This is a genomic window from Pseudomonas sp. NGC7 (assembly GCF_047159675.1).
GTDB classification, from domain to species: domain Bacteria; phylum Pseudomonadota; class Gammaproteobacteria; order Pseudomonadales; family Pseudomonadaceae; genus Aquipseudomonas; species Aquipseudomonas kermanshahensis.
The window spans coordinates 397639-454378 of sequence record NZ_BAAFZY010000001.1; the positions used below are offsets into that span (position 1 = coordinate 397639).

At 61.0% G+C, this 56740-nt stretch carries 49 protein-coding genes and 3 pseudogenes (2 of these 52 running past the window's edge); 30 read left to right on the top strand and 22 right to left on the bottom strand.

Annotated elements, in window-relative coordinates:
• Both choW and ACMCNM_RS01810 read right to left on the bottom strand, forming a co-directional pair.
• A protein-coding gene (gene choW / locus ACMCNM_RS01805) for a choline ABC transporter permease subunit (RefSeq protein ID WP_172960399.1) crosses the window boundary here: on the bottom strand, positions 1-423 show its start. It extends 426 nt beyond the left edge of the window; 423 of the gene's 849 nt are visible here — the first part of the coding sequence; the start codon lies at positions 421-423; its stop codon lies off the left edge, out of view.
• Positions 424-504: 81 nt separating this feature from the next.
• Positions 505-1452, bottom strand: a complete 948-nt coding sequence (locus ACMCNM_RS01810) for a choline ABC transporter substrate-binding protein (protein WP_027594277.1) — start codon at positions 1450-1452, stop codon at positions 505-507.
• A gap of 453 nt (positions 1453-1905) precedes the next feature.
• Here ACMCNM_RS01810 and ACMCNM_RS01815 point away from each other — a divergent pair, with 453 nt between their 5' ends.
• Positions 1906-3282, top strand: a complete 1377-nt coding sequence (locus ACMCNM_RS01815) for an L-serine ammonia-lyase (protein WP_027594278.1) — start codon at positions 1906-1908, stop codon at positions 3280-3282.
• 395 nt (positions 3283-3677) lie between these two features.
• The gene (locus ACMCNM_RS01820; protein WP_027594279.1) at positions 3678-4784 is read left to right on the top strand and encodes a GlxA family transcriptional regulator; all 1107 of its coding nucleotides are present in this window, start codon (positions 3678-3680) and stop codon (positions 4782-4784) included.
• 121 nt (positions 4785-4905) lie between these two features.
• On the opposite strand, the gene ACMCNM_RS01825 is transcribed toward ACMCNM_RS01820, so the two are convergent.
• A complete protein-coding gene (locus ACMCNM_RS01825; protein ID WP_186682945.1) occupies positions 4906-5163 on the bottom strand; it encodes a hypothetical protein in 258 nt (85 codons plus the stop codon).
• A gap of 357 nt (positions 5164-5520) precedes the next feature.
• Between ACMCNM_RS01825 and ACMCNM_RS01830 the strand changes: the two genes are divergently transcribed.
• Together ACMCNM_RS01830 and ACMCNM_RS01835 are read left to right on the top strand one after the other, a co-directional pair.
• Entirely contained in the window at positions 5521-7419 is a 1899-nt protein-coding gene (locus ACMCNM_RS01830) for a M12 family metallo-peptidase (RefSeq protein WP_412763845.1), read from the top strand.
• Positions 7420-7617: 198 nt separating this feature from the next.
• Positions 7618-9258 carry a reprolysin-like metallopeptidase gene (locus tag ACMCNM_RS01835; protein ID WP_412763846.1) on the top strand — a complete coding sequence of 547 codons (1641 nt, stop codon included), beginning with the start codon at positions 7618-7620 and terminating at the stop codon, positions 9256-9258.
• 68 nt (positions 9259-9326) lie between these two features.
• Here the strand turns inward: ACMCNM_RS01835 and ACMCNM_RS01840 are convergent, their stop codons facing one another.
• From ACMCNM_RS01840 to choX, 4 genes are all read right to left on the bottom strand, one after another.
• Positions 9327-9800: a thioesterase family protein gene (locus ACMCNM_RS01840; RefSeq protein WP_186682925.1), complete on the bottom strand. Its 474-nt coding sequence runs from the start codon at positions 9798-9800 to the stop codon at positions 9327-9329.
• 10 nt (positions 9801-9810) lie between these two features.
• Positions 9811-10776, bottom strand: coding sequence for an L-carnitine dehydrogenase (locus ACMCNM_RS01845; protein WP_339549316.1), 966 nt, complete (start codon positions 10774-10776; stop codon positions 9811-9813).
• A gap of 17 nt (positions 10777-10793) precedes the next feature.
• Complete coding sequence (locus ACMCNM_RS01850; protein ID WP_027594288.1) at positions 10794-11678, bottom strand: 3-keto-5-aminohexanoate cleavage protein; 885 nt, start codon at positions 11676-11678, stop codon at positions 10794-10796.
• 122 nt (positions 11679-11800) lie between these two features.
• Positions 11801-12745: a choline ABC transporter substrate-binding protein gene (choX, locus tag ACMCNM_RS01855; protein ID WP_186703152.1), complete on the bottom strand. Its 945-nt coding sequence runs from the start codon at positions 12743-12745 to the stop codon at positions 11801-11803.
• A 144-nt stretch (positions 12746-12889) separates the two neighbouring features.
• On the opposite strand from choX, the gene ACMCNM_RS01860 reads away from it, so the two are divergent.
• Positions 12890-13837, top strand: a complete 948-nt coding sequence (locus ACMCNM_RS01860) for a GlxA family transcriptional regulator (RefSeq protein ID WP_186682919.1) — start codon at positions 12890-12892, stop codon at positions 13835-13837.
• A gap of 3 nt (positions 13838-13840) precedes the next feature.
• Here ACMCNM_RS01860 and ACMCNM_RS01865 read toward each other — a convergent pair whose 3' ends face one another.
• The 3 genes from ACMCNM_RS01865 to ACMCNM_RS01875 form a co-directional block, all read right to left on the bottom strand.
• A complete protein-coding gene (locus tag ACMCNM_RS01865) occupies positions 13841-14458 on the bottom strand; it encodes a hypothetical protein (RefSeq protein WP_186682917.1) in 618 nt (205 codons plus the stop codon).
• 63 nt (positions 14459-14521) lie between these two features.
• A complete protein-coding gene (locus ACMCNM_RS01870) occupies positions 14522-15214 on the bottom strand; it encodes a hypothetical protein (RefSeq protein ID WP_412763847.1) in 693 nt (230 codons plus the stop codon).
• A 136-nt stretch (positions 15215-15350) separates the two neighbouring features.
• Positions 15351-15767: a lysozyme inhibitor LprI family protein gene (locus tag ACMCNM_RS01875; protein WP_186703153.1), complete on the bottom strand. Its 417-nt coding sequence runs from the start codon at positions 15765-15767 to the stop codon at positions 15351-15353.
• 285 nt (positions 15768-16052) lie between these two features.
• Here ACMCNM_RS01875 and ACMCNM_RS01880 point away from each other — a divergent pair, with 285 nt between their 5' ends.
• The 8 genes and pseudogenes from ACMCNM_RS01880 (at position 16053) to ACMCNM_RS01915 (ending at position 25332) form a co-directional block, all read left to right on the top strand.
• The gene (locus tag ACMCNM_RS01880) at positions 16053-17030 is read left to right on the top strand and encodes a dipeptidase (RefSeq protein ID WP_027594292.1); all 978 of its coding nucleotides are present in this window, start codon (positions 16053-16055) and stop codon (positions 17028-17030) included.
• 77 nt (positions 17031-17107) lie between these two features.
• On the top strand, positions 17108-17638 hold the full coding sequence (locus tag ACMCNM_RS01885) for a DUF5943 domain-containing protein (protein WP_027594293.1): 531 nt from the start codon (positions 17108-17110) through the stop codon (positions 17636-17638).
• Positions 17639-17653: 15 nt separating this feature from the next.
• Entirely contained in the window at positions 17654-19714 is a 2061-nt protein-coding gene (dgcA, locus tag ACMCNM_RS01890; RefSeq protein WP_186682911.1) for a dimethylglycine demethylation protein DgcA, read from the top strand.
• A gap of 60 nt (positions 19715-19774) precedes the next feature.
• Positions 19775-21727: a dimethylglycine demethylation protein DgcB gene (gene dgcB / locus ACMCNM_RS01895; RefSeq protein ID WP_099428112.1), complete on the top strand. Its 1953-nt coding sequence runs from the start codon at positions 19775-19777 to the stop codon at positions 21725-21727.
• Complete coding sequence (locus ACMCNM_RS01900) at positions 21727-22959, top strand: electron transfer flavoprotein subunit alpha/FixB family protein (RefSeq protein ID WP_186682909.1); 1233 nt, start codon at positions 21727-21729, stop codon at positions 22957-22959. The genes dgcB and ACMCNM_RS01900 overlap by 1 nt, the downstream gene beginning before the upstream one ends.
• Positions 22960-22969: 10 nt before the next feature.
• Positions 22970-23740: an electron transfer flavoprotein subunit beta gene (locus tag ACMCNM_RS01905; protein WP_412763848.1), complete on the top strand. Its 771-nt coding sequence runs from the start codon at positions 22970-22972 to the stop codon at positions 23738-23740.
• 779 nt (positions 23741-24519) lie between these two features.
• A pseudogene (locus ACMCNM_RS01910) lies at positions 24520-24753 on the top strand (RHS repeat-associated core domain-containing protein); the annotation flags it as partial.
• 90 nt (positions 24754-24843) lie between these two features.
• Positions 24844-25332 carry a hypothetical protein gene (locus ACMCNM_RS01915; protein WP_412763849.1) on the top strand — a complete coding sequence of 163 codons (489 nt, stop codon included), beginning with the start codon at positions 24844-24846 and terminating at the stop codon, positions 25330-25332.
• Between the two features lie 54 nt (positions 25333-25386).
• On the opposite strand, the gene gbcA is transcribed toward ACMCNM_RS01915, so the two are convergent.
• A complete protein-coding gene (gene gbcA / locus ACMCNM_RS01920; RefSeq protein WP_186682899.1) occupies positions 25387-26679 on the bottom strand; it encodes a glycine-betaine demethylase subunit GbcA in 1293 nt (430 codons plus the stop codon).
• Between the two features lie 295 nt (positions 26680-26974).
• On the opposite strand from gbcA, the gene gbcB reads away from it, so the two are divergent.
• A complete protein-coding gene (gene gbcB / locus ACMCNM_RS01925; protein WP_186682897.1) occupies positions 26975-28075 on the top strand; it encodes a glycine-betaine demethylase subunit GbcB in 1101 nt (366 codons plus the stop codon).
• Positions 28076-28196: 121 nt separating this feature from the next.
• Here the strand turns inward: gbcB and ACMCNM_RS01930 are convergent, their stop codons facing one another.
• From ACMCNM_RS01930 to ACMCNM_RS01940, 3 genes and pseudogenes are all read right to left on the bottom strand, one after another.
• A complete protein-coding gene (locus ACMCNM_RS01930; RefSeq protein WP_412763850.1) occupies positions 28197-28652 on the bottom strand; it encodes an REP-associated tyrosine transposase in 456 nt (151 codons plus the stop codon).
• A gap of 200 nt (positions 28653-28852) precedes the next feature.
• Complete coding sequence (locus ACMCNM_RS01935) at positions 28853-29725, bottom strand: methyl-accepting chemotaxis protein (protein ID WP_371097753.1); 873 nt, start codon at positions 29723-29725, stop codon at positions 28853-28855.
• Positions 29708-30478: pseudogene (locus ACMCNM_RS01940) on the bottom strand (MCP four helix bundle domain-containing protein); the annotation flags it as partial. The pseudogene ACMCNM_RS01940 and the gene ACMCNM_RS01935, both read right to left, overlap by 18 nt.
• A 278-nt stretch (positions 30479-30756) precedes the next feature.
• On the opposite strand from ACMCNM_RS01940, the gene ACMCNM_RS01945 reads away from it, so the two are divergent.
• From ACMCNM_RS01945 to ACMCNM_RS01960, 4 genes and pseudogenes are all read left to right on the top strand, one after another.
• On the top strand, positions 30757-30987 hold the full coding sequence (locus tag ACMCNM_RS01945) for a hypothetical protein (RefSeq protein ID WP_027594302.1): 231 nt from the start codon (positions 30757-30759) through the stop codon (positions 30985-30987).
• Positions 30984-31286, top strand: coding sequence for a cell division protein ZapA (locus ACMCNM_RS01950; RefSeq protein WP_027594303.1), 303 nt, complete (start codon positions 30984-30986; stop codon positions 31284-31286). Before ACMCNM_RS01945 ends, ACMCNM_RS01950 begins: the two co-directional genes overlap by 4 nt.
• A gap of 236 nt (positions 31287-31522) precedes the next feature.
• A pseudogene (locus ACMCNM_RS01955) lies at positions 31523-32551 on the top strand (cache domain-containing protein); the annotation flags it as partial.
• Positions 32552-32686: 135 nt separating this feature from the next.
• Positions 32687-33415 (top strand): methyl-accepting chemotaxis protein, encoded by a 729-nt coding sequence (locus ACMCNM_RS01960; protein ID WP_371097754.1) that lies wholly within the window; start codon positions 32687-32689, stop codon positions 33413-33415.
• A 116-nt stretch (positions 33416-33531) separates the two neighbouring features.
• On the opposite strand, the gene ACMCNM_RS01965 is transcribed toward ACMCNM_RS01960, so the two are convergent.
• Positions 33532-34572: a low specificity L-threonine aldolase gene (locus ACMCNM_RS01965; protein ID WP_412763851.1), complete on the bottom strand. Its 1041-nt coding sequence runs from the start codon at positions 34570-34572 to the stop codon at positions 33532-33534.
• 331 nt (positions 34573-34903) lie between these two features.
• On the opposite strand from ACMCNM_RS01965, the gene ACMCNM_RS01970 reads away from it, so the two are divergent.
• The 7 genes from ACMCNM_RS01970 to fdhA all read left to right on the top strand — a co-directional run bounded on the left by ACMCNM_RS01970 (position 34904) and on the right by fdhA (position 43948).
• Positions 34904-36157: a serine hydroxymethyltransferase gene (locus ACMCNM_RS01970; protein ID WP_056805708.1), complete on the top strand. Its 1254-nt coding sequence runs from the start codon at positions 34904-34906 to the stop codon at positions 36155-36157.
• 15 nt (positions 36158-36172) lie between these two features.
• Positions 36173-37423, top strand: a complete 1251-nt coding sequence (locus tag ACMCNM_RS01975) for a sarcosine oxidase subunit beta family protein (protein ID WP_008089646.1) — start codon at positions 36173-36175, stop codon at positions 37421-37423.
• A 14-nt stretch (positions 37424-37437) separates the two neighbouring features.
• Positions 37438-37773, top strand: coding sequence for a sarcosine oxidase subunit delta (locus ACMCNM_RS01980; protein WP_027594307.1), 336 nt, complete (start codon positions 37438-37440; stop codon positions 37771-37773).
• Positions 37770-40787 (top strand): sarcosine oxidase subunit alpha, encoded by a 3018-nt coding sequence (locus ACMCNM_RS01985; protein WP_186681246.1) that lies wholly within the window; start codon positions 37770-37772, stop codon positions 40785-40787. The genes ACMCNM_RS01980 and ACMCNM_RS01985 overlap by 4 nt, the downstream gene beginning before the upstream one ends.
• A 181-nt stretch (positions 40788-40968) precedes the next feature.
• The gene (locus ACMCNM_RS01990) at positions 40969-41601 is read left to right on the top strand and encodes a sarcosine oxidase subunit gamma (protein WP_027594309.1); all 633 of its coding nucleotides are present in this window, start codon (positions 40969-40971) and stop codon (positions 41599-41601) included.
• Positions 41602-41613: 12 nt separating this feature from the next.
• Positions 41614-42471 carry a formyltetrahydrofolate deformylase gene (purU, locus tag ACMCNM_RS01995; RefSeq protein ID WP_027594310.1) on the top strand — a complete coding sequence of 286 codons (858 nt, stop codon included), beginning with the start codon at positions 41614-41616 and terminating at the stop codon, positions 42469-42471.
• Positions 42472-42748: 277 nt separating this feature from the next.
• On the top strand, positions 42749-43948 hold the full coding sequence (gene fdhA / locus ACMCNM_RS02000; protein ID WP_186681250.1) for a formaldehyde dehydrogenase, glutathione-independent: 1200 nt from the start codon (positions 42749-42751) through the stop codon (positions 43946-43948).
• Positions 43949-44067: 119 nt separating this feature from the next.
• On the opposite strand, the gene ACMCNM_RS02005 is transcribed toward fdhA, so the two are convergent.
• A complete protein-coding gene (locus tag ACMCNM_RS02005; protein WP_412763852.1) occupies positions 44068-44991 on the bottom strand; it encodes an RHS repeat-associated core domain-containing protein in 924 nt (307 codons plus the stop codon).
• A gap of 303 nt (positions 44992-45294) precedes the next feature.
• On the bottom strand, positions 45295-46221 hold the full coding sequence (locus ACMCNM_RS02010; protein WP_412763853.1) for an RHS repeat-associated core domain-containing protein: 927 nt from the start codon (positions 46219-46221) through the stop codon (positions 45295-45297).
• A 332-nt stretch (positions 46222-46553) separates the two neighbouring features.
• On the opposite strand from ACMCNM_RS02010, the gene ACMCNM_RS02015 reads away from it, so the two are divergent.
• Positions 46554-47129 carry a DUF2780 domain-containing protein gene (locus tag ACMCNM_RS02015; RefSeq protein ID WP_186681255.1) on the top strand — a complete coding sequence of 192 codons (576 nt, stop codon included), beginning with the start codon at positions 46554-46556 and terminating at the stop codon, positions 47127-47129.
• A gap of 151 nt (positions 47130-47280) precedes the next feature.
• Here ACMCNM_RS02015 and ACMCNM_RS02020 read toward each other — a convergent pair whose 3' ends face one another.
• Together ACMCNM_RS02020 and ACMCNM_RS02025 are read right to left on the bottom strand one after the other, a co-directional pair.
• A complete protein-coding gene (locus ACMCNM_RS02020) occupies positions 47281-48630 on the bottom strand; it encodes an APC family permease (RefSeq protein WP_412763854.1) in 1350 nt (449 codons plus the stop codon).
• 246 nt (positions 48631-48876) lie between these two features.
• On the bottom strand, positions 48877-49764 hold the full coding sequence (locus tag ACMCNM_RS02025; protein ID WP_412763855.1) for an acyltransferase: 888 nt from the start codon (positions 49762-49764) through the stop codon (positions 48877-48879).
• A gap of 182 nt (positions 49765-49946) precedes the next feature.
• Here ACMCNM_RS02025 and ACMCNM_RS02030 point away from each other — a divergent pair, with 182 nt between their 5' ends.
• The 4 genes from ACMCNM_RS02030 (at position 49947) to creD (ending at position 54268) form a co-directional block, all read left to right on the top strand.
• Positions 49947-50447 (top strand): ATP-dependent zinc protease, encoded by a 501-nt coding sequence (locus ACMCNM_RS02030; RefSeq protein WP_099428126.1) that lies wholly within the window; start codon positions 49947-49949, stop codon positions 50445-50447.
• A gap of 180 nt (positions 50448-50627) precedes the next feature.
• A complete protein-coding gene (creB, locus tag ACMCNM_RS02035) occupies positions 50628-51308 on the top strand; it encodes a two-component system response regulator CreB (RefSeq protein WP_186681264.1) in 681 nt (226 codons plus the stop codon).
• Positions 51308-52741 (top strand): two-component system sensor histidine kinase CreC, encoded by a 1434-nt coding sequence (creC, locus tag ACMCNM_RS02040; RefSeq protein WP_412763856.1) that lies wholly within the window; start codon positions 51308-51310, stop codon positions 52739-52741. The genes creB and creC overlap by 1 nt, the downstream gene beginning before the upstream one ends.
• Positions 52742-52939: 198 nt before the next feature.
• Complete coding sequence (creD, locus tag ACMCNM_RS02045) at positions 52940-54268, top strand: cell envelope integrity protein CreD (RefSeq protein WP_412763857.1); 1329 nt, start codon at positions 52940-52942, stop codon at positions 54266-54268.
• A 218-nt stretch (positions 54269-54486) separates the two neighbouring features.
• Here creD and ACMCNM_RS02050 read toward each other — a convergent pair whose 3' ends face one another.
• The 3 genes from ACMCNM_RS02050 to ACMCNM_RS02060 form a co-directional block, all read right to left on the bottom strand.
• The gene (locus ACMCNM_RS02050; RefSeq protein WP_412763858.1) at positions 54487-55110 is read right to left on the bottom strand and encodes a glutathione S-transferase; all 624 of its coding nucleotides are present in this window, start codon (positions 55108-55110) and stop codon (positions 54487-54489) included.
• A 3-nt stretch (positions 55111-55113) separates the two neighbouring features.
• Positions 55114-55782, bottom strand: a complete 669-nt coding sequence (msrA, locus tag ACMCNM_RS02055; RefSeq protein WP_412763859.1) for a peptide-methionine (S)-S-oxide reductase MsrA — start codon at positions 55780-55782, stop codon at positions 55114-55116.
• Positions 55783-55947: 165 nt separating this feature from the next.
• A protein-coding gene (locus tag ACMCNM_RS02060) for a putative bifunctional diguanylate cyclase/phosphodiesterase (RefSeq protein WP_099428132.1) crosses the window boundary here: on the bottom strand, positions 55948-56740 show its 3' portion. It continues 1898 nt past the right edge of the window; only the last 793 of its 2691 coding nucleotides appear in the window; the start codon falls outside the window, past its right edge — the gene reads right to left on this strand; its stop codon occupies positions 55948-55950.

Here is a 56740-nt window from a genome sequence, read left to right on the forward strand (position 1 = left end):
AACGAAGGTGGGTACCGTCTGCATCAGGTCGAGTACCGGGCGCATGGCGGTATAGAACATCGGTTTATGCGCGGCGACGATGCCCAGCGGCACGCCAATGGCCACGCAGACCACGGTGGCGAAGGTCACCTGCGCCAGGGTTTCCATGGTTTCCTGCCAGTAACCCAAGTTGAAGATAAGCAGGAACGACAGCGCAACGAACGCCGTCAGCCCCCACTTGCGCTGGATAACGTGCGCCAGGGCGGCGAATAGGGCGATGAGGACGAACGGGTTGAACCAGGTCAGGGTACTGGTGACGCCATGGATCATGAACTCCAGGCCTTGCGCGATGGCGTCGAAATAATTCGCGCCGTTCTGGGTCAGCCATTCGACGAACGACGCGATGTACTGCCCCAGGGGTATTTTCTGATCGATAAGCATGATAGCGAGCTTCCACCTGCAAAGATTGAAATCAGTCCGGGGCGGGCACGGTCCCGCCCCGAGGTAGCGCTATTGCGTGGTGCGTTATTGCGCCAGCTTGGCCTTGGCCGCCTCAAGGCCGGGTTTGCCATCAACGGTGGTAACGCCCGCCAGCCAGGTATCCAGCTTGCCGGGGTTGTCTTTAAGCCACTTTTTGGCGGCTGCTTCGGGTTTCATCTTGTCGTCCAGGACATAGCCCATCATGGTGCTTTCATCCTTGAGCTCGAACGACAGGTTCTTGAGCAGTTGGCCAACGTTGCTGCATTCCTGCACGTAACCCTTGCGGGTGTTGGTCAATACGGTTGCCTTGCCGAATTCGGGGCCGAAAAAATCATCCCCGCCGGTGAGGTACTGCATCTTGAAGCGGGTGTTCATCGGGTGCGGTTCCCAGCCCAGGAACACCACCGACTCGTTGCGTTTCTGCGCCCGGTCGACCTGCGACAGCATGCCGGCCTCGCTCGACTGCACGATCTTGAAGCCGGCGTCCTTCAGGCCGAAGGCGTTCTTGTCGATCATGCTCTGGATGGTGCGGTTGCCGTCGTTACCCGGCTCGATGCCGTAGATCTTGCCGTCCAGTTCTTTCTTGAACTTGGGAATGTCGCTGAAATCCTTCAGGCCCTTGTCATACAGCGCCTGGGGCACGGCCAAGGTGTACTTGGCGTTCTCCAGGTTGGCGCGCACGGTCTCGACGGTGCCGGCGTCGCGGTACTGTTTGATGTCGTTCTCCATGGTCGGCATCCAGTTGCCGAGAAACACGTCCAGGTCCTTGCCGGTGGCCAGCGACTTATAGGTCACCGGTACCGAGATCATGGTGGTGTGGGTCTTGTAACCCAGGGCTTCGAGCACAACGCTTGTGGTGGCTGTCGTCACCGTGATGTCGGTCCAGCCGACATCGGAGAAACGTACCGTCTGGCACTGCTCAGGCTCGGCGGCCTGGGCCAGCAGCGGGGTGGACAACAACGCAACCAACAACAGCGAGGGTGAACCTTTCATGGATGGACTCCTGTGATTTTGTCTTCGGGTTCGCGTGGGTCGCCGGGCGTTCTGAAGGTCCGGTCGACCAGGCCTGCAGAGGGCAGGTTGCGTGGCCGTGCTATACGAGTCGCTTTTGATAATCCTCCAGCGCCGGGCAATCGCCTACTGGTGGGGTCGTATCCAGTACGGAACGGGTCGTATCCAGTACTGGCGATGTCGCATATGGATTTTTCCACCCCCTCGGCCGCGTTTTTGCGTCACCAGGCCGCTGGAAAACGGCGTGAAGACGGCCGTACCTCAGGTAAAAACAGCACGGCGCAGGTGGACAAAACTACGTCGGTTGCAGACGGCGAAGGGGTAGGCAAAAGGCCGATGATGCGTGCATTCATGGCGGCTCGCAGCTTCAGCCTAGCAGTTGCCCCGCCCTGCGCATGGCGCGCAGAGACAAGCCCAGCAAGAGGTGATTCGACAATGGCCATCAGCGTGTTCGACCTGTTCAAGATTGGTGTCGGGCCCTCCAGCTCCCACACCGTTGGCCCCATGCGGGCTGGCGCTCTGTTTGTGCAGGGGCTGCGCGAGCGCGGCGAACTGGAGCAGGTAAAACGGGTCGAGGTGCGGCTGTATGGTTCGCTCTCGGCCACCGGCATCGGCCACGGCACCGACAACGCCACCATCATGGGCCTGATGGGCGAGTGGCCGGACGCCATCGACCCCACCCAGATCGTCCCTCGCATCGCCGACCTGCGCGAAACCAACACCCTGCTGCTGGCCGGCCGCCTGCCCATCGAGTTTGTCTGGGCCCGCGACATGCTGTTGCTGGACGAGAACCTGCCGTACCACCCCAACGCCATGACCTTGATCGCCGAAGGCGCGCAAGGCGAGCTGCACCGCGACACCTACTACTCGGTGGGCGGTGGCTTTGTAGTCGATGCCGCGCAGGCCGCCAGCGGTGTGCTGGACGCCGACCAGACCGTATTGCCCTACGACTTCAACAGTGCCGCCGAGCTGCTGCAACTGTGCAAGCAAAACGACCTCAGCGTGTCGCAATTGATGATGGCCAACGAGAAGGTCTGGCGCAGCGAGGAAGAGATCCACGCCGGCCTGCAGAAGCTCTGGCAAGCCATGCAGGAGTGCGTCACCAACGGCCTGAAATACGAAGGCACGCTGCCCGGCGGCCTCAACGTACGGCGCCGCGCTGCCAAGCTGCACCGCAGCTTGCAAGAGATCGGCAAACCCAACGTGATCGGCTCGACCATGAGCGCCATGGAGTGGGTCAACCTGTTCGCCCTGGCGGTCAACGAAGAAAACGCCGCCGGCGGGCGCATGGTGACCGCGCCCACCAACGGCGCTGCGGGCATCATCCCGGCGGTGCTGCATTACTACATGCGCTTCAGTGATGTGGTGGATGAGTCGAACGTGACCGATTTCTTCCTCGGGGCGGCAGCGGTCGGCATCCTGTGCAAGAAGAACGCTTCGATTTCCGGCGCCGAAGTCGGCTGCCAGGGCGAGGTCGGTTCGGCCTGTGCCATGGCGGCGGCAGGCCTTGCGCAAGTGTTGGGGGCGACACCGCCACAATTGGAAAACGCAGCCGAAATCGCTTTGGAACACAACCTTGGCCTGACCTGCGACCCGGTCGGTGGCCTGGTGCAGGTGCCGTGCATCGAGCGCAACGCGATTGCCGCAGTCAAGGCGATCAACGCAGTGCAGATGGCCCTGCGCGGCGACGGCGAACACTTCATTTCCCTCGACCAGGTGATCCGCACCATGCGTGACACCGGCGCCGACATGCACGACAAGTACAAAGAGACCTCGCGCGGCGGCTTGGCGGTCAGCGCCATCGAATGCTGATGCGCTAATCACGCGCTGCTTGTTACCACGACGCCCCACTATGGGGCGTTTGTGCATGACCGGCCGTCAGATGTCGCGATGAGTGTGGGCATTGTCGGTGACACTTAAGAGTGTCGTTTCTGGGCAACCCACCAGGCACGTGTCACCAAAGTGCTCAGCAGTTACAAGGAGCGCGCCTAGCACGGCGGTTCCAGAAGTTCGGTCAGCTCGCACCGAAGGCCCTGATTTGCCGAGTTAAGGCGTCGTTTTCAGGTTTTTTCGGATAGCCGTTCAATTTCAGGCACGGCGTTTGCGTTGAGATTGGCAACAAGCCCCTACCTACGAAGAAGGGGCCATAACAAAAAAATCAGTGCCCGCCTGAGGCACACCCTGCATTTGTGTGAGGAGAAATCGCGATGACGTCGTACACCTCCGGGAATCCAACCCAGAACCGCACAGCTCCCCAGTCCATCGGGTTTCTTCTACTGGACAACTTCACCCTGATTTCCCTGGCGTCGGCGGTCGAGCCGCTGCGCATGGCCAACCAGCTTTCCGGCCGCGAGCTGTACCGCTGGCACACCCTGACCGTCGATGGCGGCCAGGTCTGGGCCAGTGATGGCCTGCAGATCACCCCCGACGCGGCTATGCACAATGCGCCGCCGATCGACACCGTGATTGTCTGCGGTGGTGTCGGCATTCAGCGCACCGTTACCCGTGAACACGTGACCTGGCTGCAGGCGCAGGCGCGCCAGTCGCGGCGCCTGGGCGCGGTGTGCACCGGCAGCTGGGCACTGGCCTGTGCCGGGCTGCTCGACGGCTTCGATTGCAGCGTGCACTGGGAGTGCCTGGCTGCCATGCAGGAGGCCTACCCACGGGTCAACATGAGCACCCGCCTGTTCACCCTCGACCGCAACCGCTTCACCAGCTCCGGTGGCACCGCGCCGCTGGACATGATGCTGCACCTGATCAGCCGCGATCACGGCCGTGAACTGTCGGCGGCGATCTCCGAAATGTTTGTCTACGAGCGCATTCGCAACGAGCAAGACCACCAGCGCGTGCCGCTCAAGCACATGCTCGGCACCAACCAGCCGAAGCTGCAGGAAATCGTCGCGCTGATGGAGGCCAACCTGGAAGAGCCGATCGACCTCGACGAACTGGCGGTGTATGTGTCGGTGTCGCGGCGCCAGCTCGAGCGCTTGTTCCAGAAGTACCTGCACTGCTCGCCGTCGCGCTATTACCTGAAGCTGCGCCTGATCCGCGCGCGGCAGTTGCTGAAGCAGACGCCGATGTCGATCATCGAAGTGGCCTCGGTGTGCGGCTTCGTCTCTACCCCGCACTTCTCCAAGTGCTACCGCGAGTATTTCGGCATTCCGCCGCGTGATGAGCGCGTGGGCTCCAACACTGCCCAGCAGGTGGCGATGATGCCGATCCCGCAGGCCATGACCCTGTCGCCGCACAGCGGGCCGATGGCGGCCCTGAGCCAGGCACGCAACGAGTCGACGTTCGCCAGCGTAAGGCTCTGAAACAGAGCCGGCCTCTTCGCGGGGCAAGCCCGCTCCCACACGTACAGCACTGAATTCGAAAGCAGCGCGATACCTGTGGGAGCGGGCTTGCCCGCGAAGAGGGCGGTGCAGGAATAATCGGTCAGGCGCGCTTGCTGAACTGTGCCAGCGCAGGCAAAAGCTGTTTGTCGATCGCCTGTCGCACCGCCGGCAATATGGTCGCGCTGCCGGTATACATCTGCTCGACCATGCCCTTCAGCGCCTTTGCATTGGGCTCGGTCAGCCCACGCACCACGGCCTCGCAGGCCTGCTCGGCGCTGGCCCCGGCGGGGATGTCGAAACCGCGCGCGCGCAGGTGGCCGGCGAGGTCGTCCTGGTCAATCAAATCCGCATGCATCATGGCTGTTGTCCCTTTTATCGCTAAGCGAGTGCTGCTGTGATTTACGACCGATTCTGTGTCCACCGCGACAGGCCCGCAAGGGCAGAATGTCGCAATGGCTGCTTTGGCTAAGAACAGGTCGTTTACGGCTAAATCACCCGCCCCTGAAGTGCGCACACTCAAGCCATCTACCGCAACGGAGGGTTTGGTCACCCTCGCTCGTGCACAGTGGATGTTGCTCGCTCTTGGCCCCGGATGCTCACGGCTTTCCGGGGTTATTTTTTTCTCCCTAGCTGCCGTTTCCCTAGCGACTCTACGAGTAGGCGGTCGCGGCGTCAGCTGATTAATTCAGTTCCTCTATGCCACAGGAACTGAACCATGAAACAGATGCTGTCCAAAACCTGCCTAATGGGGGCGGGGCTGTTGTTCTCCTCGCTCTGCTATGCCTCATCGCCCACTCCCCAACTCTTCTCGTTCGAGCAGCGCCACAGTGCCCTGCAAACGAAGCCTGCGGGTTATATGCGGACCTTGCTAGGCGACCCTGCTAACAAAGACGTCGTGCTGGTCGATGTGAAGCCGGCGCTCATCAGCAACGATACAAGCACATTGGCAATCACCCTGCCAGACGGCAAGACGGCGACTTTTAACCTGGAAACTTACAGTGCCCTGCCCGAGGGGCTGGAAGGTTGGGTGGGTTACAAACCTTCGGCTGTGAAATCGAAATCTGCCTCGGAGCTCAAGTTTGACCCGCTGTACTACCTGTCGATTGTGCGCCAAGGCGATCAGCTGGTAGGGGAGATCATGGTCGACGGGCAGCGTTACCGTTTGGAGTATGTGAGCCCGGGTCAACATGCCCTTGTCTCGATCGATGAAGCCAAGCTTGCGCCCCTGGATGCCCTCCCAGAGGCTAAGGCGGTAGCAGCGCAAGTGGCGAGTGTTCAGCCCCAAGCCACCTCTGAGCACAGCACCATCCGCCTGATGTTCGTTACCACCCAACAATCGAGGGCCAAGTACCCCAACCCCCGACTGACCTTGAATCAAGCGTTGCAAGACGTGAATCAGACCATGAAGAACAGCAAGGTCAACATCACCTTTGAGTTGGCCGGCATCTACGATGCCAATTACGATGAGTCGGGCAAGGAATATTCGAAGTTGCTCAACGATGTAACCTACTACATGAAAGACGTGGCGCAGGCCCGGGACGGAATGCTGGCGGACCTGGTCTCCATGATCGTGGTTAATAACGCCCTGTGTGGCGGCGGAAAGTTTGGGCCCTCGAAAGCCGCTGGGTTTACTGCGGTGACGTGCTTGTCTTCGCTGGCTCATGAAATTGGCCACAACTTCGGTATGGTGCACAACTCAGGTGGCGCAAGGACACCGTCATACATACATGGCTACCGCTGGAATCAGGGCCTCTTACCCTTCCGTACGCAAATGTCTTATGAATGCACAGGCCGCTCTTGCCCGCGCATTGCATACTTCTCCAATCCGCGCCTGAGCTACGCTGGCGTTCCCATGGGGACCGTCAAGGACAATGACGTTGCACGCGCATTGAATGAGCGACGTAGCATCGTAGAGAATTTTTATCCCTCTCCAGCGAACGCCGCCAAGATTACCTTGTTCGAGCAATCTCGATTCCAGGGCAAGCGTTGCGAAATGTACCTCCAGAAGGGAAGCGTTACACCCCTGAAAGACAGCCTTTGTCGGCCACTGACCACCTCCCGCTCCGCTAAAATCGAAAATTTCCAGGCCGGCAACACGGTGTGCTTGCGTAATACGGATGACTCCAGGAACCGCTGCTTTACGGGGGCTTATACAGGTGATTTCGAAATCAATAACTTTGACCTCGATTCGGCTTGGCCGGGCGAGCTGAAGCGCAGCGTAAAAGGCTGGCCGATGAATGGGTCGGTGACCCAAGTCACTTACGAGAAAGCCGGTGACACCTTCGTTCGGCTTTATGCGCAAGAGGACTTCAAGAGCCCGCTCTGCACGGTTGCAATAGGGGAGGGGAAAACGGTGACCCTGAACACCGAAGGCCAATGCCCCTCCAATGTTGGCAGGTCCCGTTCTGCCCAGGTGCTGGGTTTCGATGGCAGCCAGGTATGTTTCACCAACGCAGACGCCAAGAGAATGCACTGTTACAGCGGCCAGTATCAGGGCGATTTCAGCATTCGAAACTATGACACCAGCAACCTGAATTTACCCAAAGGCCTGGCGGCTACCCGAAGCGGCTACATGAACAGTAATGCTTATCGGATTTCGAAGGGCGTGGAGTAACACCGCTACCGTGACCGAACATCTGACCCCGGCGGCGTAAGCCCCTGGGGTTGTTGTTCATTGGCTACCGGCGTTCCGGGGGCATTTATTGCCCGTCATTCGCTGTTTTGTATGCGGTTACCTGACATTTCTGCCAGGTGACGAGCCTGCGTAATACCTGCTCTGCTATAGGCGATGGACTTCCAGAGGGGCGGAATCATGAAAATATTTGCCTATAGGGCATGGCTCGTCATAGCCGGGTGCGCGTTGCTCGCGGCTTGCTCGTCATCGACACCGCGAGAGAGCGGAACTTCAAGCGCGGTTACGCAACTGTTCACGCTTGAACCCACCCCAGATCGCAGTACGCTTCAGAAAACAGCCACGGGGTATCTGGCTACTCTGTTGGCGAACCCAGCTAACGACGAAATTACGCTGGTTGACGCCAGTGCGGAGCTGATCAACAACAGCACTCAACATTTGGCAGTGACATTGCCCGATGGTAAAACAGCCCAATTCAACCTGCGCGACTTTAATTCAATGGCCGGTGGTTACGAAGGCTGGGTGGGTTATAGACGTTCGGCGTGGAAGCTGAATCACCCTTCACCTGCTGAGATCGATTTCGACCCTCGCTATTACCTGTCGATCGTGCGCCACGGCACCCAGTTGGTCGGTAACTTGATCGTGGATGGTCAGCGCTATCAACTGGAATACCTCGGAGGCAGACAGCATGCGTTAATAAAGATTGACGGTTCGAAGTTGCCGCCTGAAGACAGTCAACCTCCACAGGGGCATGCAAGTGAAGTATCGACAGTCAAGACCAACCTACCGCCGAAATCAGCACACAGTACGATCAGGTTGCTGTTTGTCACTACCAATCAGGCCCGTGCTAAGAATCCAAACTACCGCGCCGCGCTGACCCTTGGATTGCAGGATGCCAATCAGATCACAAAAAATAGCCAGGTCGCTATAACGTATGAGTTAGCCGGTTTTATGGACGCTAATCACGATGAGACCGGCAAAGATTTTGTCACGCTTCTCAATGATCTGACGTACCGGATGCCGGAGGTGAAAGTTGTGCGGGATCGGGTGCGCGCTGATCTCGTCTCGATGTTAGTGACCAATAACGAGCTGTGTGGTGGCGGTAAACCAGGCCCAGAGAAACATTTAGGTTTTACGGCAATCTATTGCATCCCTTCATTGTCGCACGAGATCGGTCATAACTTTGGTATGACCCATAGCTGGGACGGTGTGAGTAATGCCTACACGCATGGATATCAGTATAAACCTGCGTCGGGCTCCCTCAGGTTCCGCACGCAGATGGCTGGCGAGTGCAGCCCGGCCTGCCCTCGGCAATTGTTCTTCTCCAATCCACGCTTGAGTTATCAAGGGCAAGCTCTGGGTACGGTAGCGAACCATGATGTTGCTAGAGCGATGAATGAACGCAGAGAAACGGTTGAGAATTTCTACCCTCCTTTTACGGGTAAGAGAATCAGGAGTGTCGAACGCGCCAAATCAGGGCTTCCAGCCTGCTTGACGGTCACATCAAGGGGGGCGCTGACTTTTGCGGATTGCGGAAATATCAGTGAAGGTGATTTTTGGTACTGGAACAACAATGCGCTGACGACCATTCGCGTCCAGCAAGGCGATGTTTTATCATGCCTTCAATGGACGGCAAATGGTGAGGCGGCAGGCATGGGTGCATGCTCAGGTCTGCGTTCAAACTTTAGTTTTGCGGGGGGAGTGATTAAGTTTTCAGCCTTGGGTATCTCCAACTGCATGGAAGGTAATGGAAGAAGCGCCAGCCCTAAATTCAGCTATTGTTATGACAGAGATGATGCTCGATGGGAAACTATACCCTGACCGTCTAAAATGTATATTAGGGAACAGGTGGGGCTGCGGTACCTGGTTTGGACTTCGCCCCCCCTGCATTACCGTGGCAACAGGCCAATGATGCGGCCGACGTAGGCGGGTGGTGGAATGCCGTATTGGAGCTTCGTTAGGCGTTGTATGCACTCGGTGGTCACATCACCGAATGGAGATGCCTTCGACGCTTTCAAGCAGACGTGCAATAACATCTGTTCACTGGCTGCCAAAGGCCCCTCAACATTTTCCCTGTGCAAGCTGTGATAAACATGCAAGCGCTTGTGATCAAAACCGATGATCTGCGTCTGCACCCACACTTCGGTACCCAGCTTCACTTCATGCAGGTAGTTGATGTGCGCCTCCAAGGTGAACAGGGAATGCCCACTTTGCCCGCGGCTGTCGGCATCCAGGCCGATACGCTCCATCAATGCATCGGTGGCATAGCTGAAAATCAGCAGGTAATAGGCATCGCGCAGGTGCCCGTTGTAATCCACCCAGTCCTCCTGGACCGGGGTGCGGTAGGTGATCAGTGCGGGCATTGGAGTCTCCTCAATCGCCAAAGGCCATGCCGTGCTTGGCCTTGCTGGTTTTCACCGCGTCCAGCACTGCCAGCAGGGTGTCATCACGGTAGCGCTCCAGCGCGGCGATGCTGCGATCGCCCAGTTGGTCCGAGGTGCCGTCCACAACATCGTCGATCAGCTTGTCGGTCAACTCGGGGGCTGGCAAGTAGGTCCAGGGCAGTTTAAGCGCCGGGCCGAATTGCGACATGAAGTGGCGCATGCCTGCATCGCCACCGGCCAGGGTATAGGTGAGGAAGGTGCCCATGAACGACCAGCGCAGGCCGGCACCAAAGCGGATTGCATCGTCGATTTCGCCGGTGGTCGCCACGCCGTCGTTGACCAAGTGCAGCGCCTCGCGCCACAGCGCTTCGAGCAGGCGGTCGGCAATGAAGCCGGGGACTTCCTTGCGCACATGCAGCGGGCGCATGCCGAGGGCGGTGTAGATGGTTTTCGCCGCGTCGATGGCCTCCGGCGAGGTGCGCTTGCCGCCGACGATTTCGACCAGCGGCAGCAAGTAGACCGGGTTGAACGGGTGGCCGACCACGCATCGCTCTGGGTGGGTGGACGACTCGTAGAATTCACTGGGCAACAGGCCCGAGGTGCTGGAGCCGATGATTGCATCAGGCTTGGCCGCAGCGCTGATCTTCGCGTGCAGTTCGAGCTTGAGGTCCAGGCGCTCTGGGGCGCTTTCCTGGATGAAGTCGGCGTCACGCACGCAGGCTTCGATGGTGCTGACGAAGGTCAAACGTTGTGGCGAAGCGCCTGGCGCCAGGCCTTGTTTTTCCAGCGCCGGCCAGGCGTTGGCGATGCGCTTGCGCAGGGCCTGCTCGGCGCCGGGGGCTGGGTCCCAGGCGACGACATCCAGGCCGTGGGCGAGGGCGCGAGCGACCCAGCCGCTGCCGATCACGCCACTACCCAGGGCGGCGAAGGTCTTGATCTCGGTGATGAAAGGCATAGCGGTCTCCAGTGGGATCAGCGGCGTTTGAGGTTCATTTTTTCCCGGCCCTCGGCCGGGGTCAGCACGCGAGCGCCGAGGCGGGAGATGATCTCCACCGCGCGCTCGACCAGCTGGCCGTTGCTGGCCAGCACGCCACGGTCCAGGTACAAGTTGTCTTCCAGGCCGACGCGCACGTTGCCGCCCAGCAGCACGGCCTGGGCCGCCATGGGCATCTGCATGCGGCCGATGCCGAAGCCGGCCCAGGTGACGTTGGCGGGCAGGTTGTCGACCATGGCCTTCATGGTGGTGGTGTCGGCCGGCGCGCCCCATGGGATGCCCAGGCACAGTTGGAACAGCGGGTCGTCGAGCAGGCCTTCCTTGATCATCTGCTTGGCGAACCACAGGTGGCCAGTGTCGAAGATTTCCAGCTCGGCTTTTACGCCCAGCTCGGTGATGCGCTTGGCACCGGCGCGCAGTTGGGCCGGGGTGGAGACGTAGATCGAATTGCCGTCGCCGAAGTTGAGGGTGCCGCAGTCGAGGGTGCAGATTTCCGGCAGCAGCGCTTCGACGTGGGCCAAGCGCTCCAGCGGGCCGATCAGGTCGGTGCCTGGGCCGAATTCCAGGGGCGTTTCGCCTGGGCCGATTTCCAGGTCGCCGCCCATGCCAGCGGTGAGGTTGACGATGATGTCCACGTCGGCTTCACGGATGCGCTCCATGACTTCGCGGTACAGGTTCACGTCGCGGCTGAAGCGGCCGGTTTGCGGGTCGCGGACGTGGCAGTGGACCACGGTGGCGCCGGCTTTGGCGGCTTCGACGGCGGCTTCGGCGATCTGCTTGGGGGTGACTGGGACCAAGTGGCTTTTGGAGGCGGTGTCGCCGGCACCGGTGAGGGCGCAGGTGATGATGACGTCGTGGTTCATGGCGGTTCCTTGTGATGTCGGTGGTGGCCTTTCGCGGGGCAAGCCGCTCCCACAGGGTCAGCAGTGACCCTGAGCTTAGCGCTGTACCTGTAGGAGCAGCCTTGTGCTGCGAAAGGGCCGGATCAGTTGGCGGTAAGCTTGAGGTTGTCCGCAGCGGGCTTACCATCGAAGGTGGTCACCCCTTCAAGCCAGCGGGCCTTGTCCTCGGGGTGGTCCTTAAGCCACTGGCGGGCCGACTCCAGCGCGTCCTTGTGGTCGAGCAGCGGCTGCATCATGCGGCTCTCGTCCTCGGCGCTGAACTTCAGGTTGGCCAGCAGGCGGTGAGCGTTGGGGCAGCGTTCGGCGTAGTCCGGCGCGGTGACCGTCCACACCGTGGCGCGGCCTTCATCAGGGCCGAGCGCGCCTTGACTGTCGCCCAGGTAGGCCATGTCGATGTTCACATTCATCGGGTGCGGCGCCCAGCCGAAGAACACCACCGCCTCCTTGCGCCGCACGGCACGGTCGACCGCGGCGAGCATGCCGGCCTCGCTGGACTCGACCAGCTGGAACTTGCCCAGGCCGAACTGGTTCTTGGCGATCATCGCCTTGATCTGGGTATTGGCGCCGGACCCCGGCTCGATGCCGTAGATTTTCCCGCCCAGCTCCTTCTCGAACTTATGGATATCGGCGAAGGTCTTCAAACCCTTGTCAGCCAGGTACTTAGGCACTGCCAGGGTGGCGCGGGCATCTTCCAGGCTGGGCTTGTCGAGCACCTTGACCTGCTGGGCATCGACAAACGGAGTGATGGTCTGGGTCATGATCGGGTTCCAGTAACCCAAGAACATGTCCAGGCGTTTGTCGCGGATGCCGGCAAAGATGATCTGCTGCGAAGCGCTGGTCTGCTTGGTCTGGTAACCCAGGCCATCGAGCAGTACTTGGGCCATGGCGCTGGTAGCGATGACGTCGGTCCAGTTGACCACGCCAAGGCGCACGTTCTTGCAGGCCGCGGGCTCGGCGGCGAAAAGCGGGGTTGCAACGATGCTGCTCAGGGCAAGGGACAACAGGCTGCGGCGGATCAAGCTGTGCATGGTGGCTCTCCATCGGCAGTGCATATTGTTATTGAGGGCGGCCTCTGCGGACCGTTTGAATACGCTACGCTGGCCGGACCTTGGTCAAGCGCACGCTGGCGACAGGAATTAGCACCTGGGCGACCAGTTTCTGTGGAGTAGCGGATGATGGAGACGATTGCCTTTCTGTTGGTGCCGGGCTTTTCCGCGATGGGGTTCATTTCGGCGGTGGAGCCTCTGCGGGTGGCCAACCGTTTTGGCGGGCAGTTGTACCGGTGGCAGGTGCTCAGCCTGGACGGTGAGGCGGTGCTGGCGAGCAATGGCATGTCGGTGAATGCCGACGCCGCACTGGGGGAGGGTGAGCCCGTCAACATCCTGCTGGTAGTAGCGGGTTTCGAGCCACTGGCCAATATCCCGCCGAAGCTCCTGCATGCGCTGCGTCGGCTGAACCATGAGGCGGTCATGCTCGGGGGAATCGACACGGGAGCAATGGTGCTGGCCGAGGCGGGCTTGCTGGACGGCTACCGGGCGACACTGCACTGGGAGGCGCTGGAGGCGTTCAAGGAGCGCTACCCGGGCCTGCAGGCGACCCAGGAGCTGTTCGAAATCGACCGCAGCCGCATTACCTGTGCCGGCGGCACTGCTTCGATTGATCTGATGCTGCACCTGATCGCCCAGTCTCACGGCAGCGACCTGGCCGTGAAGGTGTCCGAGCAATTCGTGCTGGGTCGCATCCGTCAGCGCCAGGACCACCAGCGCATGCAGATAGGTGCGCGTTACGGTATCAGTAACAAGAAGCTGGTCCATGCCATCGGCGAAATGGAAAAACACACCGAGCCACCCTTGAGCACGCTGGACCTGGCCGCTGCGATCAAAGTGACACGGCGCCAACTGGAGCGCCTGTTCCGTATGCACCTCAATGAAACGCCCAGCAGTTTTTACCTTGCACTGCGGCTGGACAAGGCGCGTCAGCTGTTGGCCCAGACAGACATGTCGGTGACCGAGGTCAGCCTTGCGTGTGGCTTTGAACTGCCATCGTATTTCACGCGGCGCTACAAGTTGAGGTTTGGAAAGTGCCCACGGGAGGAACGTCAACCTGCCCGTGCAAAATAAGCTTCATTCCAGCTCGCGTTTGAGAATGGCCAGCAGCTTTTCACGGTTTCTGGCCTGCAGGTCCTTGCGCAATGGAGCGAAGTCGCCCGGGTTGAAGCGTGCGCCCAGATGGTCAAATACCAGGTTCAACTTCCGGGTAGGTTGGGCAGGGTCGGTTACGCAGTAGGCGAAAAACAGGATCGCAACGGGGATCTTGTCCCCTTCATGATCCATTTCGATGCTCAGATGTGAAGAGGCGTTCATGACGTTAAAGGTGTGCCTGCCCGCAGATTGCAAAGCGGCTTTAACGTTTGCTTCAAGGCTTTTGAACCAGGGACCTTTAGCCCGCAGCGGTGGCAGATAACCACTGTACACATCGCTTAAAGCGAGCAGGTGCGGCTCATATGCAATGGCTTTATGCGTATGTTCAAACACGGTGAATTGCAGTGTTTGCAACGTGGCGATAACGACGGTAAACCATTGCTCAGGCTGGGTTTCCATCGAGTATTTTTCATTGGCCATGGCCTGTGAATAACGCAGGCACAGCTGCAAGTCTTCCCATGTTTCGAGTGTCAGCCATGGAGCGGGTTTGATTCTCAGCCGCTCCTCGAATATCCGAGTGTCCAGGCTTGCATCGCTCATGCGGCATCGCTCCTTGATGAGGGGAACTGGGTACCAGCAAATCCTGGTACCCAGCCTCGCTAGTTAGATAGCGAGGAAGGCGGCGATGTCGCCTTTGATCTTCTCATTCACAAGATCACGCGCAGCATTGAAGTGACGAACGCTGAACGTACCCTGTTGCGACGCGCGATAGACGCGGGTCGAAGACTTGTCGACCTTGCGGGTCAGGGCGCCTTCACGTTCGATTTTCGAGTTGTAGCTGGCCTGGAAGCTGGTCATGTGCATCGTAGGCAAGCCTTGTGGCGTCATTTCGCATTGGGCTACCACGAAGTTGCTCGACTTGCCGGACTCGCTATGGCTGTGCTTTTCCAGGTGTGCCTTGATTTCCGGCTTCTGCACGACGACTTGCAGAACACGCTTGGCACAGGCGGTGCGACGAGGGTCACGGGCCACGCTGATGGTGATGGATTTGGTCATCAGCTCTGCCAGGGTCAGGTTGTCCTCATCGATGGCATCTTCGGCATGTGCGGCACCCGTCATGGTCCAGCCGAACTTGATCAAACCATCGTTGTAGAAGTTGTACCACTCGCGCTGCTGGGTTTCCTTGTCGAACTTCTTGTTGGCCAGTTCGGTCATCAACCGCATACCTGCCAGGATGTCTTCGGCAATGCCAGCAGGCACATTTTCAGCGAATATACAGATCGTCTGGCCGGTAGCGGCTACGCGCTCTTGACCTTCTTTGCGGATTTTTTCCATTTCAACTTTGATGTCAGCCATTTCGTTGTTCCTTGATAGTTGAGGGGACCAAGACACACGTTGCAAGTCCGTGGTCTTGGCGCACTATCTGGAAATGGCGCAGTGACTATCAGCAGCACGTTGTTCCTCTGGAGGAGATCCTTCGAACCCGTCTGGATCAGTCTTCAGGTGCCGGCTCTTCACTGTTTTGTGGGCCTAGGCTGCGCAAGTATTCCGAGCGCTCATCGCTGCGCTGGGCGATGCAGCTGTTCAATGCAGCCTGGTAGGCTTTGCTGCCTGGCTGTTCGGCATGGGTTTCGACTTTGCAGTCGGCATCGCGCAGTTGGCTCCAGAGTTTTTCGGCGGATTCGATTCGCGACTGCAGGCCAGCTTCGTCGCCATACTGCTCGCGCATGCGTTGAAGCAGGTCGTCATAGGCCGACTTCAGCTCACGCTCGGCGGTCTGCTTGTTGAACACCGCGCACTCGAACGTCTGCTGGTCGGTCTCGACATTGTCGCAAGGCGTGCTTTCTTCCTCACCGGCCTGGGCCCCGCTCACGACGGCCAGCAGCACCAGCCATGCCATTGATTTCATCCTTTATCTCCTCAACAGGCTGTGGAATCGCTGGGATTCTCGCTCAGCCAGAGGCCGCGCGAAAGCTCCCTGACCAAATGTTCATCTAAGGGCCGCAAAGGTCGTTATCGAGACTGTCTCTCATCCCCGAACGGCGTGCCAGACGTGCTCATGTCGCGCATTGACGCTTTCGGCAAACCCCCTGTCGTTTTTGCATCGGGGCGCCGCGGGGCACAGGCATATGCTGGCCCCAAAGCGCCGGCACAATGTTCGGCGTGACCCAACTCAATAAAAGGGGACAGCCTGATGAGCCCAGCCGAATTACACGCCGACAGCATCGTCATTGACGGTTTGATCATTGCCAAATGGAACCGCGAGCTGTTCGAAGACATGCGCAAAGGCGGCCTGACTGCGGCCAACTGCACGGTGTCGGTCTGGGAAGGGTTCAAGGCCACGGTCGACCAGATCGCCTCCAGCCAGAAGCTGATCCGCGACAACAGCGACCTGGTCATGCCGGTGCGCACCACCGCCGACATCCGCAAGGCGAAAGAACTGGGCAAGACCGGCATCCTCTTCGGCTTCCAGAACGCCCACGCGTTCGAAGACCAGATCGCCTACGTGGACGTGTTCAAGCAGCTGGGCGTGGGCATCGTGCAGATGTGCTACAACACCCAGAACCTGGTCGGCACCGGCTGCTACGAGCGTGACGGCGGCCTGTCGGGCTTCGGCCGCGAGATCGTCGCCGAAATGAACCGCGTCGGCATCATGTGCGACTTGTCGCACGTGGGCTCCAAGACTTCTGAAGAAGTCATTCTCGAATCGAAGAAGCCGGTGTGCTACTCGCACTGCCTGCCGTCGGGGCTCAAGGAGCACCCGCGCAACAAGTCGGACGAAGAGCTGAAGTTCATCGCCGACCACGGCGGTTTCGTTGGCGTGACCATGTTTGCGCCGTTCCTGGCCAAGGGCATCGATTCGACCATCGACGACTACGCCGAAGCCATCGAATACACCATGAACATCGTTGGTGAAGACGCCATCGGCATCGGCACCGACTTCACCCAGGGCCACGGCCAGGACTTCTTCGAATACCTGACCCACGACAAGGGCTACGCCCGTCGCCTGACCAATTTCGGCAAGATCATCAACCCGCTGGGCATTCGCACCGTTGGCGAGTTCCCCAACCTCACCGAGACCTTGCTCAAGCGCGGCCACTCCGAGCGTGTGGTGCGCAAGATCATGGGCGAGAACTGGGTAAACGTCCTCAAGGATGTCTGGGGCGAGTAAGCCGCTCTCCAAGCCTGAAAGCCCCTGCCAGCAACGCCGGGGCATCCCAATAAAAAATTTTATGGAGTTGAGTTTCCATGGCCAAGATCGCCCCGCAATTGCCAATCGAAGTCGACAGCGAGACCGGTGTCTGGACCAGCGACGCCTTGCCGATGCTGTACGTGCCACGCCATTTCTTCGTTAACAACCACATCGGTATCGAGGAAGTGCTGGGCGCCGACGCCTATGCCGAGATCCTCTACAAGGCGGGCTACAAGTCGGCCTGGCACTGGTGTGAAAAAGAAGCCGAGTGCCATGGCCTGGAAGGCGTGGCGGTGTTCGAGCATTACATGAAGCGCCTGTCCCAGCGTGGCTGGGGCTTGTTCGAGATCCAGGACATCGACCTGGACAAAGGCACCTGCAGCGTCAAGCTCAAGCACTCCGCCTTCGTCTACGTGTACGGCAAGGTTGGCCGCAAGGTCGACTACATGTTCACCGGCTGGTTCGCCGGCGCAATGGACCAGATTCTCGCTGCCCGTGGCAGCAAGATCCGCACCGTGGCCGAGCAGGTCTATGGCGGGTCGGAAGAAGGCCACGAAGATGGCCTGTTCGTTACAAAGCCGTTGTAAGCCGGAGATAGCGTCATGGCATTCGAAGCAATGTTCCAGCCGATCCAGATCGGCAAACTGACCATCCGCAACCGCGTGCTCAGCACCGCGCACGCCGAGGTCTACGCCACTGACGGCGGCATGACGACCGACCGCTATGTGAAGTACTACGAAGAGAAGGCCAAGGGCGGCATCGGCCTGGCGATCTGCGGCGGCTCGTCCGTGGTCGCCATCGACAGCCCGCAAGAGTGGTGGGCGTCGGTCAACCTGTCGACCGACCGCATCATTCCGCACTTCCAGAACCTGGCCGACGCCATGCACAAGCATGGCGCCAAGATCATGATCCAGATTACCCACATGGGCCGTCGCTCGCGTTGGGACGGCTTCAACTGGCCTACCCTGATGTCGCCGTCGGGTATCCGTGAACCCGTGCACCGTGCCACCTGCAAGACCATCGAGGTGGAAGAGATCTGGCGGGTGATCGGCAACTACGCGCAGGCTGCGCGGCGTGCCAAAGAAGGCGGCTTGGACGGCGTCGAACTGTCGGCCGTGCACCAGCACATGATCGACCAGTTCTGGAGCCCGCGGGTCAACAAGCGTACCGACGAATGGGGCGGTACGTTCGAAGGCCGCATGAAGTTCGGCATGGAAGTGCTCAAGGCGGTGCGCGCCGAGGTCGGCGACGACTTCTGCGTGGGCATGCGTATCTGCGGCGACGAATTCCACCCCGATGGCCTGAGCCACGAGGACATGAAGCAGATCGCCGCCTATTACGACGCGACCGGCATGCTCGACTTCATCGGCGTGGTGGGGTCGGGTTGCGACACCCACAACACCCTGGCCAACGTTATCCCGAACATGAGCTACCCGCCGGAGCCGTTCCTGCACCTGGCGGCCGGCATCAAGGAAGTGGTCAAGGTCCCGGTGCTGCACGCGCAGAACATCAAAGACCCCAACCAGGCTACGCGCATCCTCGAAGGCGGCTATGTCGACATGGTCGGCATGACCCGCGCGCACATGGCTGACCCGCACCTGATCGCCAAGATCAAGATGGGCCAGATCGACCAGATCAAACAGTGCGTCGGTGCCAACTACTGCATCGACCGCCAGTACCAAGGCCTGGATGTACTGTGCATCCAGAACGCCGCGACCTCCCGTGAATACATGGGCGTGCCGCACATCATCGAGAAGACCACCGGCGTCAAGCGTAAGGTAGTGGTGGTTGGCGCCGGCCCTGCCGGCATGGAAGCCGCCCGCGTGGCTGCCGAGCGCGGCCACGACGTGACCCTGTTCGAGAAGAAAGACCAGATCGGCGGGCAGATCACCATCGCCGCCAAGGCACCGCAGCGCGACCAGATCGCCGGTATCACCCGCTGGTACCAACTGGAACTGGCACGCCTGAAAGTCGACCTGCGCCTGGGCACCGCTGCCAGCGTGGACGCGATCCAGGACCTGCGCCCGGACGTTATCGTGCTGGCGGTGGGCGGCCATCCGTTCGTCGAGCAGAACGAGCACTGGGGCGCGGCCGAAGGGCTGGTGGTCAGCAGCTGGGATGTGCTCGATGGCAAGGTTGCGCCGGGCAAGAACGTGCTGGTGTACGACACCATCTGCGAGTTCACTGGCATGTCGACGGCGGACTACATTGCCGACAAGGGCAGCCAAGTCGAAATCGTCACCGACGACATCAAGCCAGGCGTGGCCATGGGCGGCACGACCTTCCCGACCTACTACCGCAGCATGTACCCCAAAGAAGTGATCATGACCGGCGACATGATGCTGGAAAAGGTCTACCGCGAAGGCGACAAGCTGGTGGCGGTACTGGAGAACGAATACACCGGTGCCAAGGAAGAACGCGTGGTTGACCAGGTGGTGGTCGAGAACGGCGTGCGCCCTGACGAGGAGCTGTACTACGCGCTGAAGGATGGCTCGCGCAACAAGGGCCAGATCGATGTGGAGGCGCTGTTTGCCATCAAGCCGCAGCCGATCCTCAGCCAGCCGGGCGAGGGCTACCTGCTGTACCGCATCGGCGACTGCGTGGCCCAGCGCAACGTGCATGCGGCGATCTACGACGCCTTGCGCCTGTGCAAGGATTTCTGATCCAGCGGGCATGAACACCGCCCCTTTTGGGGCGGGACTGGCCCCCTGTGGGAGCCTCCCATGTTGAACACCCTTCTACCCATTCTGCTGTTCGCTGCCCTTGGCCTGGCGGTGCTCGGCGCCCTGCGCCGGGTGCGTATGTGGCGGCGTGGCCGAGCGTCCAAGGTCAATTTGATCGGCGGCCTGCTGGCCATGCCGCGACGCTACCTGGTCGACCTGCACCACGTGGTCGAACGCGACAAGTACATGTCCAAGACTCACGTCGCCACGGCGGGCGGCTTTGTGCTGTCGGCGGCCTTGGCGATCCTCGTGCACGGCTTCGGCCTGCAGAGCAAGATCCTTGGCTACGCGCTGCTGGTCGCCACGGTGATCATGTTCACCGGTGCGATCTTTGTCTTCAAACGCCGCCTTAACCCACCTGCGCGCCTGTCCAAGGGCCCGTGGATGCGCCTGCCGAAAAGCCTGCTGGTGTTTGCTGCAAGCTTCTTCATCGCCACCTTGCCGGTCGCCGGCATTCTGCCCGCCAACACCGGTGGCTGGGTGATGGTCGGTGTGCTTGGCCTGGGTGTGCTGTGGGGCGTGTCAGAGCTGTTCTTCGGCATGACCTGGGGCGGCCCGATGAAACACGCCTTTGCCGGTGCCTTGCACCTGGCCTGGCACCGCCGTGCCGAACGTTTCGGTGGCGGCCGCTCCACCGGCCTCAAGCCGCTGGACCTGGAAGACCCGAATGCGCCGCTGGGCGTGGAAAAACCGGTGGACTTCACCTGGAACCAGCTGCTCGGGTTCGATGCCTGCGTGCAGTGCGGTAAATGTGAAGCCATGTGCCCGGCCTATGCCGCTGGCCAGCCGCTGAACCCGAAAAAACTGATTCAGGACATGGTCATCGGCCTGGCCGGTGGCACCGACGCCAAGTTTGCTGGCAGCCCGTACCCGGGCAAGCCGATCGGCGAACATGGTGGCCACCCGCACCAGCCGATCGTCAACGGCCTGGTCGACGCCGAAACGCTGTGGTCGTGCACCACCTGCCGTGCCTGCGTCGAGGAATGCCCGATGATGATCGAGCACGTCGATGCCATCGTCGACATGCGCCGCCACCTTACCCTTGAAAAAGGTGCGACACCGAACAAAGGCGCGGAAGTACTGGAAAACCTGATCGCCACCGACAACCCAGGCGGCTTCGCCCCAGGCGGGCGGATGAACTGGGCGGCCGACCTCAACCTGAAACTGCTGTCGGACGTGAAAACCACCGAAGTGCTGTTCTGGGTGGGCGACGGCGCCTTCGACATGCGCAACCAGCGCACCCTGCGCTCGTTCGTCAAAGTGCTCAAGGCCTCGGGTGTGGACTTTGCCGTGCTCGGCCTGGAGGAACGCGACAGCGGTGACGTGGCACGTCGCCTGGGTGATGAAGCAACCTTCCAGCAATTGGCCAAACGCAATATCCAGACCTTGGCCAAATATACGTTCCAGCGCATCGTCACCTGCGACCCGCACAGTTTCCATGTGCTGAAAAACGAGTACGGCGCGCTGGGTGGGGATTACCAGGTGCAGCACCACAGCACCTACATCGCCGAACTGATCGCAGCCAAGAAGCTCAACCTCGGCCAACACAAGGGCGGCAGCGTCACCTACCACGACCCGTGCTACCTGGGCCGTTACAACGGTGAATACGAAGCGCCCCGTGAAGTGCTCAAGGCGTTGGGTATCGAAGTGCGCGAGATGGAACGCTCGGGCTTCCGTTCCCGTTGCTGTGGCGGCGGCGGCGGTGCGCCGATCACCGACATCCCGGGCAAGCAACGTATCCCCGACATGCGCATGGACGACATTCGCGAGACCCAGGCGGAGCTGGTTGCAGTGGGCTGCCCACAGTGCACCGCGATGCTTGAGGGCGTTGTCGAACCGCGCCCACAGATCAAGGACCTCGCCGAGTTGGTAGCCGATGTGCTGATCGAAGAGGAAACCCCTGCGGCCCCAAAGTCGCCAACGGTTAAACGTGAACCTGCGGAGGTGCACTGATGAGCGACATCATCCGCCGCGACCCACGCGCCGAGTGGATCGCCCGTAACCGTCTGCACCCGCTGCACGCGGCCATGCAGACGCAACAAACCAGCTGGATGGGGCCCAACGGCCTCATGCGCAAGAACCCGCATGCCATCGCCGCCGGTTTCATCGGCCCCAGTGGCATCAAGCGTATCGACCGCAGCGGTGCCCAGCAGGGCACGGGTGTCGGCGGGCGACGCACAGCGGCGGCGGCCGTCCAGTTGCCGCTGCACCAGGTGCCGGCGCCGGCGTTCTACATTGCCGTGGTGCCGGACATGGTCGGTGGCCGCCTGAGCAGCCACGACCGCGACCTGCTGGGCCTGGCCCATAGCCTGGCCGGCAACGACGGTGCTGTGTTGGCCGTGGTATTTGGCGAACATAAGGAAAGCAACTTTTCCACAGCCGGCGTCGACCGCCTGCTGGTTATCGAAGGCGAAGCGTTCGAGGGTTATGCACCCGAGCAGCTTGTGCAAGGGTTGCGGGCTGTGGATAACCAGTTCACGCCGCGCCACTGGCTGCTGCCCGACAGCCGCACCGGTGGCGGCGAGCTGGGGCGGCGCTTCGGTGCCGCCTTGGGCGAACGGCCCGCGACGCGGGTTTGGCAGGTCAAGGACGGCCAATGCATCGGCCGCGCCGGCGCGGGTCAACAGGACCTGCAACGCGCCGTGCCACGGTTGATCCTGGCTGCGGCAGAATGTGCGGAACCGGTCAGCGAAACCCGTCACGAAGCGCTGCCCGTAGAGTTGTCCACAAGCGTCGCACGCAGCCTGTCGCGTATCGAAGACCTCGGCTCGGTGGCCGTGGACCCGGCCACCATTGCCATGGCCGAGTCCGAGTTCATCGTTTCGGGCGGTAACGGCGTCAAGGACTGGGACCTGTACCACAAGGCAACTGCGGCCCTCGGCGCCACCGAAGGCGCCTCGCGGGTGGCGGTGGACGACGGCTTCATGCCGCGCAACCGCCAGGTCGGTGCTACCGGTACCTGGGTGACGGCACGGGTATACGTGGCTGTGGGTATCTCTGGCGCGATCCAGCACCTGCAGGGTATCGGTGCCTGCGACAAGGTGGTGGCGATCAACATGGACCCTGGCTGCGACATGATCAAACGGGCTGACCTGTCGGTGATTGGCGACAGTTCGGCGATTCTCAAGGCGCTGATTGAGGCTGTGGACAACTTCCGCAGCGGCGCCCAGCGCGACGCGGCATAAGGGCACGAGCATGAGTACGAAAGTCATCAGCCTGGTTTCCATCGGTGCTCACCCAAGCTCTGGCCGCGCGCGCCGCGCCGAGCAAGATGCCCGCGCCGTGGAGCTGGGGTTGCAACTGGCTGGGGATAACTTGCAGGTGGTGCATGCCGGTGACCCGCGGGAAGAGGCGCTGCGGGCCTATCTGGGCATGGGGCTGGAGCACCTGGACGTACTGGAACAGCCAGCCGGGGCGGATGTGTTGGGCGTGCTTGGCGACTACCTGCGCGACGCTGGTGCCCAGCTGGTGCTGACCGGGACTCAGGCCGAAACGGGCGAAGGTTCGGGCATGTTGCCGTTCCTGCTGGCCGAGAAGCTGGGCTGGCCGTTGATCGTTGGCCTGGCGGAAGTGGAGTCGATTGAAAATGGCACCGCCCAGGTGCTGCAGGCACTGCCACGCGGGCAGCGGCGTCGCCTGAAGGTACGCCTGCCGTTGTTGGCGACTGTGGATAACGCTGCGCCCAAGCCACGCCAGAGCGCGTTCGGGCCGGCGCGGCGGGGTGTGTTGGCAGCGCGTAACGTGGCGATTGTCGAAGACGACCTGCTGGGCGAGGCAGAGCTGCAACCGGCCCGCCCACGGCCCAAGCGACTGAAGGTGATCAAGGCCAAGAGCGGCGCCGACCGGATGAAAGCGGCAACGGCCAAGGCCAGTGGCGGCGGGGGCAAGGTGCTCAAGGATGTATCGCCGCAAGAGGGCGCTGAAGCAATCCTCAAGCTATTGGTGGAGGAAGGGGTCCTGCGCTGAATTAGCTGCCGTGCGTCATGCGCGCTCTTTGTAGGAGCAGCCTTGCGCTGCGAAGAGGACGGTGAATGCACAGTGGATCTTCGCTGCTGTCACCGGCCTCTTCGCAGCGCAAGGCTGCTCCTACAGGGCCGGTTCGGTGGTTGAATGCCAGAAGGTCAATTCAGGGCAGGAATTTTGCCCACGGAATCTGTTCGCCAAGGTGTGGATAAAGTGTTCGTGCTTCTCTGCAGGCCACGAGCTGCAAGGAGTGCGCAGGTTTGATCAAGAAATGATCAAGCGTAGTCGTAGAAAAAACATACCCAATCAGATCGTGCCTTCTAAAGTTTCCCACAATCGCTGTTGGCGGCTCTGTGGATAATATGTTCAGCAAGTCACGAGTGCCGCGAAATACGTGGCTTTCAGCTATTTGTTCAAAAAATAGCCAATCGATCGTGCTTGACGCTTAAATGCCTGATTTTCAGGTTTTTCATGAAGTTATCTACAGCTTTCTGAACCATGCCCTTTTTTGCTCACAAAGTCTGTTGGCCAATCTGTGGGCAACGTGTTCGGTAACGGCTGTATCCATTGATTTGAATGGGCTGCATAGAGTTGATCATTATTTGAACAATGGCGACAGCACGGTGGCCTGGTCAGCCGTGGGCTGATGTTGTGGATAACTATCCATCCTATCAATTCTGCTAGTTCTTCCAGTGCTATCGGGGTGCTAGCGTAACGGGTGAATCGTCTCCAGGGGCCTGACATGCGTAAGGCAATGCCAACCCGATCTAACCTGAAAACGCAGTTATACCCCTCATGGGAGCTTCAGGCCTGACCGAGGGCCTTGGCAGTCATTCGCCAATGCTCATCGCGACCAGATAAGCGGCTGCTACCTGCTTGGCAACGGCTATCGAGCCTATAGCCCATCCTTGATGAGGTTCTGCAGCCCGGATCGTCTGAGCCCGTTCGGCGCAGGAGGGAGCAACGCCTATGTCTATTGCAATGGAGACCCAGTGAACCGGATAGATCCGTCGGGTGCAGCGGGGCGGGCTTTCCTGCCCAGGAACAATTCAAACCCAATATCAAGTGCGACTGATCAAGGGCGAGCAATCGGTCAGGGCGACATCATGAATTATGCTGTCCAGGGTCTTTTTACGGCCAATAACATTGCTGGCGTAATCAACTCCATCGTCGGGCAAATGGAGGTGATCCAGGGTGACTTGATTGGCAACCAAACGGCAACCAACAGAATTGCGACGATAGGTGACTTCTGGAGTTATACGATATCGCTTGGGACCCGTGCTTCATCGTTCCAGGAGATATCAGCCTCGCCGGTTCAACTTGAGGTGATCTCATACAGCAGCCGCTTTGCATTCAGCAGCGGTATTCCGGGCACTGCTGCTTATGCTGAGTTGCCAGGGCGAATCAACCAGCTGTGGCAGAACTCAGCGAACGTGAGTGATTTTGCCGGCTTGGCGTTGAGAGGCGCTTCGAGGGCGAGTGGCTTGGATTTGGTAGGACGCGCAGTGGCGCACGCAGGGGGCAATGTTGTGCAGGAGGTTGTGATCAGGATCAGGGGGCTCAGTCCTGATTCGCATCAAGAAACCCGCTTGTGATCTCGAGGGGTCGCCCAGGCAGCCGCATCTGCTGCCACCCGGGCTTGTATCAGCTTACTGCGCCTGCACTTCCTTCAGGTACGGCGCCGGCTCAGCCCCCAGGTTCTCCAGCACCCGCTGGCTGTACCAGTCGATGAAGTTCACCACACCAAACTCATAAGTCTTCGAGTACGGCCCTGGCTGATAAGCCGTGGAGTTGATCCCGCGCTGGTTCTCTTCCGCCAGGCGGCGGTCCTGGTCGTTGGTGGCATCCCACACCTTGCGCATGCGCTCGGGGTCGTAGTCGACGCCTTCAACCGCATCCTTGTGCACCAGCCACTTGGTGGTGACCAAGGTCTCCTGGGCGCTGATCGGCCACACGGTGAAGACGATCATGTGATCGCCCATGCAGTGGTTCCACGAGTGAGGCAGGTGCAGGATGCGCATCGAGCCGAGGTCCGGGTTCTTGATACGGCCCATCAGCTTCTGGCAGGCCTGCTTGCCGTCCATGGTCATCGACACAGTGCCCTTGAGCAGCGGCATGCGCACGATGCGGTTACGCAGGCCGTGGCTCTTGTGCAGGTACGGGATTTTCTCGGCTTCCCAGGCGGCGGCAGAGGCAGCCACGTGGTCTTTGAATTCCTGGCTGGCACGCGGGTCGTTGGTGTCGTCCCATTCCAGCAGGGTCTGCAGCAGCTCGGGGTGCGAGCCGCTACAGTGGTAGCACTCGCGGTTGTTTTCCAGTACCAGCTTCCAGTTGGCCTTTTCCAGCAACTGGGTCTGCACCGCGATCTTGGTGTTCTCCATGTCGTACGGTTCCATGTAATGGTCCAAAGTGGCCAGGAACTCGTCGATGGCTGGCGGGTTTTCCGCCAGGCTGATGAAGATGTAACCCCCCGCGACCTTCACGTTCACAGGCTTGAGGCCGTATTCCTTCATGTCGAAGTCGGCGCCCATTTCGGTGCCGGCGAACAGCAGGCGGCCGTCCAGCTCGTAGGTCCACTGGTGGTAATGGCAGACCAGCTTGGCCACCTTGCCCTTGTCGCTGGTGCACAGGCGCGAGCCGCGGTGGCGGCAGACGTTGTGGAAGGCGTGTACCTTACCTTCTGCGCCACGGATGACGATGATCGGGTTCTTGCCGATCTGCAGGGTGATGAAGTTGCCTTTGGCCGGAATCTCGCAAGTCATGCCGGCGATCAGCCACTCTTTGTGGAAGATCTCCTGCATGTCGATCTGGAACAGACGCTCGTCGGTGTAGAAAGGCTGGGGCAGCGAATAGGTGCGCTCGCGGGTTTGCAGCATCTCGGCGGTGGCCTTGCGTGCTGCTTCCAGTGGATCGCCCAGGCTCAGGGTTGCGGTGACGTCCATCGTGTGGTCCTCGGGGCCGTGTGCGGCCGGCAAAAGGTGGCTAATCATTGTTGTGGTGCCGCAAGGCTGTCGTTACAAAAACAGCAGGTTCTTTTGCCGTGGAGTGTGCGTCCGAAGGCGTCGTGAACCGTATCCATGGGCGACATGGCCGATTGGAATAACGACGCCACAGCCCTTGTAGCATGGGGCTGGTCGCGATAAGTACGCCGATGTCGCAGGCAGGAATGTACGTCGCCTTCAGCTTGCGCATTATCGACGCCATAAAAAGGCCAATAGTCGGCTGCTGGAGATGAACATGTCCGATACCTTCCTCAATCCGGTCACCACCCAGACCTGGGCCAACGGCCGCCACATCGTGCGCTGCGTCAAGGTCATCCAGGAGACCTGGGACGTGCGCACCTTCTGCTTCATGGCCGACCAACCGATCATGTTCTTCTTCAAGCCAGGGCAGTTCGTCACCTTGGAGCTTGAGATCGAAGGCAAGCCGGTGATGCGCTCCTACACCATCTCCAGTTCGCCGTCGGTGCCATACAGCTTCTCTATCACCGTCAAGCGGGTGCCGGGTGGGCATGTCTCCAACTACCTGCACGACACCATGCACGAAGGCGCCGAACTGCCTGTGCACGGGCCGGTGGGGCTGTTCAACGCCATCGACTTCCCGTCGGGCAAAGTGTTGTACCTCTCGGGCGGTGTCGGTATTACCCCGGTAATGTCGATGGCGCGGTGGTTCTACGACACCAACGCCAATGTCGACATGGTCTTCGTGCACAGCGCCCGTTCGCCGAAAGACATCATCTTCCACCGCGAGCTGGAGCAGATGGCCTCGCGCATCCCCAACTTCAGCCTGCACATCATTTGCGAGAAGCACGGGCTGGGCGAGCCCTGGGCCGGTTACCGCGGTTACCTGAACCAGCGTTTGATGGAACTGATCGCGCCCGACTACATGGAGCGCACGGTATTCTGCTGCGGCCCGACGCCGTACATGACCGCGGTCAAACGCATGCTGGAAGCCGTCGGCTTCGACATGAAGAACTACCACGAAGAGTCGTTCGGCGCGACGCCCGCAGAAGCCAAGGCCGATGCCGTGGAGCATGCCGAGCAGGCTGCCGATGCGCCGGAAGTGGATGTTTCGGACCTCAACCTGGTGGAGTTCATCGGCAGCGAGAAGAGCATCCGCATCGCCCCGGGTGAGACCGTGCATGCAGCGGCGGCGAAAGTTGGGCTGATGATCCCCAAGGCTTGCGGCATGGGCATTTGCGGGACATGCAAGGTGCTCAAGCTGGGTGGCGAGGTGGAGATGGAACACAACGGCGGCATTACCGAGGATGACGAGGCCGAGGGGTACATCCTGTCGTGCTGCAGTGTGCCGAAAGGGGATGTGCGGATCGATTACTGATCTGCAGATTTTGGGGCCGCTCTGCGGCCCATTCGCGGCACAAGGCCGCTCCCACAGGTTCACCGCAGGCTTGAGGGTTACGGTGATTTTGTGGGAGCGGGCTTGCCCCGCGAAGGGGCCATCAGATCCACACAGCATCCCAATGTGGATAATCGCCAGCACGGTCTACAAGCCCTGCTCTTATGGGGTTGGCAACGATGTACCTCGCCATTTGCAGCACACTCTCCTCCCGGCGCAAAGCCCGGTCCTGATAGCCCGGCTGCCATACCTTTTCGCGCCGCATACCTCGCTGATAAAGCGCATGACTGCTGCGCGACTTGAACCTGCGCATCAGGCAGCACAACGTGCCACTTCGCAATTCGATCAGCCAATGCACATGGTCAGGCATTACTACCCAGGCCAAGGATTGGCAGTGCCCATCGAGCTCGGCCTGTCTCAGTTGCTGGATTACGCCTCGGGCAAACTGCAGTTGAGTGAAGATCCGCTTGCGTTCAAGAGTGACCGTGGTCAGCAGGTATATCCCGCCCGGCTGAGAAAAACGGCCACGGCGCAGTAGGTGGGATTGGGCACGGTCCATGTGATGCTCCCTGAATTAAGATTCAGGTGAAACACTAGGTTAGCGGGTAGTGGCCTGAGACTGGAAATGGTTGCTGGATGTTGGAGGGAGGGCAGTGCCGGCCCTTTCGCGGGGCAAGCCCGCTCCCACAGGTTCTGCGCAAGCCTGAAGTATGCGGTGAACCTGTGGGAGCGGGCTTGCCCCGCGAAAGGGGCCGCAGATCAGGTGCGGAAGCGCGCTACCAGCCCATTCAAATCCACCGCCAACCGCGACAACTCGGCACTCGCCGCGCTGGTCTGATGCGCCCCGGTCGCGCTCTGCACCGACAGGTCATTGATATTCACCAGGTTGCGGTCCACCTCACGGGCCACCTGGGCCTGCTCTTCCGCCGCGCTGGCAATCACCAAGTTACGCTCGTTGATCTGCGCCACCGCACCCGCAATGGTATCCAGCGCCATGCCCGCACCCCGGGCGATATTCAAGGTCGACGCGGCACGTTCGGTGCTGGTGCGCATAGACTCCACCGCCTCTTCGGTCCCGCCCTGGATGCTACCAATCATCCGCTCGATTTCGCTGGTCGACTGCTGGGTACGATGGGCCAACGCCCGCACTTCATCCGCCACCACGGCAAAACCGCGGCCTGCTTCACCGGCACGGGCCGCTTCGATCGCGGCATTGAGCGCCAGCAGGTTGGTCTGGTCGGCCAGGCCGCGAATCACATCCAGCACTTTGCCGATGTCACGCGACTGCTCGGCCAGGTGAGTGATCAGCGTGGCAGTGGCCTGCACATCACCGCTCATGCGCTCGATGGCGCCGACGGTTTCCAGTACCAGGTCGCGCCCGTCGCCGGCCGATCGGCTGGCTTCACCAGAGGCCTCCGAGGTGCTGACTGCATTGCGCGCCACTTCTTCCACGGCGCTGGTCATCTCGGTGACCGCAGTGGCGGCCTGCTCGATTTCGTTGTTCTGCTGCTGCAAGCCACGGGCGCTTTCGTCGGTGACGCTGTTGAGCTCTTCCGCCGCCGAGGCCAGTTGGGTCGCCGAACCGGCAATCAATTGCAGGGTGTCGCGCAGTTTCTCCTGCATGCGGGCCATGGCGCGTAGCAGGCGCGCGGCTTCGTCGGTGCCTTCGGCACGGATGACGTGGGTGAGGTCGCCGTCGGCCACCTGCTCGGCGCATTTGAGCGCCTCTTCAATCGGTTTGACGATACTGCGGGTCAGCAGGAAGGCGCACAGCAGGGTCAGCACCGTGGCTGCGATCAACAGGCCAATCACCAGGGCGAAGGCAGAGGCGTACTGGCTGGCAGCCGTTTCATTGGTGGCGCGGGTCTGGTCGGTGTTGATGCGCACCAAGGTGTCCATGACCTTGTTGATCTGCTCGGAGTTGGCCAGCATGTCGCGGTTGAGCAGGTCGCGCAATTCGTCGGTGCGGCCTGCCTGGCTCAGGCTACGCATGCGCGCCTCCAGCTGGCGGTACTGATTGAGCAGTTGGCTGTATTGATCGTAAGCCGCTTGCTCGTCGCGTGCGCCGATCATGGGCTCGTAGGCACGGCGCGCTTGGTCGATCTGGGTGTTGCGTTGGTCCAGCAGGTTGAGGGTGTCGCGCTGCGTCTCTGGGTCGCGGTTGAGCAGCAGGCGATAGGAAAGGGTGCGCATGCGCAGGTTCAGCGCAGTAAGTTCGTCCAGCGTCTTGATGCTGGGCACGCTGATGCTTTCGATGGCAACGCCGGCCTGGCGGATGTTGCCCATCTGCATCAGCGAGAAGATGCCGAGGCCGAGCATCAACAGGCCGATCAGCGCGAAGCCGAGCAGCGCGCGCGGGGCGATATTCATGTTGCGTAGGGACATGAGGGGCGTAATCCAGGCAAGGGGAAGAGGTCGCAGGGGAGGGCGACGAAATATGACTTGCCTGGCTATCGGTCGTGACTGGTCAGTCTTGAGCGAGACCGGTGAAAATTGTGAGCGCGCTAACCTTTTCCTGACCGGCGGTTGATCCAGGTCGGAACAAGCGGGCGCTTACCCTGTCAATCTGCGGGTTAGAAACCTTAAGAATCCGATATTTAATGGCGAGGACTCACGCTTTTCTTTATCGTGTGCGGCCTTTGCAACAACCTGAGATAGACCCCATGCTGGAAGCCTCCCTGAATCAAATCGAGCAACTGGTCAGCGACCTGATGCAGAAAAACGCTCAACTCACCGAGCAGAACACTACCCTGGGTCAGCAACTGGCCCAGGCCAAGGAAGAAAACGAGACCCTGCAGCTGTCGCTGATGGAGCAGGAAGAGAAGAACGGCGCCACCGCCGCGCGTATTCAGGCGCTGGTTGACCGCGCCAATGCGGGTGTCGTCAACGCATGAGTCTGCAAGCGCAGCCGGTCAATGTCGTGTCGATCCTCGGCAGCGACTATTCGATCAAGGCGCCCGAAGGCCAGGAAGAAACCCTGGCGCAGGCGGTGCGGATGCTGAACACCGCCCTGGCCGAGACCAAGCGTTCCTACCCGACCCTGATCGGTGACAAGCTGCTGGTGCTGGCGGCCCTGAACCTGTGTTCCAAGCAGGTTGAGCTGCAAAAAGAGCATCAGCAGACGCTGGCGCGTACCCAGGCGCAGATCGACGCCACGGTGGACGCGATCGTTCGGACTATCGCCGAACAATAAAGCACTCCGCGATCCCTTGTAGGAGCAGCCTTGTGCTGCGAAGAGGCCGGTGAAAACGCAGTGATTTCCGCTGCTGTCACCGGCCTCTTCGCAGCACAAGGCTGCTCCTACAATGTCCCAGATCACTGGAATAACTGGATACGTGAGTGTATACACTTCCCCCAAAACAATAATTGGCGGGGAGCAAGGGCATGCGTATCTGGCGGCAAAGTATCCAGTGGCAATTGATCGCAAGCATGGGCGCAGCCCTGCTGGCGAGCATCCTGGTGGTGGTGATCATTTTCACGGTGGCGCTCAACCGCCTGACCGAACGCTACCTGGTCGACACAGCGCTGCCAGCCAGTGTCGAGGCAATCCGCAACGATATCGAGCGCATGCTCGGCCAGCCGCTGGTGGCGGCCGCCGACATAGCCGGCAATACCTTGCTGCGCGATTGGCTTGCCGAGGGCGAAGACCCCGCTCAAACCTCACGCTTTGTCGAATACCTTGAGGCTGCCAAGCAGCGCAACAAAGCCTTTACCACGCTGTTCGCCTCCACCGAAACCGGCCACTACTACAACGAGAAGGGGCTGGACCGCACACTCAGCCGGGCCAACCCGAAGGACACGTGGTTCTACGGCTACATCGACAGCGGCGCCGAGCGCCTGATCAATATCGACATTGACGGTGCCACGGGCGAGTTGGCGCTGTTCATCGACTATCGCGTGGAAAAAGACGGCAAGCTGGTTGGCGTGGCGGGTATGGGCTTGCGCATGACTGAGTTGTCGAAGCTGATCCACGATTTCAGCTTTGGCGAGCACGGCAAAGTATTTTTGGTACGCAACGATGGGCTGATCCAGGTGCACCCGGACAGCGCCTTCAGCGGCAAGCGCCAGCTTGTCGACCAGCTTGACGCACAGGCCGCGAAAGCGGTGATGAGTGGCGACCAGGGCCTGCGTACCAGCCGCTTCCAGCGTGATGGCGAAGGCTACCTGGCATTAGGCTTGCCTCTGCGCGACCTGAACTGGACCTTGGTCGCCGAAGTGCCTGAGGCTGAGATCTACGCACAGATGCATCAGGCAGTCTGGCTTACCACCTTGATCGGTGGCGGCGTGGCGCTGTTGTCGTTGCTGCTGGTGGTGTTGCTGGCGCGCGGCTTGGTACGGCCGATCCGCCGCGTCACGGCCGCATTGGTGCAGATCGGCAGCGGCGCGGGAGACCTTAGCCACCGCCTGGATGATTCGCGCCAGGACGAACTGGGTGATCTGGCCCGTGGCTTCAACCGCTTCCTCGACAGCCAACGGGGGTTGATCGGCGAGGTGCTGCGCACGACTGAACGCTTGCACCTGGCCGTCGAACAGGTGACCCAGGTGGTGGACAACACAGCCGAGCGCTCCGGTCGCCAGCAGGAAATGACCGAAATGGTCGCCACCGCCGTGCATGAGATGGGCCTGACCGTGCAGGACATCGCCCGCAATGCTGGCAATGCCGCTGAAGCGTCACAATCGGCGCGCGACGAAGCTTTACAGGCGCGTGACGTGGTGCGGCGCTCGATCCAGGGTATTGAAGGCATGTCCGGCGACATCGGCAAGGCGGCGGATGCAGTCGCGCAGTTGGCCGACGAAGTCGCCTCGATCGATGAAGTATTGGCGGTGATCCGCAGTATTTCCGAACAAACCAACCTCTTGGCGCTGAACGCTGCCATCGAGGCGGCGCGGGCAGGGGAGATGGGGCGTGGTTTTGCCGTGGTCGCCGATGAGGTGCGTACCCTGGCGCGGCGTACGCAGCTGTCTACCGATGAAGTGCAGCAGATGATCCAGCGCTTGAAGCAGGGCGCAGGCTCGGCGGTGACGTCGATGCAGGCAGGGCAGCAGGCGACGGGCAGCGGCGTTGAGTCGAGCCAACGTACCGGTGCCTCGCTGGGGGCGATTACCGACAAGGTCGAGCACATCAGCGACATGAACCATCAGGTGGCGACAGCGACTGAAGAGCAGTCGGCCGTGACGGAGGAGATCAACCGGACGGTACAGGGGATTTCCGACCTGGCCAGGGAGACGGCGGCGGAGGTGCAGGGGTGCCGGGCGGAGTGCCAGGCGTTGCGTGGGTTGGCTGATGATTTGGCGCGGCAGATGGGTGGGTTCAAGCTTTAGATTGTTGGAGCTGCTGGCATCGCATTCGCGGGGCAAGCCCGCTCCCACAGGGTCCTCACAGATGCTGAAACTGTGCAGGACCTGTGGGAGCGGGCTTGCCCCGCGAATGCGATCTATCAGGCAGTGATGATCGCGCGGATATCCGCCGCCAGCTCACGCACCCGGTCTTCTTCGGTATCCCAGGAGCACATGAACCGCGCCCCGCCACTGCCAATAAAGGTATAGAACCGCCAGCCCTTGCCCCGCAGCGCTTCAATCGCGTGCTCTGGCATTTGCAGAAACACCCCGTTGGCCTCCACCGGGAACATCAGCTCCACCCCTGGCAGGTCGCTCACCAGCGATGCCAGCAGCTGCGCGCAGTGGTTGGCGTGCGTGCCGTGGCGCAGCCAGGCGCCATCTTCCAACAGCCCGACCCAGGGCGCAGACAAGAAGCGCATCTTCGACGCCAACTGCCCGGCCTGCTTGCAGCGGTAGTCGAAGTCTTCGGCCAGCTGGCGATTGAAGAACAGGATCGCCTCGCCCACCGCCATGCCGTTCTTGGTGCCGCCAAAACACAGCACATCGACGCCGGCCTTCCAGGTCAGCTCTGCCGGGCTGCAACCGAGGAACGCGCAGGCATTGGTGAAGCGTGCGCCGTCCATGTGCAGGTTAAGGCCCAGTTCCTTGCAGGTGGCGCTGATCGCCTTGAGCTCGTCGGGGCGGTACACGGTGCCCACTTCGGTGGCCTGGGTGAGTGTTACCACACGTGGCTTGGGGTAGTGGATGTCCTGGCGCTTCAACGCCACTTCTCGGATCGACTCAGGCGTCAGCTTGCCGTTGACGCTGGGCGCGGTGAGCAGCTTGGAACCGTTGGAGAAAAACTCCGGCGCGCCGCATTCGTCGGTTTCGACGTGGGCGGTCTCGGAGCAGATAACGCTGTGGTAGCTCTGGCACAGCGAGGCCAGGGCCAGGGAGTTGGCTGCAGTGCCGTTGAAGGCGAAAAACACTTCGCAGTCGGTTTCGAACAAGTTGCGGAAGTACTCGGCGGCGCGCTCGGTCCACTGGTCATCGCCATAGGCGCGTTCGTGGCCTATGTTGGCCTTGGCCATGGCGGCCCAGGCTTCGGGGCAGATGCCGGAATAGTTGTCGCTGGCGAATTGTTGGCTCTTATCTGTCATGACACGGTCCTGTGAACGACGCAGAACAGCACTCTAAACCATCGATTCAGCAGTTGCCTATACAACCCAGCCATAAGCTGATTTCAGGGTTGTCTGAACGGGCCTCTTCGCGGGGCAAGCCCGCTCCCACAATGGCCGCGTACGCTGGGCCATTGTGGGAGCGGGCTTGCCCCGCGAAGAGGCCGGCATGCACAACACAAAAGCGAATGTCGTAAACGCGCCATTGCAAGGCGTGCGCAGGCATCTGACCCACCCCGGCCAGTCATACCATCGCCACAAAGGGCCACAGTGCTCTACAGACAAGAAACGATCGCTGCCGGGAGACAACAAGATGTTCAGCAAGCAAGACCAGATCCAGGGTTACGACGACGCACTGCTGGCGGCGATGAATGCCGAAGAACAGCGCCAGGAAGATCACATCGAGCTGATCGCCTCGGAGAACTACACCAGCAAGCGCGTCATGCAGGCCCAAGGCAGCGGCCTGACCAACAAATACGCCGAAGGCTACCCAGGCAAGCGCTACTACGGTGGCTGCGAGCACGTGGACAAGGTCGAGGCACTGGCCATCGAGCGCGCCAAGCAGCTGTTCGGTGCTGACTACGCCAACGTCCAGCCGCACTCCGGCTCTTCCGCCAACGGCGCGGTGTACCTGGCCCTGCTGCAGGCCGGTGACACCATCCTGGGCATGAGCCTGGCCCACGGCGGCCACCTGACCCACGGCGCTAAAGTGTCGTCCTCGGGCAAGCTGTACAACGCGGTTCAATACGGCATCGACACCAAGACCGGCCTGATCGACTACGACGAAGTCGAGCGCCTGGCGGTCGAGCACAAGCCGAAAATGATCGTCGCCGGCTTCTCGGCCTACTCCAAGACCCTGGACTTCCCACGCTTCCGCGCCATCGCCGACAAGGTCGGTGCGCTGTTGTTCGTCGACATGGCCCACGTTGCCGGCCTGGTTGCCGCTGGCCTGTACCCCAACCCGATCCCGTTCGCTGACGTGGTCACCACCACCACCCACAAGACCCTGCGCGGCCCACGTGGCGGCCTGATCCTGGCCAAGTCCAACGAAGAGATCGAGAAGAAGCTCAACGCTGCCGTGTTCCCCGGCGCCCAGGGCGGCCCGCTGATGCACGTCATCGCCGCCAAGGCCGTGTGCTTCAAGGAGGCGCTGGAGCCAGGCTTCAAGGCCTACCAGCAACAAGTGATCGAAAACGCCCAGGCCATGGCCCAGGTGTTCATCGACCGCGGCTACGACGTGGTTTCCGGCGGCACTGACAACCACCTGTTCCTGGTCAGCCTGATCCGCCAGGGCCTCACCGGTAAAGATGCCGACGCCGCCCTGGGCCGCGCGCACATCACCGTCAACAAGAACGCCGTACCGAACGACCCGCAGTCGCCGTTCGTCACCTCAGGTCTGCGCATCGGCACCCCGGCCGTCACCACCCGCGGCTTCAAGGTCGCTCAGTGTGTGGCCCTGGCCGGCTGGATCTGCGACATCCTCGACAACCTCGGTGACGCTGACGTCGAAGCCGATGTGGCGAAGAACGTCGCGGCGCTGTGCGCAGACTTCCCTGTTTACCGCTGAGTGGAGTAAACGACCATGCAACGCTACTCGGGCTTCGGCCTCTTCAAACACTCCCTCAGCCACCACGAAAACTGGCAGCGCATGTGGCGCACGCCGACCCCTAAAAAGGTCTACGACGTGGTCATCGTTGGCGGTGGCGGCCATGGCCTGGCCACGGCCTACTACCTGGCCAAGGAACACGGCATCACCAACGTCGCAGTGATCGAGAAGGGTTACCTGGGCGGCGGCAACACCGCCCGTAACACCACCATCGTGCGTTCCAACTACCTGTGGGACGAATCGGCGCAATTGTACGAGCACGCCATGAAGCTGTGGGAGGGCCTGTCCCAGGACATCAACTACAACGTGATGTTCTCCCAGCGCGGTGTCTACAACCTGTGCCACACCTTGCAGGACATTCGTGACTCCGAGCGCCGCGTCAGCGCCAACCGCCTCAACGGCGTCGATGGCGAACTGCTGAACACCGCCCAGGTCGCGGCCGAAATCCCGTACCTGGACTGCTCGAAGAACACCCGTTACCCGATCCTCGGCGCGACCGTTCAGCGCCGTGGTGGTGTTGCCCGTCACGACGCCGTGGCCTGGGGTTACGCCCGTGCCGCCGACGCCCTGGGCGTCGACCTGATCCAGCAGACCGAAGTGATCGGTTTCCGCAAGGAAAACGGCGCGGTCATCGGTGTCGAAACCAACAAAGGCTTCATCGGCGCCAAGCGCGTCGGCGTGGTCACCGCGGGTAACTCCGGGCACATGGCCAAACTGGCCGGCTTCCGCCTGCCGCTGGAATCGCACCCGCTGCAAGCCCTGGTGTCCGAACCGATCAAGCCAATCATCGACAGCGTGATCATGTCCAACGCCGTGCACGGCTACATCAGCCAGTCCGACAAGGGCGACCTGGTGATCGGCGCCGGTATCGACGGTTGGGTCGGCTACGGCCAGCGCGGTTCGTACCCGGTGATCGAGCACACCCTGCAAGCGATCGTCGAGATGTTCCCCAACCTCTCGCGCGTGCGCATGAACCGCCAATGGGGCGGCATCGTCGACACCTCGCCGGACGCCTGCCCGATCATCTCCAAAACCCCGGTCAAGAACATGTTCTTCAACTGCGGTTGGGGTACCGGTGGCTTCAAGGCAACCCCGGGTTCGGGCAACGTCTTCGCTGCCAGCCTGGCCAAAGGCGAGATGCACCCACTGGCCGCGCCGTTCTCCATGGACCGTTTCTACAACGGCGCACTGATCGACGAACACGGCGCCGCCGCCGTCGCCCACTAACCGGAGACACCGTCATGTTGCATATTTTCTGTCCCCACTGCGGCGAGCTGCGCTCCGAAGAAGAGTTCCACGCCTCTGGCCAGGCGCACATCGCCCGCCCGCTGGACCCTGCTGCCTGCTCCGACGAGGAGTGGGGCACCTACATGTTCTTCCGTGACAACCCGCGCGGTATTCACCACGAACTGTGGGACCACGTTGCCGGCTGCCGTCAGTACTTCAACGTCACCCGCGACACCGTGACCTACGAGATTCTGGAAACCTACAAGATTGGCGAGAAGCCGCAGGTGACCGCCAACGGCAAGCAAAACAGCGCACCGTCGACCGTCAAAGGCCAAGGGGAAAAAGTATGAGCCAGACCTATCGCCTCGCCAGCGGCGGCCGTATCGATCGCAGCAAGGTCCTGAACTTCACCTTCAACGGCAAGACCTACCAGGGTTATGCCGGTGACAGCCTGGCCGCTGCGCTGCTGGCCAACGGCGTCGACATCGTCGGCCGTAGCTTCAAGTACTCGCGCCCGCGCGGCATCATCGCCGCCGGTACCGAAGAGCCGAACGCTATCCTGCAGATCGGCTCCAGCGAAGCCACTCAGATCCCTAACGTGCGTGCCACCCAGCAGGCGCTGTACGCCGGCCTGGTCGCCACCAGCACCAACGGCTGGCCTAACGTCAACAACGACGTCATGGGCATCCTTGGCAAGGTGGGCGGCAGCATGATGCCGCCGGGCTTCTACTACAAAACCTTCATGTACCCGAAATCGTTCTGGATGACGTACGAGAAGTACATCCGTAAAGCGGCCGGCCTTGGCCGTGCACCGCTGCAGAACGACCCGGACAGCTACGACTACATGAACCAGCACTGCGACGTGCTGATCGTCGGTGCCGGCCCTGCTGGCCTGGCCGCCGCCTTGGCTGCTGCCCGCAGTGGCGCCCGCGTGATCCTCGCCGATGAACAGGAAGAGTTCGGTGGCAGCCTGCTCGACACCCGCGAAACCCTCGACGGCAAGCCTGCCGCTGATTGGGTCAATGCGGTGGTCAAAGAGCTGGAAAGCCTGCCGGAAGTGACCCTGCTGCCACGTGCCACGGTCAACGGCTACCACGACCACAACTTCCTGACCATCCACGAGCGCCTCACCGACCACCTCGGCGACCGCGCCCCGATCGGCCAGGTGCGTCACCGCGTGCACCGTGTGCGTGCCGGCCGTGTGGTACTGGCCGCTGGCGCCCACGAGCGCCCGCTGGTGTACGGCAACAACGACGTGCCGGGCAACATGCTGGCCGGCGCTGTGTCCACCTACGTACGCCGCTACGGTGTGGCCCCGGGCCGCAAGCTGGTGCTGTCGACCAACAACGACCACGCCTACCGCGCCGCGCTGGACTGGCACGACGCTGGCCTGCAAGTGGTCGCCATCGCCGACGCCCGCCACAACCCACGCGGCTCGCTGGTTGAAGAAGCGCGTGCAAAAGGCATCCGCATCCTCACTTCCAGCGCCGTGGTCGAGGCCAAAGGCAGCAAGCACGTGACCGGCGCCCGCGTGGCCGCCATCGACGTGCAGGCCCACAAAGTCACCAGCCCAGGCGAAACCCTCGAGTGCGACCTGATCGCCAGCTCCGGCGGTTACAGCCCGATCGTCCACCTGGCGTCCCACTTGGGCGGTCGCCCGGTCTGGCGCGATGACATCCTCGGCTTCGTGCCGGGCGATGCACCGCAAAAACGCGTTTGCGTCGGCGGCATCCATGGTGTCTACGCCCTGGGCGATGTGATTGCCGACGGCTTTGAAGGCGGCGCTCGCGCAGCCACCGAAGCCGGCTTCAAGGCCACCACCGGCACCTTGCCGAAAACCGTGGCACGCAAGGAAGAGGCCACCGTGGCCCTGTTCCAGGTGCCGCACGACAAGGGCAGCAAAGGGCCTAAGCAGTTCGTCGACCAACAGAACGACGTGACCGCTGCCGGTATCGAGCTGGCCACCCGTGAAGGCTTCGAGTCGGTCGAACACGTCAAGCGCTACACCGCGCTGGGCTTCGGTACCGACCAGGGCAAACTGGGCAACATCAACGGCCTGGCCATCGCCGCCCGTTCGATCGGCATCACCATCCCGGAAATGGGCACCACCATGTTCCGCCCCAACTACACGCCGGTCACCTTCGGTGCGGTAGCGGGCCGTCACTGTGGCCACCTGTTCGAACCTGTACGCTTCACCGCCCTGCATGGCTGGCACGTGAAGAACGGCGCCGAGTTCGAAGACGTTGGCCAGTGGAAACGCCCGTGGTACTTCCCCAAAGCCGGTGAAGACATCCACGCCGCCGTGGCCCGCGAGTGCAAGGCCGTGCGTGACAGCGTCGGCCTGCTCGACGCCTCGACCCTGGGCAAGATCGACATCCAGGGCCCGGACGCGCGTGAGTTCCTCAACCGCATCTACAGCAACGCCTGGACCAAGCTCGACGTGGGCAAGGCCCGCTACGGCCTGATGTGCAAGGAAGACGGCATGGTCTTCGACGACGGCGTGACCGCCTGCGTTGGCGACAACCACTTCTACATGACCACCACCACCGGCGGCGCCGCACGCGTGCTGCAGTGGCTGGAGCTGTACCACCAGACCGAATGGCCAGAGATGAAGGTGTACTTCACCTCGGTCACCGACCACTGGGCGACCATGACCCTGTCCGGCCCCAACAGCCGCAAGCTGCTGAGCGCGCTGACCGACGACATCGACCTGGACAAGGACGCCTTCCCGTTCATGACCTGGAAGGAAGGCACCGTCGCCGGCGTACCGGCCCGTGTGTTCCGCATCTCGTTCACCGGTGAGCTGTCGTACGAAGTGAACGTGCAGGCCAACTACGCCATGGGCGTGCTGGAAAAGATCATCGAGGCGGGCAAGCAATACAACCTGACCCCGTATGGCACCGAGACCATGCACGTGCTGCGTGCCGAGAAGGGCTTCATCATCGTCGGCCAGGACACTGACGGCTCGATGAACCCAGACGACCTGAACATGAGCTGGTGCGTCGGCCGCAACAAGCCATTCTCGTGGATCGGCCTGCGTGGCATGAACCGCGAAGACTGCCTGCGCGACAACCGCAAGCAGCTGGTCGGCCTCAAGCCGGTGGACCCGACCCAGTGGCTGCCAGAAGGCGCGCAACTGGTGTTCGACCCCAAGCAACCGATCCCGATGGACATGGTTGGCCACGTCACCTCCAGCTACGCGGCCAACTCCCTGGGGTATTCGTTCGCCATGGGTGTGGTCAAAGGCGGCCTCAAGCGCATGGGCGAGCGGGTGTACTCGCCGCAGGCTGACGGCAGCGTGATCGAGGCGGAAATCGTGTCTTCGGTGTTCTTCGATCCGAAGGGTGAGCGGCAGAACGTTTAAGGCCCATGGATAGCTCCGCTTGAAATGCAAGCCCTGTGGGAGCGGGCTTGCCCCGCGAATGCAATGGTGGCCATGCCGCCCACTTCGCGGGACAAGCCCGCTCCCACAGACCACCACTCGCATTCGGGCATTGCGTCTGACCTTCGGTCTTACGGACAACAGAATTCAAGGCAGGTAAGAAATGAGCGCTATCAACGTCTTCCAGCAAAACCCCGGCGCCGACGCCAAGGCCCAGTCGCCGCTGCACCATGCCGACCTGGCCAGCCTGGTTGGCAAGGGCCGCAAGAACGCAGGCGTGACCCTGCGTGAGAAAAAATTCCTCGGCCACCTGACCCTGCGTGGCGACGGCCATGACCCGGCCTTTGCCGCAGGCGTGCACAAGGCCCTGGGCCTGGAGCTGCCGGTGGCCCTGACCGTGGTCGCCAACAGCGACATGTCGCTGCAGTGGATGGGCCCCGACGAGTGGCTGCTGATCGTCCCGGGCGGCCAGGAGTTTGCCATCGAGCAAAAACTGCGCGCGGCCCTCGACGGGCTGCACATCCAGGTGGTCAACGTCAGCGGTGGGCAGAGCCTGCTGGAACTGCGCGGCCCGCACGTGCGCGAAGTGCTGATGAAGTCCACCAGCTATGATGTTCACCCAAACAACTTCCCGGTGGGCAAGGCCGTCGGTACGGTGTTCGCCAAGTCGCAACTGGTGATCCGCCGCACCGCCGAAGACACCTGGGAACTGGTGATTCGCCGCAGCTTCGCCGATTACTGGTGGCTGTGGCTGCAGGACGCTTCGGCCGAATACGGCCTGAGCATCGAAGCCTAAGGAGAGCCGCACATGAGTCGGGCACCGGATACCTGGATTCTCACCGCCGACTGCCCGAGCATGCTCGGTACCGTCGACGTGGTGACGCGTTTCCTCTACGAGCAGCGCTGCTACGTCACGGAGCACCACTCCTTCGATGACCGGCAGTCGGGGCGCTTCTTCATTCGCGTCGAATTCCGCCAGCCGGACGATTTTGACGAGGCGGGCTTCCGTGCCGGCCTCGCTGAACGTAGCGAAGCGTTCGGTATGGCCTTCGAGCTGACCGCGCCTAATCACCGCCCCAAGGTGGTGATCATGGTGTCCAAGGCTGACCACTGCCTGAACGACCTGTTGTATCGCCAGCGTATTGGCCAACTGGGCATGGACGTGGTCGCAGTGGTGTCCAACCACCCAGACCTCGAACCGCTGGCGCATTGGCACAAGATTCCTTACTACCACTTTGCACTCGACCCCAACGACAAGGCGGGGCAAGAGCGCAAGGTGCTGCAGGTGATCGAGGAGACTGGCGCGGAACTGGTCATCCTTGCCCGCTACATGCAGGTGCTGTCGCCCGAGCTGTGCCGGCGCCTGGACGGCTGGGCGATCAACATTCACCACTCGTTGTTGCCGGGGTTCAAAGGCGCCAAGCCTTATCACCAGGCCTACAACAAGGGCGTGAAGATGGTGGGCGCGACCGCGCACTACATCAACAACGACCTCGACGAAGGGCCGATCATTGCCCAGGGGGTCGAGGTGGTGGACCACAGCCATTACCCGGAAGACCTGATTGCCAAGGGGCGGGATATCGAATGCCTGACGCTGGCGCGGGCTGTGGGGTATCACATTGAGCGGCGGGTGTTCCTTAACGCCAACCGGACTGTGGTGCTCTGACTATTTTGGGGCTGCTTTGCAGCCCATCGCAGGCAAGCCAGCTCCTACAGGTGCACCGCCGCTTTCAAAGGCGGCGCTGTACCTGTAGGAGCTGGCTTGCCTGCGAATGGCCCAACACATTATCCCCTGCCGTAAAAAGGCATCCCCCTGTCGTTTTCAGTCTGCGCAACTCGCCTCATCAGGCCCACAATTCCCCTCATCCCAGTAACACATGCCGCCCATGGATGGCGGCGCTTCAACCAACGCTGCATAAATAAAAATCAAGCGAGGTAAGAGCATGTCTGGCAATCGTGGAGTGGTGTATCTCGGCGCCGGCAAGGTCGAGGTGCAGAAGATCGACTACCCGAAAATGCAGGACCCGCGCGGCAAGAAGATTGAACACGGCGTCATTCTCAAGGTGGTCTCCACCAACATCTGCGGCTCCGACCAGCACATGGTCCGCGGCCGCACCACTGCCCAGGTCGGCCTGGTTCTGGGCCACGAAATCACCGGTGAAATTGTCGAGTTGGGGCGTGATGTCGAACGCCTGAAAAAAGGCGACCTGGTGTCGGTACCGTTCAACGTCGCCTGCGGCCGCTGCCGCTCCTGCAAAGAAATGCACACCGGCGTCTGCCTCACTGTAAACCCGGCCCGCGCCGGCGGTGCCTACGGCTACGTCGACATGGGCGACTGGACCGGTGGCCAGGCCGAGTACGTGCTGGTGCCTTATGCCGACTTCAACCTGCTGAAACTGCCGGACCGCGACAAGGCCATGGAAAAAATCCGTGACCTGACCTGCCTGTCCGACATTCTGCCCACCGGCTACCACGGCGCAGTGACGGCGGGCGTAGGCCCAGGCAGCACCGTTTACGTCGCGGGCGCCGGCCCGGTCGGCCTGGCCGCTGCTGCGTCTGCCCGCCTGCTGGGCGCTGCCTGCGTGATCGTCGGCGACCTCAACCAGGCCCGCTTGGCGCACGCCAAGTCGCAGGGCTTCGAAGTGGTCGACCTGTCCAAGGACACCCCGCTGCACGAGCAGATCATCGACATTCTCGGTGAGCCGGAAGTGGACTGCGCCGTCGATGCCGTTGGCTTCGAGGCCCGCGGCCACGGCCATGAAGGCGCCAAGCATGAAGCCCCGGCCACCGTGCTGAACTCGCTGATGCAAGTGACCCGCGTTGCCGGCAACATCGGTATCCCGGGCCTGTACGTGACCGAAGACCCAGGTGCCGTGGATGCCGCTGCCAAGATCGGCGCCCTGAGCATCCGCTTCGGCCTGGGTTGGGCCAAGTCGCACAGCTTCCACACCGGCCAGACACCGACCATGAAGTACAACCGCCAGCTGATGCAGGCGATCATGTGGGACCGTATCAACATTGCTGAGGTGGTTGGCGTGCAGGTGATCAACCTGGACCAGGCGCCGGAAGGGTATGGCGAGTTTGATGCGGGTGTGCCGAAGAAGTTTGTGATTGACCCGCACAAGATGTGGGGTGCGGCGTAATTTAAAGTTGAGATAAAAGCCCTTCGAATGAGGGGCTTTTTTCTAGACTACAACCTACAAGGCTTGAGCTGATGAACCAGAAGGCCCAACTCTCTACCGCTGCTGCGGGGTGCGCCTTATTAAGGCGTCATGCCCCTTGAACTTCTGTAGCTTCCACGAATGTATATACCTTCAATTGTGGGGTCTTCGGCTTTAGCGAAAAGACTTTCACCTAATTTAACGATGAAGTCGTTTCGTTCCGTTCGGCTCTTGATTTCCGTGCGGAGGTATTTACTCACGCTAGGAGATAATGGCGGATTATGTCCATTGGCACTCAGATGCGCATTCAGCTGCCTGATCTCGATGTCATTAGCCACATACTCGGATAAGTTGTACTGTGCAATATATTCTTTGGTATCTGCTGTTTCGATGATATACAGCGTTTCACGGTGGAATGTCGAATTGTGTGTTTTTGGTTCCAGCTTATAATTTCTGGTGTTTCCGGGTTTTTCTAGCAGATTAACTGCTGGCTCTGATGGCTTTCTTGGGTGATAAATCTCGATTTGAATAGAGGGGATTTTTTCTATGTTTCTGATGATTGATTTGACGTGACCTGATGGGTCGCAGAAATTGACTGGATCACCTTGACAATAGGCATACGCATTTGGTGCACCTTTTCCAAAAGGGCTCAGATTATCAGGCGCGATAAAGCGCATCAGCGCTGGACTATACGGCCGGTAGCCGTTGCCTAGCATTTGACAGTGGTTGAACGCCTCTAGGCGTTCGCCGTTGAATCCCGCTAGGGTAATTGCTGAGGGCAACGAAGGGTCATGGCCATATACAGAATATCTATGCTCCTCTTCCTCGGCTTTGCCTTGCACTCTGAGGACAGAGCTTTTATTGTCGGCAGCCATTAGCCAGCTGCCTGGCTTGTCGCCCGCTTGCTGCTCGCCCAGTGGGATATCCGCACTACGAAAAATGGCGCGGTGGTGGTCGCCTTGGTTGACGGTGATCAGCTTGTTACCCTGGTAGAAGAAAAGCAAACGGTTCGATCCTTTGCTCATGATTCAGGTCTCTGCTGCTCTGGATGTATGGGGTGTGCCAGAAGCCCATTCTGAACAGCCGCAAGAATTTCGATACTGGCAGAAATAACAGTTTTTCAGCTTCCCCAGCACTGCCTCATAACCTGTGGGTTTTGCTCGCGAAGAGGCCAGCCCTGCCAATCCATGACTCAGCGCATCATCCCCTGCTCGGCATCAGATCGGTACGCTGAGCTCCGCTTCGTCTTGAACTGGGTCGAAGCGCATAGTTTCCACGCCAGCGGGACCCTGACCGTCGAAGGGGTTTTGTGGTCAGCATCGCCGAATCTATGTGTTACTCCCTCTGATGACATAAATCATATTCTCCAAACTATTTATTTCACGATCTAGAGATGTAATTTTTTGATCAAGTTTATGGGTGGTGTTGTGGAGTTTGTACATCTCCTGAATTCCAGGATTTGAGTTGTAAAAGCTTGTTAAGTTGGTTTCAGCTACTTGTGCGTCGACGATTTGCGCGAAGGCGGCATCAGGGTTCCAGTGACCGCGCGCTGTTCTTTCATTTTTAGATCGAGTGGTGTGTATAAGGTCATGCATTTCTTTAAGCTTGCCTGGGTTGTTGAATGAATAATTCAAAACCTTTTGTTTGTCTTCTTTTAGGCTAGGGTTATCCAGCTCCAGCTTGGCGCGCTCTTGTTTTAATTGATTTAGCCGAAGCGTCACAGGGCTTTCTGACGGCGAAGGTGCGGAGGTTACTTTGTGGGTGGTAGCGCCTGCCGAATTGTTTTTTTTCCCTGGGGGGGCATGACCTGAGGGGTCTAAGTGATTAATTGGGTCTCCGGAGCAATAGGCATATGCGTTAATGCCTCCGTCATCGAAGGGGCTTAGCGAATCAGGAGATAAAAATCGCATCAGTATGGGGCTAAACACCCGGTAGCCATTGCCCAGTACATAGCTTTCAGACCCTGTGTCGAGCCGTTCTGCATTAAAACCTAAGACAGTGCTTGACGAGGGGAGAGTTGGATCGTAACCGTAAGTAGTGAATGCATGGACTTCTGTTTTTTGGGGGGCATTCAACCTGAGCACCGAGCCGCCATTTTCTACTGCCAACAGTCCAGTACCCAATAGTGTATCGGTATTTCGTTGTGCAAGTGGAATGTCAGGAGTTTGTATGCTCCTGGATATCTGGCCACCTTGCTGTACGCTGGAGAGCTTGCCGCTTTGGTAGAAGTAATGGACAGTGCCTTCGCGTTTCATGGGATATCCATAATAATTTGTCAGAAATGTAATGCTTTGATAAATGTAGCTATGCGTTATTGGTTTAACAACTAGCAAAAATGATAGGTGCTTAGGACGAGCGATCACCACTAGGCTGGGAGCTAGGTGTACGGTCCCGGAATGAGAGGGTGCTGACAGTGAGGGTTGGGCCTGTCAGTTAGCGGGGCCGCTGTGCGCCCTTCGCGGGCAAGCCCGCACACAGCACACAGAGGGTACGCGACATACCCCGATACGCGGCCTGGAACAAACCACCAATCCTCCAGTCGAATGCCTCGTTTCCCCGGCCATCCCGGCCCACGAGGTCCCTCCCGATGAAAGCATTCACCCTTGCAACCCTGATGACCCTGGCCGCAAGCCCGGTGTTCGCCTTCAACCTCAGCGATGCCGCCAATGCCGTGTCGGCCATGCAGAACCAAAAACAACAGGGCCAGGTGCAGGCGCCCGAGGCGCAGGCCAATTTGCTCAATACCTTGGGCAGTGAACTGAAGATCACCCCGGAACAGGCCGTGGGCGGGGCGGGGGCGATGCTGGGTTTGGCGCGCAATAACCTGAGTTCCGACGACTACGGTCAGCTGACCAAAGCTGTGCCTGGGCTGGACTTGCTGTCCGGTGCCAATGCGCTGGGCGGGTTGAGTGGGTTGGGTGAGCTGCTCGGCAAGAACAGCGAAAGCCAGTCGGCGTTGAACAATGCGCTGGGCAACAACGTGGAGAACCGCAGCGACCTGGACAGCGCGTTCAAAGCGCTGGGGATGGATACCGGGATGATCGGGCAGTTTGCGCCTTTGATTCTGCAGTACCTGGGGCAGCAGGGGATTGCGGGGGCGTTGCTGCAGAACCTGGGTAGCCTGTGGACTACCCCAGCGCCACTGGCTCAGCCTTCGGTCTGAAGGCCTAACACCATTTCTGTGGGAGCGGCCTTGTGTCGCGAAAGGGGCGCGCAGCGGCCCCAGGATTTAAGCATCACAGTCAAGATTGCTGGGGCCGCTACGCGACCCTTTCGCGACACAAGGCCGCTCCCACAAAGCACAATTGCGTAGATCAGGCGGCTTCTGTGAAGTCCACCAGGCTGACCGGGCGGCGGAAGCCGCTAGTCAGTACGGCCAGGTACGCAAGGCCCAGCGCAAACCAGCACAGCCCAATCACTAGCGTCAGCGCCGACAGGCTGGTCCATAGCCACAGCGTCAGGCCCAATCCCACCAGCGGTACCGCGCCATAGCACAGCAGGCCTTTGAGGTTGCGCTGTGCGCTGTCACCCATCAGGTGGGTCTTCACCACCGCCAGGTTCACCGCCGAGAACGCCACCAGCGCGCCAAAGCTAATCAGCGAGGCGAGGGTAGCCAGGTCGATCACCAACGACAGCAGCGAGAACGTCGACACCAGGGCAATGGCGAACACTGGCGTACCGAAGCGTGGCGACAGGTAACCGAAGCTGCGCCGTGGCAGCACGTTGTCGCGCCCCATGGTGAACAGGATTCGCGACACCGCTGCCTGCGAGGCCAGCGCCGAACCCAGGCTGCCGGCGACGAAGGCAGCGGTGAAGAAGTTGGCCAGGAATTGCCCGCCTGCCTTGAACATCACTTCATTAGCCGCCGCATCGGCGTTTGCAAACGTGCTGCCCGGCAGCACCAGCTGGCTGACGTAGGCCAGCGCGGTGAACAGTACGCCGGCGAAGAGCGTGGTGAGGATGATCGCCCGTGGCACGTCGCGGCGGGCATCGCGGCATTCTTCGGCCAGGGTGGAGACGGCATCGAAGCCGAGGAACGACAGGCACAGTACTGCGGCGCCCGCCATCAGCGGGCCGAAGCCAGGTTGTGTGCCGTCACCCATCAGCGGCGAGAGCAGGTCTAGCGGTTGGCCGGCCAGGGTCTGGCAGGACAAGGCCACGAATACCCCGATAAACACGATCTGCGCACCGACGATCAGGTTGCTGGTTTTAGCCACCGAGTTAATGCCGACCACGTTGAGCACGGTCACCAGGGCGATGGAGGCGAGCACGAAGGCCCAGGCGGGCACAGCCGGGAAGGCAATGTTGAGGAACAGGCCGATCAGCAGGTAGTTGATCATCGGCAGGAACAAGTAATCGAGCAGCAGCGACCAACCCGCCAGGAAACCAACGTTCTGGCCGAAGGCCATGTTGGTGTAGGAGTACGCCGAGCCCGCAACCGGGAAGCGTTTGACCATGAAACTGTAGGACGCGGCGGTAAACAGCATGGCCACCAGCGTAACCAGGTAGGCGCCAGCGGTGCGGCCACCGGTGAGTTCGGTGACGATGCCGTAGGTGGTGAAGATGGTCAGCGGAACCATGTACACCAGGCCGAAGAAGACCAGGGCGGGTAGGCCCAAGACGCGACGAAGTTGGGCGGGGGTGGAGCAAGGTTGGTTGGCCATCGATCGATCCAGGCAATTTTTTGTAGTTGTGCTTTGATCGATTTTTATCCACTTAGGTGGAGGGTGACAAAGAAGTAATCCTTATGTTGATTATTAGCCTGGGTTTTAATCAGATTTGTGCTGTGCCTGTGCTGGCCTCTTCGCGGGCAAGCCCGCTCCCACAGGGAACGCACCACAATCAATGGGTGTGCAGTACCTGTGGGAGCGGGCTTGCCCGCGAAGAGGCCGGAACAGGCGATAGAGATCTCAGCCCATTTCCGCCCGCAACTGCTCAATCCGCTGATCCTTCTCCAACCACAGCTGGTTCACCCAAGCCTGCACGGTCTGCCGGAAGGCCGGGTCATTTTCATAATCCCCATCCCACAACGCCGGGTCCAGCTCACGCACCTGAATGTCGATAATCACCCGGCTAATGCTGCCATCGAGCAAGTCCCAGAACCCCGGCGCCTGGTTGCCCGGGTAAACGATGGTCACGTCCAGCAGCGCATCCAGCTGCTCGCCCAGCGCCGCCAGCACAAACGCCACGCCGCCGGCCTTGGGCTTGAGCAGGTAGCGGTAAGGCGATTGCTGCTCCTGGCGCTTGGCTTCGGTGAAGCGCGTGCCTTCTAGGTAGTTGACCACGGTTACCGGCTGGCGCTTGAACAGCTCACAGGCGGCCTTCGTGATCTCCAGGTCCTTGCCCTTGAGCTCGGGGTGCTTGTCCAGAAACGCCTTGCTGTAGCGCTTCATGAACGGGTAATCCAGCCCCCACCAGGCCAGGCCCAGCAGTGGCACCCAAATCAGCTCCTTCTTGAGGAAGAACTTGAAGAACGGTGTGCGGCGGTTGAGGCTTTCGATCAGCGCGGGGATGTCGACCCAGGTCTGGTGGTTGCTCACGGCCAGGTACGAGGTGTCCTTGCGAAGGCGGTCGACGCCGCGGATATCCCACTGGGTGGGGATGCACAGGGCGAAAATCGCCTTGTCGATCTCTGACCAGGTTTCGGCGACCCACATCACCGCCGCAGAGGCATAGTCACGGCCACGGCCCGGCAGCACCAGCTTGAGCAGGGCAAAGACCAGCAGCGGGCAGATCAACACCACGGTGTTGAGCAGCAGCAGGAGGGTTGTGAGAATGCCGGTCAGCAGGCGACGCATAAAGGAACTCTTGTAGTGAGATAAAAACAGCCGGCAATGATAAGCAGCGATGCGGCCTACGCCAAATGCCCAATGCCCAGCGGCGAGGACAAATGTTTCACATTGTGTTGATTACCGTGTACAGACGAACCTATTCAACTCATGCAGTCTAAGCACTGTCTGCACTCAAGGAAGCGTAACCCGTGAAATCACTGCTTGCCCTGTTGTCACTGTTCGCCTTGCCGGTCATGGCCGCCGAGCCGACGATTTATGGCCGTTACGAAAACATCGCCTTGCCGGAAATTGGCGAGACCTTGAAGGCCAAGATGGACACCGGTGCCTTCACCGCGTCGCTGTCGGCCAAAGACATCGAGCTGTTCACCCGCGATGGCGATGAGTGGGTACGCTTCCGCCTGGCGACCAAAGAGTCCGACGGCAAGGTTTACGAGCACAAGGTCTCGCGCATCAGCAAGATCAAGGGCCGTGCCGACGAAGAGGAAGAGGGCGATGCGCCGGAAATCTCCAAGCGCCCGGTGGTCGACCTGGAGCTGTGCCTGGGTGACGTGAAGCGCACGGTCGAAGTGAACCTGGTGGACCGCAGCAGTTTCAACTACCCGCTGTTGATCGGTTCCAAAGCGTTGCGTGAGTTCAAGGCAGCGGTCAACCCGGCCAAGAAGTTCACCGCCGGCAAGCCGGACTGCTGACCTGGAGCCTGACTGGGCCCCTTGTAGGAGCGGCCTTGTGTCGCGAAAGGGCCGCATAGCGGCCCCACGATTTCAGCGTTGAAGCAGATTTTGCCGGGGCCGCTCTGCGGCCCTTTCGCGACACAAGGCCGCTCCTACACAATAGTGCGTCGCCATTGATATCTGCACAGGCCGCGCACCATGCCCCATATCCTCATCGTCGAAGACGAAGCCGCCATCGCCGACACCCTGGTCTACGCCCTGCAGGCCGACGGCCACAGCACCGAGTGGGTGACCCTGGGCAGCGCCGCCCTCGACCAGCAGCGCCAGCGCCCGGCCGACCTCATCATCCTCGACATCGGCCTGCCCGATATCAGTGGTTTCGAAACCTGCCGCCAACTGCGCCGCTTCAGCGAGGTGCCGGTGATGTTCCTCAGCGCCCGCGATGGCGAAATCGACCGGGTGGTGGGCCTGGAGATCGGCGCCGACGACTACGTGGTCAAACCCTTCAGCCCCCGCGAGGTGGCGGCACGGGTGCGGGCCATCCTTAAACGCATGGCACCACGTGTTGAGCCCGCCGCCGCGGCAACGCTGTTCCAGCTCGATACCCTGCGCATGCAGATCAGCTACCGTAACCAGCCGCTGAGCCTGACCCGCCACGAGTTTCGTTTGCTGCAGTGCCTGTTGGAACAGCCCCAGCGGGTGTTCAGCCGCGAGCAACTGCTCGATGCCCTGGGCGTGGCGTCTGACGTGGGCTACGAGCGCACCATCGACAGCCACATCAAGAGCCTGCGCGCCAAGTTGCGCCTGGTCGCCAGCGAGGCAGAACCGATACAGACCCACCGCGGACTCGGCTACAGCTACAGCCCGGATCACGCCTGATGCGCCTGGGCATCCGGATCTTCCTGGTGTACTTCCTGTTCGTCGGGCTGGCGGGGTACTTCCTGCTTAACACGGTGCGCGAACAGATCCGCCCGGTGGTGCGCCAATCGTCCGAAGAAACCTTGGTCGACACCGCCAACCTGCTGGCGGAGATCCTGCACGATGACGTCAAGGCCGGCACCCTCGGGCAAAGCCGCTTGCCCGAAGTCCTCAAGGCTTACGGTTCGCGCAGCCCGGGCGCGCAGATCTGGGGCTTGGCGAAGAACCAGGTCAGCCACCGCATCTACGTGACCGACGCCAAAGGCATCGTGCTGCTCGACTCCAGCGGTGAGGACCTGGGCAAGGATTACTCGAAGTGGAATGACGTTTACCTCACCCTGCGCGGCGAGTACGGCGCCCGCTCCACGCGCAGTGTCGCCGATGACGAAAGCACTTCGGTGATGCATGTGGCCGCGCCGATCATCGATGACGGCCAGATCATCGGTGTGGTTACCGTGGCCAAGCCCAACAGCTCGCTGCAACCCTACATCGACCGCTCCGAGCAGCGTTTGCTCACATTGGGCCTGGGCTTGATCGGCCTGGGCTTGTTGATTGGCGCAGCGCTGTCGTGGTGGCTGGCGCGCTCGCTGCGCAGGCTGGCCCGTTACGCCCAGGCGGTCAGCGAAGGTGAGCGGGCGGCGCTGCCGCATTACAAGGGCGGTGAGCTGGCGCACCTGGCCAATGCAGTGGAGCGCATGCGCACGCAGCTGGAAGGCAAGGCCTACGTCGAGCGCTATGTGCACACCCTGACCCACGAACTGAAAAGCCCGCTGGCGGCCATCCGCGGTGCCTCCGAGCTGCTGCAGGGCGATATGCCGGCCGAACAGCGGGCGCTCTTTGCCGGCAACATCGAGCGCGAAAGCGAGCGCCTGCAGCAGATGATCGAACGCCTGCTCAACCTCGCCCGCGTGGAGCAGATGCAGGCGCTGGAGGACGAGCAGCAGGTGGCATTGGCGGCACTGGTCGACGAATTGCTGTTGGCCCATGCGGCGCGCATCGAAGCGGCGGGCCTGCAGGTGCGGCAGCGGGTGCCGGCCGGTTTGCGGTTGTTGTGCGATCCGTTTCTGATGCGCCAGGCGTTGGCCAACCTGCTCGACAATGCGCTGGACTTTACCCCGGCCGGTGGGGCGTTGTTGTTCGAGCTTGAGCGCGACGGTGGGCGGGTGGCGTTGAGCCTGTTCAACCAGGGGCAGGCGATACCGGCGTATGCCATTGGGCGGGTGAGTGAGCGCTTTTACTCGCTGCCGCGGCCGGGGAGTGGGCGCAAGAGTACCGGGCTGGGGCTGAATTTTGTGGCCGAGGTGATGCAGCTGCATGGCGGTTCGCTTGCAGTAGATAACGTCGATGGCGGTGTGCGGGTAAGGTTGTGGCTGCCGGTGCGGCGTATCAGCTGAGATTGCCGGGTCCGCTGCGCGGCCCATCGCCGGCAAGCCAGCTCCCACAGGTACTCCACAGCTTGGGACCTTATGTTGTACCTGTGGGAGCTGGCTTGCCGGCGATAGGGCCCTTGAAAGTACACACAATCTCCACACAAGCTCCGCAAGGCCTCCACGCAAGGCGCAGACACTGCGCCCACTGCCAAAGGAGGCCCTATGAACAAGACCCTTGGATTCAAGCTCGGCATGATTGCCCTGCTGATGGTGCTGTTGCTGATCCCGCTGCTGATGATCAACGGCCTTATCGACGAGCGCCAGACCCTGCGTGACAGCGTAGTACGTGACATCGCCCAGAGCGCCAGCTTCGACCAGCAGGTCAGTGGCCCGCTGCTGGTGGTGCCTTACCGCAAGTACCAGCGCCGCTGGATCGACAAGGACGGCGAGCGTACCCAGGAGACCAGCAGCATCGCCGGCCACCTGTACTTCCTGCCGGAAACCTTTGAGGCCGATCTGGGTGTCGATACCGAGCTGCGTTCTCGCGGCATCTACCAGGCGCGGCTGTTTCACGCCAAGGGCCGCATCAGTGGCCGTTTCAAGCTCCCCGAACGGTGGGGCATCGACAAGGATTTTGAAGACTACCGGTTCGACAAGCCCTTTCTGGTCGTCGGCATCAGCGATATTCGTGGCATCGAGAATGGCCTGGAGCTGACGCTCGACGAGCGCAAGTTGCCGTTCGAAGCGGGGACTGGGCTCGACTGGATGCGCGGTGGCGTGCATGCCAGCGTGCCAGGGCTGGATGGCCTGCAAGCGCGGGAGCTCAGCTACGGCTTCGACCTGGCGCTGCAAGGCACTGGCCAGTTGCAGGTGTTGCCGGTTGGCCGTACCAGCAGTGTCGATATGCGCGCCAACTGGCCGCACCCAAGCTTCATCGGCAGTTACCTGCCCAGCCGTCGCGACATCGATGCCCAAGGCTTCACTGCCCACTGGCAGACGTCGTTCTTCGCCACCAACCTTGAAGATGCCCTGCGCCAGTGCGCCACGGCCGGGCATTGTGAGGATTTCAGCGAGCGCACCTTTGGCGTCAGCTTTGTCGACCCGGTTGATCAGTACCTGAAGAGCGAGCGGGCGATCAAATACGCGCTGCTGTTCATTGCCCTGACCTTTGCCGGCTTCTTCCTGTTCGAGGTGCTGAAGAACCTCAGCGTGCACCCGGTGCAGTACATCCTGGTGGGTGTGGCCTTGGCGTTTTTCTACCTGCTGTTGCTGTCGATGTCCGAACACATCGGCTTTGGCCCGGCGTATGGGCTGTCGGCTTTGGCCTGTGTGTTGCTGATTGGCTTCTACCTGAGCCACGTGCTGCGCAGCCTGGGGCGTGGGGTTGGGTTTGCGGTGGGGTTAGCGGCGTTGTACGGGATGCTTTATGGGCTGCTCAGCGCCGAGGACTACGCGCTGTTGATGGGGTCGTTGCTGTGCTTTGGTTTGTTGGGCGTGTTCATGGTGCTGACTCGGCGGCTGGACTGGGCGCGGGTGGGGAGGGCGGCATGAGGGAGGACAGAGAAATCGGGCGGTGGTTGGCACGCAGGATTGGGCAGTTGTTTCCTGTGATACCGAGGTGAAGCCTGGGGCTGCGGTGCAGCCCATTCGCGGGGCAAGCCCGCTCCCACAGGGATGGACTGCCCCCAAGAATTTGGACACCAATCCAACCCTTGGGGGCAGTCCAGGGATGGATTTGTGGGAGCGGGCTTGCCCCGCGAAGAGGCCCGTCAGGCCACCGGAGATGTGGCAACCATCGACGGCCGCTTGATCACCTCGGCATACCACGCCGCCAGCGCAGGCTGGCGCTCACGCCAACCAAAATCAGGCTGACGCAAATCCAGATAACCCAGCGCACAGGCCACGCCAATCGCAGCCAGATCAAAGCCCGAGATCAGCTCCGCCAGATGTTCCTGCTCCAGGTTGGCCAGGCTGCGGCGGATCTTGTTGCCCTGCGCCTCGAGCCAGCCATCCCAGCGCTTGTCCTCAGGCCGCAGGAAGCTCTCATAGCGGCTCGACACCGCCGCATCCATGATCGCATCGGCCTGCGACGCCAAGGTCATGCGCCGCCAGCGCGCCGAGCCCTCACGCGGCAGCAAGGGCAGGCCGACGTGCTGCAGGTCGAGGTACTCGCAAATCACCCGGCTGTCGTGCAGCACCGTGCCGTCGTCCAGGCGCAGGGCCGGGATCTTGCCGATCGGGTTGCCCTGGTTGAGCTGGTCATCACCACTCACGGGGCTGATGTTCACCGGCTGCAGGGTGACGCGGTCAAGCTGGCCGGTCTCGTGCAGCACCACCATGACCTTGCGCACGAAGGGCGACAGCGGCGAGTGGAACAGGGTCATCGTGGCCATGGTTCAGTTGCCCTGCAGGCTGGGTGGCAGGCACACACCGGTACCGCCAATACCGCAGTAGCCGTCCGGGTTCTTGGCCAGGTACTGCTGGTGGTAGGCCTCGGCGAAGTACACGGTCGGGGCCTGGTCGATCTCGGTGGTGATCTCACCGAAACCGGCTTTGTTCAGCTCGGCCTGGAAGGCATCGCGGCTGGCCTTGGCTTCTTCGAGCTGCTGCGGCGAGGTGCAGTAGATGGCCGAGCGGTACTGGGTGCCGACGTCGTTGCCCTGGCGCATGCCCTGGGTTGGGTTGTGCAGTTCCCAGAACATGGCCAGCAGCTCGCGGTAGTTGACCTTGTCCTTGTCGAACACCACCAGCACCACTTCGGTGTGGCCGGTCAGGCCGGAACAGACTTCTTCGTACGTGGGGTTGGGGGTGAAGCCGCCGGCATAGCCGACCACCGTGCTGACCACCCCTTCACGCTGCCAGAAGCGGCGCTCGGCGCCCCAGAAGCAGCCCAGGCCGAAGATGGCGAAGTCGATGGCACCTTCGAAGAAGGGGCCCAGCAGCGGGGTGCCTTCGAACACATAGTGGAACTCGGGCAGCGACATTGGCGTTTCACGGCCAGGCAGGGCCTGCTCCGCGGTTGGCATGACGTTTTTGTTCACCAGGATTTCCGAACGCAGGACCATGGCCGTTCCTCTGTATGTCAGGTAGATAGGTGCTGGGGCATTCGCGGGCAAGCCCGCTCCCACAGGTACCGCACAGGTGTCAAAGGTTGTGATGACCCTGTGGGAGCGGGCTTGCCCGCGAAGAGGCCCTTATGGGCTCTATAGTGCCCGAGGTTAACGCTGCTGTCAGGCCATTGGACCGCGCGGATAGCGCTTCAGTCGCTCGGCCAGCTCACGCCCCGGAATCGGCCGATCGAACAGGTACCCCTGGCCCACGTCGCACCGGTGCCGGCGCAGAAACGCCAGCTGCGCCGGGGTCTCGATTCCTTCGGCAACCACCTTGAGCTTGAGGTTGTGGGCCATGGCCACCACCGCCGAGGTGATTTCCATGTCGTCCTGGTTATCCGGGATTTCGTTGATGAAGCTGCGGTCGATCTTGATGATGTCGATCGGAAACTTCTTCAAATAGCTCAACGACGAATAGCCCGTGCCGAAATCGTCCATTGCCAGGGTCAGGCCCAGGGCCTTGAGCTCGTCGAGCTGGCGGTGGGTGTCTTCGGTCGCTTCCAGCAGCAGGCCTTCGGTCAGCTCCAGCTCCAGCAGGTGCGAGGGCAGCGCTTCTTCCTTGAGGATCGAACTGATCGAGGCTACCAGGTCCGGGTCGGAGAATTGCTTGGGCGACAGGTTGATGGCCACGTGCAAGTTGCCCAGGCCGGCCTCGCGCAGTTGCTGGCTCATGCGGCACGACTGGCGCACCACCCACTTGCCGATGGGGATGATCAGGCCGGTTTCCTCGGCCACGCTGATGAACTGGTCCGGGCGGATCATGCCGCGCTCGGGGTGGTTCCAGCGCAGCAGTGCTTCCAACCCCAGCAGGCGGCCGCTGCGCAGGCACAGCTTGGGCTGGTAGAACACTTCCAGTTCGTTCTGGGTCAGGGCGCGGCGCAGGTTGTTCTCGACGAACAGCTTGTAACTGGCC

Bases quoted from the DNA above. Each gene is read 5' to 3' on its own strand.
- ACMCNM_RS02025 (WP_412763855.1), bottom strand. From the start codon at position 49,764: ATGCGTCGCCTGCTGACCGGCATTCTCACAACCCTCCTGCTGCTGCTC.
- ACMCNM_RS01950 (WP_027594303.1), top strand. From the start codon at position 30,984: ATGAGTCTGCAAGCGCAGCCGGTCAATGTCGTGTCGATCCTCGGCAGC.
- ACMCNM_RS01875 (WP_186703153.1), bottom strand. From the start codon at position 15,767: ATGAAATCAATGGCATGGCTGGTGCTGCTGGCCGTCGTGAGCGGGGCC.
- ACMCNM_RS01885 (WP_027594293.1), top strand. From the start codon at position 17,108: ATGGCCAAGATCGCCCCGCAATTGCCAATCGAAGTCGACAGCGAGACC.
- ACMCNM_RS01825 (WP_186682945.1), bottom strand. From the start codon at position 5,163: ATGATGCATGCGGATTTGATTGACCAGGACGACCTCGCCGGCCACCTG.
- msrA (WP_412763859.1), bottom strand. From the start codon at position 55,782: ATGGTCCTGCGTTCGGAAATCCTGGTGAACAAAAACGTCATGCCAACC.
- creC (WP_412763856.1), top strand. From the start codon at position 51,308: ATGCGCCTGGGCATCCGGATCTTCCTGGTGTACTTCCTGTTCGTCGGG.
- gbcB (WP_186682897.1), top strand. From the start codon at position 26,975: ATGTCCGATACCTTCCTCAATCCGGTCACCACCCAGACCTGGGCCAAC.
- ACMCNM_RS01945 (WP_027594302.1), top strand. From the start codon at position 30,757: ATGCTGGAAGCCTCCCTGAATCAAATCGAGCAACTGGTCAGCGACCTG.
- ACMCNM_RS01820 (WP_027594279.1), top strand. From the start codon at position 3,678: ATGACGTCGTACACCTCCGGGAATCCAACCCAGAACCGCACAGCTCCC.
- ACMCNM_RS01915 (WP_412763849.1), top strand. From the start codon at position 24,844: ATGAATTATGCTGTCCAGGGTCTTTTTACGGCCAATAACATTGCTGGC.
- ACMCNM_RS01965 (WP_412763851.1), bottom strand. From the start codon at position 34,572: ATGACAGATAAGAGCCAACAATTCGCCAGCGACAACTATTCCGGCATC.
- ACMCNM_RS02015 (WP_186681255.1), top strand. From the start codon at position 46,554: ATGAAAGCATTCACCCTTGCAACCCTGATGACCCTGGCCGCAAGCCCG.
- ACMCNM_RS01970 (WP_056805708.1), top strand. From the start codon at position 34,904: ATGTTCAGCAAGCAAGACCAGATCCAGGGTTACGACGACGCACTGCTG.
- ACMCNM_RS01985 (WP_186681246.1), top strand. From the start codon at position 37,770: ATGAGCCAGACCTATCGCCTCGCCAGCGGCGGCCGTATCGATCGCAGC.
- ACMCNM_RS01835 (WP_412763846.1), top strand. From the start codon at position 7,618: ATGAAAATATTTGCCTATAGGGCATGGCTCGTCATAGCCGGGTGCGCG.
- dgcB (WP_099428112.1), top strand. From the start codon at position 19,775: ATGTTGAACACCCTTCTACCCATTCTGCTGTTCGCTGCCCTTGGCCTG.
- ACMCNM_RS01830 (WP_412763845.1), top strand. From the start codon at position 5,521: ATGAAACAGATGCTGTCCAAAACCTGCCTAATGGGGGCGGGGCTGTTG.
- ACMCNM_RS01930 (WP_412763850.1), bottom strand. From the start codon at position 28,652: ATGGACCGTGCCCAATCCCACCTACTGCGCCGTGGCCGTTTTTCTCAG.
- ACMCNM_RS01980 (WP_027594307.1), top strand. From the start codon at position 37,438: ATGTTGCATATTTTCTGTCCCCACTGCGGCGAGCTGCGCTCCGAAGAA.
- ACMCNM_RS01905 (WP_412763848.1), top strand. From the start codon at position 22,970: ATGAGTACGAAAGTCATCAGCCTGGTTTCCATCGGTGCTCACCCAAGC.
- ACMCNM_RS02050 (WP_412763858.1), bottom strand. From the start codon at position 55,110: ATGGCCACGATGACCCTGTTCCACTCGCCGCTGTCGCCCTTCGTGCGC.
- ACMCNM_RS01880 (WP_027594292.1), top strand. From the start codon at position 16,053: ATGAGCCCAGCCGAATTACACGCCGACAGCATCGTCATTGACGGTTTG.
- ACMCNM_RS01990 (WP_027594309.1), top strand. From the start codon at position 40,969: ATGAGCGCTATCAACGTCTTCCAGCAAAACCCCGGCGCCGACGCCAAG.
- creB (WP_186681264.1), top strand. From the start codon at position 50,628: ATGCCCCATATCCTCATCGTCGAAGACGAAGCCGCCATCGCCGACACC.
- ACMCNM_RS01840 (WP_186682925.1), bottom strand. From the start codon at position 9,800: ATGCCCGCACTGATCACCTACCGCACCCCGGTCCAGGAGGACTGGGTG.
- ACMCNM_RS01810 (WP_027594277.1), bottom strand. From the start codon at position 1,452: ATGAAAGGTTCACCCTCGCTGTTGTTGGTTGCGTTGTTGTCCACCCCG.
- ACMCNM_RS01960 (WP_371097754.1), top strand. From the start codon at position 32,687: ATGGTCGCCACCGCCGTGCATGAGATGGGCCTGACCGTGCAGGACATC.
- ACMCNM_RS01900 (WP_186682909.1), top strand. From the start codon at position 21,727: ATGAGCGACATCATCCGCCGCGACCCACGCGCCGAGTGGATCGCCCGT.
- choX (WP_186703152.1), bottom strand. From the start codon at position 12,745: ATGCACAGCTTGATCCGCCGCAGCCTGTTGTCCCTTGCCCTGAGCAGC.
- creD (WP_412763857.1), top strand. From the start codon at position 52,940: ATGAACAAGACCCTTGGATTCAAGCTCGGCATGATTGCCCTGCTGATG.
- ACMCNM_RS02020 (WP_412763854.1), bottom strand. From the start codon at position 48,630: ATGGCCAACCAACCTTGCTCCACCCCCGCCCAACTTCGTCGCGTCTTG.
- ACMCNM_RS01860 (WP_186682919.1), top strand. From the start codon at position 12,890: ATGATGGAGACGATTGCCTTTCTGTTGGTGCCGGGCTTTTCCGCGATG.
- ACMCNM_RS01935 (WP_371097753.1), bottom strand. From the start codon at position 29,725: ATGGCCCGCATGCAGGAGAAACTGCGCGACACCCTGCAATTGATTGCC.
- ACMCNM_RS02010 (WP_412763853.1), bottom strand. From the start codon at position 46,221: ATGAAACGCGAAGGCACTGTCCATTACTTCTACCAAAGCGGCAAGCTC.
- fdhA (WP_186681250.1), top strand. From the start codon at position 42,749: ATGTCTGGCAATCGTGGAGTGGTGTATCTCGGCGCCGGCAAGGTCGAG.
- ACMCNM_RS01815 (WP_027594278.1), top strand. From the start codon at position 1,906: ATGGCCATCAGCGTGTTCGACCTGTTCAAGATTGGTGTCGGGCCCTCC.
- dgcA (WP_186682911.1), top strand. From the start codon at position 17,654: ATGGCATTCGAAGCAATGTTCCAGCCGATCCAGATCGGCAAACTGACC.
- ACMCNM_RS02005 (WP_412763852.1), bottom strand. From the start codon at position 44,991: ATGAGCAAAGGATCGAACCGTTTGCTTTTCTTCTACCAGGGTAACAAG.
- ACMCNM_RS01850 (WP_027594288.1), bottom strand. From the start codon at position 11,678: ATGAACCACGACGTCATCATCACCTGCGCCCTCACCGGTGCCGGCGAC.
- ACMCNM_RS01845 (WP_339549316.1), bottom strand. From the start codon at position 10,776: ATGCCTTTCATCACCGAGATCAAGACCTTCGCCGCCCTGGGTAGTGGC.
- gbcA (WP_186682899.1), bottom strand. From the start codon at position 26,679: ATGGACGTCACCGCAACCCTGAGCCTGGGCGATCCACTGGAAGCAGCA.
- ACMCNM_RS01870 (WP_412763847.1), bottom strand. From the start codon at position 15,214: ATGGCTGACATCAAAGTTGAAATGGAAAAAATCCGCAAAGAAGGTCAA.
- purU (WP_027594310.1), top strand. From the start codon at position 41,614: ATGAGTCGGGCACCGGATACCTGGATTCTCACCGCCGACTGCCCGAGC.
- ACMCNM_RS01975 (WP_008089646.1), top strand. From the start codon at position 36,173: ATGCAACGCTACTCGGGCTTCGGCCTCTTCAAACACTCCCTCAGCCAC.
- ACMCNM_RS01865 (WP_186682917.1), bottom strand. From the start codon at position 14,458: ATGAGCGATGCAAGCCTGGACACTCGGATATTCGAGGAGCGGCTGAGA.